This window comes from Dyella sp. SYSU CM1112, from assembly GCF_058216415.1.
The window spans coordinates 1-56,339 of record NZ_JBZEGI010000003.1; the positions used below are offsets into that span (position 1 = coordinate 1).

57 protein-coding genes, 1 tRNA gene and 1 pseudogene (1 of these 59 running past the window's edge) are annotated in these 56,339 nt (G+C 58.6%); 17 read left to right on the top strand and 42 right to left on the bottom strand.

All coding sequences use genetic code 11. The annotated features are described in order from the left end of the window. The 3 genes and pseudogenes from AC4HNJ_RS05690 to AC4HNJ_RS05700 form a co-directional block, all read right to left on the bottom strand. Positions 1–1,923: pseudogene (locus AC4HNJ_RS05690) on the bottom strand (hypothetical protein); the annotation flags it as partial. 515 nt (positions 1,924–2,438) lie between these two features. Then, positions 2,439–2,675: a hypothetical protein gene (locus tag AC4HNJ_RS05695; protein ID WP_490478579.1), complete on the bottom strand. Its 237-nt coding sequence runs from the start codon at positions 2,673–2,675 to the stop codon at positions 2,439–2,441. A 79-nt stretch (positions 2,676–2,754) separates the two neighbouring features. Continuing rightward, positions 2,755–3,036: a helix-turn-helix transcriptional regulator gene (locus AC4HNJ_RS05700; protein WP_490478580.1), complete on the bottom strand. Its 282-nt coding sequence runs from the start codon at positions 3,034–3,036 to the stop codon at positions 2,755–2,757. 148 nt (positions 3,037–3,184) lie between these two features. Here AC4HNJ_RS05700 and AC4HNJ_RS05705 point away from each other — a divergent pair, with 148 nt between their 5' ends. Both AC4HNJ_RS05705 and AC4HNJ_RS05710 read left to right on the top strand, forming a co-directional pair. Further along, entirely contained in the window at positions 3,185–3,781 is a 597-nt protein-coding gene (locus AC4HNJ_RS05705) for a recombinase family protein (RefSeq protein ID WP_490478581.1), read from the top strand. Positions 3,782–3,854: 73 nt separating this feature from the next. Further along, positions 3,855–4,850, top strand: a complete 996-nt coding sequence (locus tag AC4HNJ_RS05710) for an RHS repeat-associated core domain-containing protein (RefSeq protein WP_490478582.1) — start codon at positions 3,855–3,857, stop codon at positions 4,848–4,850. Between the two features lie 780 nt (positions 4,851–5,630). On the opposite strand, the gene AC4HNJ_RS05715 is transcribed toward AC4HNJ_RS05710, so the two are convergent. The 4 genes from AC4HNJ_RS05715 to AC4HNJ_RS05730 all read right to left on the bottom strand — a co-directional run bounded on the left by AC4HNJ_RS05715 (position 5,631) and on the right by AC4HNJ_RS05730 (position 8,084). Further along, the gene (locus tag AC4HNJ_RS05715) at positions 5,631–6,104 is read right to left on the bottom strand and encodes a hypothetical protein (RefSeq protein ID WP_490478583.1); all 474 of its coding nucleotides are present in this window, start codon (positions 6,102–6,104) and stop codon (positions 5,631–5,633) included. Between the two features lie 113 nt (positions 6,105–6,217). Then, positions 6,218–7,048, bottom strand: a complete 831-nt coding sequence (locus AC4HNJ_RS05720) for an energy transducer TonB (RefSeq protein WP_490478584.1) — start codon at positions 7,046–7,048, stop codon at positions 6,218–6,220. Between the two features lie 35 nt (positions 7,049–7,083). Beyond that, a complete protein-coding gene (locus tag AC4HNJ_RS05725) occupies positions 7,084–7,590 on the bottom strand; it encodes a hypothetical protein (RefSeq protein WP_490478585.1) in 507 nt (168 codons plus the stop codon). Positions 7,591–7,634: 44 nt separating this feature from the next. After that, the gene (locus AC4HNJ_RS05730; protein WP_490478586.1) at positions 7,635–8,084 is read right to left on the bottom strand and encodes a hypothetical protein; all 450 of its coding nucleotides are present in this window, start codon (positions 8,082–8,084) and stop codon (positions 7,635–7,637) included. A gap of 397 nt (positions 8,085–8,481) precedes the next feature. Between AC4HNJ_RS05730 and AC4HNJ_RS05735 the strand changes: the two genes are divergently transcribed. Beyond that, entirely contained in the window at positions 8,482–8,790 is a 309-nt protein-coding gene (locus AC4HNJ_RS05735) for a helix-turn-helix domain-containing protein (protein ID WP_490478587.1), read from the top strand. A 373-nt stretch (positions 8,791–9,163) separates the two neighbouring features. On the opposite strand, the gene AC4HNJ_RS05740 is transcribed toward AC4HNJ_RS05735, so the two are convergent. The 6 genes from AC4HNJ_RS05740 to rplM form a co-directional block, all read right to left on the bottom strand. Beyond that, the gene (locus tag AC4HNJ_RS05740) at positions 9,164–9,844 is read right to left on the bottom strand and encodes a hypothetical protein (RefSeq protein ID WP_490478588.1); all 681 of its coding nucleotides are present in this window, start codon (positions 9,842–9,844) and stop codon (positions 9,164–9,166) included. 315 nt (positions 9,845–10,159) lie between these two features. Continuing rightward, positions 10,160–10,471 carry a helix-turn-helix transcriptional regulator gene (locus AC4HNJ_RS05745; protein ID WP_490478589.1) on the bottom strand — a complete coding sequence of 104 codons (312 nt, stop codon included), beginning with the start codon at positions 10,469–10,471 and terminating at the stop codon, positions 10,160–10,162. 108 nt (positions 10,472–10,579) lie between these two features. Continuing rightward, positions 10,580–11,794 (bottom strand): tyrosine-type recombinase/integrase, encoded by a 1,215-nt coding sequence (locus tag AC4HNJ_RS05750; protein ID WP_490478590.1) that lies wholly within the window; start codon positions 11,792–11,794, stop codon positions 10,580–10,582. Positions 11,795–12,029: 235 nt separating this feature from the next. Continuing rightward, positions 12,030–12,103 (bottom strand) — tRNA-Gln (locus AC4HNJ_RS05755). Between the two features lie 67 nt (positions 12,104–12,170). After that, positions 12,171–12,563, bottom strand: a complete 393-nt coding sequence (gene rpsI / locus AC4HNJ_RS05760) for a 30S ribosomal protein S9 (protein ID WP_490478591.1) — start codon at positions 12,561–12,563, stop codon at positions 12,171–12,173. Between the two features lie 9 nt (positions 12,564–12,572). After that, on the bottom strand, positions 12,573–13,001 hold the full coding sequence (rplM, locus tag AC4HNJ_RS05765; RefSeq protein ID WP_490478592.1) for a 50S ribosomal protein L13: 429 nt from the start codon (positions 12,999–13,001) through the stop codon (positions 12,573–12,575). Positions 13,002–13,136: 135 nt separating this feature from the next. Between rplM and AC4HNJ_RS05770 the strand changes: the two genes are divergently transcribed. Together AC4HNJ_RS05770 and coq7 are read left to right on the top strand one after the other, a co-directional pair. Next, positions 13,137–14,330, top strand: coding sequence for a (Fe-S)-binding protein (locus AC4HNJ_RS05770; protein WP_490478593.1), 1,194 nt, complete (start codon positions 13,137–13,139; stop codon positions 14,328–14,330). After that, positions 14,315–14,968, top strand: coding sequence for a 2-polyprenyl-3-methyl-6-methoxy-1,4-benzoquinone monooxygenase (gene coq7, locus AC4HNJ_RS05775; protein ID WP_490478594.1), 654 nt, complete (start codon positions 14,315–14,317; stop codon positions 14,966–14,968). Before AC4HNJ_RS05770 ends, coq7 begins: the two co-directional genes overlap by 16 nt. A 245-nt stretch (positions 14,969–15,213) precedes the next feature. Here the strand turns inward: coq7 and speD are convergent, their stop codons facing one another. Further along, positions 15,214–15,999 carry an adenosylmethionine decarboxylase gene (speD, locus tag AC4HNJ_RS05780; RefSeq protein ID WP_490478595.1) on the bottom strand — a complete coding sequence of 262 codons (786 nt, stop codon included), beginning with the start codon at positions 15,997–15,999 and terminating at the stop codon, positions 15,214–15,216. 466 nt (positions 16,000–16,465) lie between these two features. Between speD and crp the strand changes: the two genes are divergently transcribed. Beyond that, entirely contained in the window at positions 16,466–17,161 is a 696-nt protein-coding gene (crp, locus tag AC4HNJ_RS05785) for a cAMP-activated global transcriptional regulator CRP (RefSeq protein ID WP_490478596.1), read from the top strand. Positions 17,162–17,378: 217 nt separating this feature from the next. Here the strand turns inward: crp and AC4HNJ_RS05790 are convergent, their stop codons facing one another. From AC4HNJ_RS05790 to AC4HNJ_RS05855, 14 genes are all read right to left on the bottom strand, one after another. Beyond that, on the bottom strand, positions 17,379–18,332 hold the full coding sequence (locus AC4HNJ_RS05790; RefSeq protein WP_490478597.1) for a bifunctional helix-turn-helix transcriptional regulator/GNAT family N-acetyltransferase: 954 nt from the start codon (positions 18,330–18,332) through the stop codon (positions 17,379–17,381). Between the two features lie 133 nt (positions 18,333–18,465). Then, positions 18,466–19,167 (bottom strand): haloacid dehalogenase-like hydrolase, encoded by a 702-nt coding sequence (locus AC4HNJ_RS05795; RefSeq protein WP_490478598.1) that lies wholly within the window; start codon positions 19,165–19,167, stop codon positions 18,466–18,468. Between the two features lie 2 nt (positions 19,168–19,169). Next, on the bottom strand, positions 19,170–19,964 hold the full coding sequence (gene trpC, locus AC4HNJ_RS05800) for an indole-3-glycerol phosphate synthase TrpC (RefSeq protein ID WP_490478599.1): 795 nt from the start codon (positions 19,962–19,964) through the stop codon (positions 19,170–19,172). Positions 19,965–20,010: 46 nt separating this feature from the next. Then, a complete protein-coding gene (gene trpD / locus AC4HNJ_RS05805) occupies positions 20,011–21,066 on the bottom strand; it encodes an anthranilate phosphoribosyltransferase (RefSeq protein ID WP_490478600.1) in 1,056 nt (351 codons plus the stop codon). Further along, positions 21,063–21,662, bottom strand: coding sequence for an anthranilate synthase component II (locus tag AC4HNJ_RS05810; RefSeq protein WP_490478601.1), 600 nt, complete (start codon positions 21,660–21,662; stop codon positions 21,063–21,065). The genes trpD and AC4HNJ_RS05810 overlap by 4 nt, the downstream gene beginning before the upstream one ends. Positions 21,663–21,914: 252 nt before the next feature. Beyond that, positions 21,915–22,586, bottom strand: a complete 672-nt coding sequence (locus AC4HNJ_RS05815) for a hypothetical protein (RefSeq protein WP_490478602.1) — start codon at positions 22,584–22,586, stop codon at positions 21,915–21,917. A 3-nt stretch (positions 22,587–22,589) separates the two neighbouring features. Next, positions 22,590–24,065: an anthranilate synthase component I gene (gene trpE, locus AC4HNJ_RS05820; protein WP_490478603.1), complete on the bottom strand. Its 1,476-nt coding sequence runs from the start codon at positions 24,063–24,065 to the stop codon at positions 22,590–22,592. Between the two features lie 118 nt (positions 24,066–24,183). Continuing rightward, positions 24,184–26,199 carry an ATP-binding protein gene (locus AC4HNJ_RS05825; protein ID WP_490478604.1) on the bottom strand — a complete coding sequence of 672 codons (2,016 nt, stop codon included), beginning with the start codon at positions 26,197–26,199 and terminating at the stop codon, positions 24,184–24,186. Positions 26,200–26,212: 13 nt separating this feature from the next. Continuing rightward, positions 26,213–27,508, bottom strand: a complete 1,296-nt coding sequence (locus AC4HNJ_RS05830) for an amidohydrolase family protein (RefSeq protein WP_490478605.1) — start codon at positions 27,506–27,508, stop codon at positions 26,213–26,215. A 93-nt stretch (positions 27,509–27,601) separates the two neighbouring features. After that, entirely contained in the window at positions 27,602–28,162 is a 561-nt protein-coding gene (locus AC4HNJ_RS05835) for a hypothetical protein (RefSeq protein ID WP_490478606.1), read from the bottom strand. Continuing rightward, positions 28,159–28,848, bottom strand: coding sequence for a proteobacterial dedicated sortase system response regulator (pdsR, locus tag AC4HNJ_RS05840; RefSeq protein WP_490478607.1), 690 nt, complete (start codon positions 28,846–28,848; stop codon positions 28,159–28,161). Before pdsR ends, AC4HNJ_RS05835 begins: the two co-directional genes overlap by 4 nt. A gap of 706 nt (positions 28,849–29,554) precedes the next feature. Continuing rightward, complete coding sequence (gene rpe, locus AC4HNJ_RS05845) at positions 29,555–30,223, bottom strand: ribulose-phosphate 3-epimerase (RefSeq protein ID WP_490478608.1); 669 nt, start codon at positions 30,221–30,223, stop codon at positions 29,555–29,557. 193 nt (positions 30,224–30,416) lie between these two features. Continuing rightward, the gene (gene djlA, locus AC4HNJ_RS05850; RefSeq protein WP_490478609.1) at positions 30,417–31,214 is read right to left on the bottom strand and encodes a co-chaperone DjlA; all 798 of its coding nucleotides are present in this window, start codon (positions 31,212–31,214) and stop codon (positions 30,417–30,419) included. Further along, positions 31,211–31,534 (bottom strand): c-type cytochrome, encoded by a 324-nt coding sequence (locus AC4HNJ_RS05855; RefSeq protein ID WP_490478610.1) that lies wholly within the window; start codon positions 31,532–31,534, stop codon positions 31,211–31,213. The genes djlA and AC4HNJ_RS05855 overlap by 4 nt, the downstream gene beginning before the upstream one ends. 94 nt (positions 31,535–31,628) lie before the next feature. Between AC4HNJ_RS05855 and AC4HNJ_RS05860 the strand changes: the two genes are divergently transcribed. Genes AC4HNJ_RS05860 through AC4HNJ_RS05875 form a run of 4 tightly spaced genes read left to right on the top strand, consistent with a single transcriptional unit; the run spans position 31,629 to position 33,760 of the window. Beyond that, positions 31,629–32,525, top strand: a complete 897-nt coding sequence (locus tag AC4HNJ_RS05860; protein ID WP_490478611.1) for a phosphoribosylaminoimidazolesuccinocarboxamide synthase — start codon at positions 31,629–31,631, stop codon at positions 32,523–32,525. A gap of 4 nt (positions 32,526–32,529) precedes the next feature. After that, positions 32,530–32,862, top strand: coding sequence for a DMT family transporter (locus AC4HNJ_RS05865; RefSeq protein ID WP_490478612.1), 333 nt, complete (start codon positions 32,530–32,532; stop codon positions 32,860–32,862). Between the two features lie 26 nt (positions 32,863–32,888). Beyond that, on the top strand, positions 32,889–33,350 hold the full coding sequence (locus AC4HNJ_RS05870) for an Mpo1 family 2-hydroxy fatty acid dioxygenase (protein WP_490478613.1): 462 nt from the start codon (positions 32,889–32,891) through the stop codon (positions 33,348–33,350). Then, positions 33,347–33,760 (top strand): hypothetical protein, encoded by a 414-nt coding sequence (locus AC4HNJ_RS05875; protein ID WP_490478614.1) that lies wholly within the window; start codon positions 33,347–33,349, stop codon positions 33,758–33,760. Before AC4HNJ_RS05870 ends, AC4HNJ_RS05875 begins: the two co-directional genes overlap by 4 nt. A gap of 79 nt (positions 33,761–33,839) precedes the next feature. Here AC4HNJ_RS05875 and tkt read toward each other — a convergent pair whose 3' ends face one another. After that, on the bottom strand, positions 33,840–35,834 hold the full coding sequence (gene tkt / locus AC4HNJ_RS05880; protein ID WP_490478615.1) for a transketolase: 1,995 nt from the start codon (positions 35,832–35,834) through the stop codon (positions 33,840–33,842). Between the two features lie 273 nt (positions 35,835–36,107). Here tkt and AC4HNJ_RS05885 point away from each other — a divergent pair, with 273 nt between their 5' ends. Then, positions 36,108–36,704 (top strand): outer membrane protein, encoded by a 597-nt coding sequence (locus AC4HNJ_RS05885; protein ID WP_490478616.1) that lies wholly within the window; start codon positions 36,108–36,110, stop codon positions 36,702–36,704. Positions 36,705–36,844: 140 nt separating this feature from the next. On the opposite strand, the gene AC4HNJ_RS05890 is transcribed toward AC4HNJ_RS05885, so the two are convergent. From AC4HNJ_RS05890 to AC4HNJ_RS05910, 5 genes are all read right to left on the bottom strand, one after another. Then, positions 36,845–37,849: a class I fructose-bisphosphate aldolase gene (locus AC4HNJ_RS05890; protein ID WP_490478617.1), complete on the bottom strand. Its 1,005-nt coding sequence runs from the start codon at positions 37,847–37,849 to the stop codon at positions 36,845–36,847. Between the two features lie 131 nt (positions 37,850–37,980). Further along, a complete protein-coding gene (locus AC4HNJ_RS05895; protein WP_490478618.1) occupies positions 37,981–38,424 on the bottom strand; it encodes an energy transducer TonB in 444 nt (147 codons plus the stop codon). 85 nt (positions 38,425–38,509) lie between these two features. Then, on the bottom strand, positions 38,510–39,982 hold the full coding sequence (gene pyk, locus AC4HNJ_RS05900; RefSeq protein ID WP_490478619.1) for a pyruvate kinase: 1,473 nt from the start codon (positions 39,980–39,982) through the stop codon (positions 38,510–38,512). A 384-nt stretch (positions 39,983–40,366) separates the two neighbouring features. Beyond that, positions 40,367–41,185: a S1/P1 nuclease gene (locus AC4HNJ_RS05905; protein WP_490478620.1), complete on the bottom strand. Its 819-nt coding sequence runs from the start codon at positions 41,183–41,185 to the stop codon at positions 40,367–40,369. 60 nt (positions 41,186–41,245) lie between these two features. Then, positions 41,246–41,710, bottom strand: coding sequence for an OsmC family protein (locus tag AC4HNJ_RS05910; protein WP_490478621.1), 465 nt, complete (start codon positions 41,708–41,710; stop codon positions 41,246–41,248). A 173-nt stretch (positions 41,711–41,883) separates the two neighbouring features. On the opposite strand from AC4HNJ_RS05910, the gene gap reads away from it, so the two are divergent. Continuing rightward, a complete protein-coding gene (gene gap, locus AC4HNJ_RS05915; RefSeq protein WP_490478622.1) occupies positions 41,884–42,897 on the top strand; it encodes a type I glyceraldehyde-3-phosphate dehydrogenase in 1,014 nt (337 codons plus the stop codon). Positions 42,898–42,971: 74 nt separating this feature from the next. Here the strand turns inward: gap and tpx are convergent, their stop codons facing one another. From tpx to hppD, 4 genes are all read right to left on the bottom strand, one after another. Further along, positions 42,972–43,472, bottom strand: coding sequence for a thiol peroxidase (tpx, locus tag AC4HNJ_RS05920; RefSeq protein WP_490478623.1), 501 nt, complete (start codon positions 43,470–43,472; stop codon positions 42,972–42,974). 113 nt (positions 43,473–43,585) lie between these two features. Continuing rightward, positions 43,586–44,569, bottom strand: a complete 984-nt coding sequence (locus tag AC4HNJ_RS05925; RefSeq protein WP_490478624.1) for a fumarylacetoacetate hydrolase family protein — start codon at positions 44,567–44,569, stop codon at positions 43,586–43,588. A 93-nt stretch (positions 44,570–44,662) separates the two neighbouring features. Then, complete coding sequence (gene hmgA, locus AC4HNJ_RS05930) at positions 44,663–45,961, bottom strand: homogentisate 1,2-dioxygenase (RefSeq protein ID WP_490478625.1); 1,299 nt, start codon at positions 45,959–45,961, stop codon at positions 44,663–44,665. 163 nt (positions 45,962–46,124) lie between these two features. Beyond that, positions 46,125–47,219: a 4-hydroxyphenylpyruvate dioxygenase gene (gene hppD, locus AC4HNJ_RS05935; RefSeq protein WP_490478626.1), complete on the bottom strand. Its 1,095-nt coding sequence runs from the start codon at positions 47,217–47,219 to the stop codon at positions 46,125–46,127. Between the two features lie 114 nt (positions 47,220–47,333). On the opposite strand from hppD, the gene AC4HNJ_RS05940 reads away from it, so the two are divergent. Then, positions 47,334–47,798, top strand: coding sequence for a MarR family winged helix-turn-helix transcriptional regulator (locus AC4HNJ_RS05940; RefSeq protein ID WP_490478627.1), 465 nt, complete (start codon positions 47,334–47,336; stop codon positions 47,796–47,798). A 79-nt stretch (positions 47,799–47,877) separates the two neighbouring features. Here AC4HNJ_RS05940 and AC4HNJ_RS05945 read toward each other — a convergent pair whose 3' ends face one another. Beyond that, complete coding sequence (locus tag AC4HNJ_RS05945) at positions 47,878–49,335, bottom strand: peptide MFS transporter (protein WP_490478914.1); 1,458 nt, start codon at positions 49,333–49,335, stop codon at positions 47,878–47,880. Between the two features lie 317 nt (positions 49,336–49,652). After that, positions 49,653–50,501 carry a tryptophan 2,3-dioxygenase gene (locus AC4HNJ_RS05950; protein ID WP_490478628.1) on the bottom strand — a complete coding sequence of 283 codons (849 nt, stop codon included), beginning with the start codon at positions 50,499–50,501 and terminating at the stop codon, positions 49,653–49,655. 268 nt (positions 50,502–50,769) lie between these two features. Between AC4HNJ_RS05950 and pdhA the strand changes: the two genes are divergently transcribed. The 4 genes from pdhA (at position 50,770) to AC4HNJ_RS05970 (ending at position 54,925) form a co-directional block, all read left to right on the top strand. After that, positions 50,770–51,855 (top strand): pyruvate dehydrogenase (acetyl-transferring) E1 component subunit alpha, encoded by a 1,086-nt coding sequence (gene pdhA / locus AC4HNJ_RS05955; protein WP_490478629.1) that lies wholly within the window; start codon positions 50,770–50,772, stop codon positions 51,853–51,855. A gap of 3 nt (positions 51,856–51,858) precedes the next feature. Continuing rightward, on the top strand, positions 51,859–52,839 hold the full coding sequence (locus AC4HNJ_RS05960) for an alpha-ketoacid dehydrogenase subunit beta (protein ID WP_490478630.1): 981 nt from the start codon (positions 51,859–51,861) through the stop codon (positions 52,837–52,839). Between the two features lie 165 nt (positions 52,840–53,004). Then, a complete protein-coding gene (locus AC4HNJ_RS05965) occupies positions 53,005–54,384 on the top strand; it encodes a dihydrolipoamide acetyltransferase family protein (RefSeq protein WP_490478631.1) in 1,380 nt (459 codons plus the stop codon). A 139-nt stretch (positions 54,385–54,523) separates the two neighbouring features. Next, positions 54,524–54,925, top strand: a complete 402-nt coding sequence (locus AC4HNJ_RS05970) for a VOC family protein (protein WP_490478632.1) — start codon at positions 54,524–54,526, stop codon at positions 54,923–54,925. Here the strand turns inward: AC4HNJ_RS05970 and AC4HNJ_RS05975 are convergent, their stop codons facing one another. Together AC4HNJ_RS05975 and AC4HNJ_RS05980 are read right to left on the bottom strand one after the other, a co-directional pair. Next, positions 54,926–56,308 carry a sensor histidine kinase gene (locus AC4HNJ_RS05975; RefSeq protein ID WP_490478633.1) on the bottom strand — a complete coding sequence of 461 codons (1,383 nt, stop codon included), beginning with the start codon at positions 56,306–56,308 and terminating at the stop codon, positions 54,926–54,928. Further along, positions 56,305–56,339 carry the 3' portion of a response regulator gene (locus tag AC4HNJ_RS05980; protein ID WP_490478634.1) on the bottom strand. The gene runs 661 nt beyond the window's last position, so 35 of the gene's 696 nt are visible here — the last part of the coding sequence; its start codon lies off the right edge, out of view; the stop codon is at positions 56,305–56,307. Before AC4HNJ_RS05980 ends, AC4HNJ_RS05975 begins: the two co-directional genes overlap by 4 nt.

Consider the following 56,339-nt stretch of genomic DNA (forward strand, 5'->3'; position numbering starts at 1 on the left):
GTAGGTGCTGGTTTCTTCGATTGGGGACTGCCCGGCGATGTCGTTGTAACGCTTCACATCTGTTGGGTTGGCGTAGCTGTCGTAGGCCAGCGCTTGCCACGTATAAGTGTCGCCTTCTTCCACTGTCTGGCGTACTTGAAGCGGCGACAATTGCTCGGTTTGATAGTAATTGTCGCGGTACGTCAGATCGATGCCATACACGCTTGGCCACGGTCCGCCCGAGGCATTGGCGTAGGTATTGACGACCGAACGCACTAGCGTGCCGCCATAAGCACCGCTGTACGTGTCCGCGCGAAGTAACTGTCCTTCGGTGGCATCGTAACGATTGCTATAGGTGTAACGCGTGTCGTTACCGTTGGGATCGGTGACATCCGTGTAGACAGTCGTGGCGCACGTGCCGCTGGTCGCGCACGCGTCGGAACTCCAACTCGGATTCGCGGGCGAGTAGCTATAAGTCCAGGTCTGTGTGGGCATGCCCGCGCCCGAAATCGCCTCGCTCGTAATGGCGTCCTGAACATACCATTCCGGAAATAGGGACATTGGAGATGTCCCACTGTCACTTCCATAACAGTATTTGGGTGTGTACGAGCGGCCGCTCAGCTTCAGCGCAACGCCGAATGTGCCCGTGAGTCCGGAGGGCGCTGTAATGGTGGCAAAAGTCGTCCCTGATAGGGTGCCTGGCGTCGTCGGTGTCGTGAAGTCACCAACCTGCGGCATCAGGTTGAGCGAACAGTTGCTGTTCCTAAAATATAAGTCTTCCTGCCCACTACCCAGTTGATAGGCCCAGGCACTGCCATCAGGTAACTGGACCCCAGTCAATTCGCCGTTCGTGTAGCTGTAAGTCCATGTACGTGAGGCGACATTCGTCGCTTTGGCTGTAATCGTTTGAATGAGATACGAGCCTGACACATAAGTGATATCCACCTCGCGCCCATCGCTTGCCGTGATGCTGGAGAGATAGCCCGTGGTGGGGTCGTAGTTGTAAGTGAGCGTATTGCCGAAGCGATCCTGAATTTGCGTGACATACATCAATGCATCTTGGCGAGCCAAGATGCCAACGCCCCCCGGGGCGCCGACCATGGGCGTAGCACTCTGTGCTGAGATGCTGCTCTGCGCCGAGGACGTGCTCGATGTCGCGATGTTCGTGCCATCAGGAGGGAGCGGACCACCCGCACCAGTCATTGGGAAATACGGACGATAGAGAAGGTGAGCGAAGGTATAGCGTGTCCCATCGGGTGCGATGGCAACGAACCCTTCACCGCCATCGCTCGCGGTCACGCCGCAACCGATCATCCAGTTGTTCTTCGTGACAATGTTAAAACTCATCCCGCTGATGGTCGGCGAAAGAGAATTCGCACTGTAGCGAGGCATCAGCTGCTGCTTACCATCACCGGGCACCATCAGGTTGTACCCGTACCACCATTCATCCGGCACCCAACCTCCCTCACTGAGCGTGGACGCAATGCCGGGTGGCTCCGTGAACGTGGTGCAGCGCTGCGTCGTGCCAGTTGTAGCTTCGCCCGGGACCCCTGTTTGCCAGATCGCGCTGCTCGCGATGCCCCCTCCTGATCCAACGAGCGTTTCGATACGAGGGATATCCAGCTCCCAGCTACCGAACGGGAGTTGCGGCCCCGCAGATTCCTGCGGAACCCACTCAAAGGTTTGAAAGGTTCGGCCTATGGTGATGGTCGGACCGTTACCACGCAAAGAGACATCCGTAACGTTGAACGAAAGGCTTCCGTCGTACGGATTGATGTTTTCGCCGAACGGATGCTCGCCCAAGGGGTCGATGTTTTGATCGACCTGGATCAGCTTTTGATATTCCTGATCCGGAGTCGCCGACGTCGATTGGGCGTGGCATGAGCCAGCCAACACAAACAACGCGGCCACCCACAGGCAGCTCCTTTGCCAACTTGCACGCATCGATTTGTCCCCTCAGTCCTGCGCGTTGCGCGCAAGTACGCTTAATCATTAACGTAAAGCCACACGCATCGTCAACAGGCAACTTCTTGCGACTCAAGGCCAACTGGTGCAAGTCCACAGCCGCCACACTGCTACTGTCCCCGGCAATGCTGCGGAATCATCAGCACGGTATTCGGGCACGGTCGTTATGTGGTTTCGTTAAACGACAAAACCATTTAACACCGTGCCGTCTATGTGTCCGCGTGTACTTACTAACTGCAGGCTAAGCGACGCCCGCTTCGGATCGGCGAGGCTCAGATCTAAGGGACCAGCACTGCGTGCTGTCCAAATTCGTTCCGGACGAATTTGTCGAACGAGGTCCGAGTCCGGAAAGTCTCCCAGCCATACGCAAAAAACCCGCCTTGCGGGCGGGCTTTTTGCGAGACTAGGATTCGGACTGGATGCTCAAGTTACTGATGCATATCCATTTCACTAATTCGCTTTTTGATTTACCCCGCTCTTTACCCCACAGTGACTTACTTCTTCCTCAAAACGGGACTCTTCGCGCGAATGAGAAAAGCGAGCACCTGTGCCGTCGCCCATACCGCCAATGCGAGCGAAAAGTTGTTGAGCGGCGTCTTTGCGTAAGGGCCAACGTACTGACCTGCCAAAATCACACCGCCTGCTGCATATCCGAGCTTGCCGATTGAGCCAGCAAGCTTCTCGCTTGCGGCGCCAAGGTTCGCCGCATCCTTCATCCACTCAAAGGCCATTTTCCGATCTCCGCATTGTCACTGGAAACGCCCCGTCTCAAAGTCTCTTCAACTGCGGGTTTAGACGGGGCGATCTTTCTTAATCCTGCATTCCACCCACAGGCTTAACAGGCCCCTTCACCGGGTGAAAAGGGGTACCAAGCCGCTTGAGAAATTTGTTACGCGACGCTTCTTCCTTTTGACGCTCGAGCCAACCGTTGATGCAGCCACTAGACCAACGAGGCGAATCGAAAACATAAGTCGTCGGCTCCGGGAACTTCCCTTCCTTCCGTTTCATTTCCAGCGTCCGCCTGCTCACACCGAGCTTCTCGACGAGCTGTTCGATCGAAAACAACTCCTCACTTCCAATATCAATGCCCATTTCGCACCTCAATACGCGTTTTGTACGAATATATACGAAATATTGCGCATGTCAATGCCTCAAAATGTATACCTTCCGGAATCTCGAAAAAGGTCTATCAAATCTCATACCACAATGTTATTATCAAATCATCTTAAGAGATTTGATAATGTCGGCCACAATAGTAGGGTACGCACGTGTCAGTTCCACCGGGCAAAGTCTCGATATTCAGCTCGACAAGCTGACGGCATATGGCTGCACCAAGGTCTTCGCCGAGAAACGGTCCGGTAGGCAGGCGGATAGCCGTCCAGAGCTTCAGGCAGCCCTTTCCTTCCTTCGGGAGGAGGATACGTTGGTCATCACAAAACTGGACCGCATGGCTCGCTCCGTACTCGATCTAGCCAAGATTGCTGACCAGCTTCGAAAGAAGGGCGTGATCCTTAAGGTTTTGGATCAGGCCATTGATACAAGCACGTCCGAAGGGAAGCTGATGTTTAGCCTGTTGGCCAGCTTTGCGGAATTCGAGAACGATATTCGTGCCGAGCGTCAAATGGATGGCATTGCGAAAGCCCGGGACAAAGGCGTCGCATTTGGCCGCAAGCGGGCTCTGACGCCTGAGGACTGTAAAAAGATCAAGCTCCTTCGCGAAGAGGACAAATACTCCATTCCTCAGCTGGCCGATCGATTCAATGTTGGCGTCGCTACGATATACAGGGCGCTACAGGCAACTTCTGGGGCAAGCAGCCTTCGTGGCGTCCAGCGTTGACATTTTCTTCATGCAACGTCTACTTAAAGTACACAGCGGCCACGCAAGGTGGAACGGACAGGGGGCAACGGGAATGCAAACGCATGGGGACATTAGCGGTAAAGCTTCAGCCAGCGGCAAAATGCAACAACAAAAGAGGAGTTTGAAAACATTCCTCAATCTGGTTGGTTTGCTCTTGTTACTTATTGGCGTTCATGCGAAGGCACAAACCACCGGCACAGTTACATATGTCTATACCGACCCGCAGGGCACGCCTTTGGCGGAGGCCGATGCGAACGGCAACATTACAGCGACATACGACTATACGCCGTACGGCACTACAGCGTTGGGTACACCGCCAAGCGGCCCCGGATATACGGGACATGTCAACGATCCCGAGACGAATCTCGTCTACATGCAGGCTCGTTATTACGACCATGCAACGGGGCGTTTTTTGAGTGTAGACCCGCAGGGCCTGACCCCGGGAGACGTACTCAAATGGAATCGATACGGTTATGCGAACGCTAATCCCATTAGAAACATCGATCCCAATGGCAAGCAGGCGCTTGACCAGTCGGCAAAGTACCTTGCCGCATATAGTGACTGCGCCCAGACGCAAGGTTGTAGTCCGGCAAATGTTCCCGGGGCTATTGCCGCGCGTGAAGCGCCTTACGCGGATGTTGTTGGTGGGCTTTTGCCACTGGACGATGTACTTGCACCAATTGCATCCGTCGCAGCACGGCCGATTAAGATTGCCATAGCTCGCGTACAGGCTACGCGAGAGATATCCGCGTTTATAAAGGCGGCAGGGGCCGAATTTAAAGATACAGGACTATCAGTTGCCGCACGAAAAATTGAATCGCACGCTCAAAGAGCTGGTGGAACATTTGCAAAACTTACAGGTACGACCGCCGAAAAAAATGCGCAGGCGGAGAAAGTGGTAAGCAGTATATTAAAGAGTCCAGACGCAGTTAGAACAGAGCTTTCAGGGGGTGGCGTTGAATATCGAGTTGGCCAAGATGGTCAAGGTGTAAGGTTTAATCAGGATGGCTCCTTCAATACAGTGTTAGATCCAAGGAAAACTCAGTGAGCGGCTTCAGTGTCGACTTTGTTAGCCCTGTTGAGTACGAGTGGCTTGCAGCAGAAATATCTTATGATGGGCAACTCATATGCCGAGTCAGCGATGAGCGAGCTGATCGTCAGCTGGAGGTTCAGTTTGCGTTTGACGCGCGAGTCGGAAAAGTCATGTCACCAATAGTTCCATTGCGTGAGTTCATAACGCTATTAGAAGGCGTCGCAAAAGAAGTACAGACGTTTCGCGATAAGTAGCCTGAGATTCGGACGCGAATGGACACGGAATGAGCGCACACTACGCCATCCGCAATAAGAAATCCAATGTGTATTACGCACTCATGCTCAGTCAGGGTCTGGTTCGTCTGACAGACCCTTTAAAATAAAGTGGTCCGAAAAAAGTCAAAGTTGCCCTACCAGTAACATACGTGGATCTCGAAAGTTACTTACCGACTGAAGTCATCGCTTGCTGCGACTGTGCCATTCACCGTAGCCGTCCAATGATATTTTCCGGATGGAAGCGGTGGAAACACACCAAAGTCCTTAGGGAAGGTGGCTGAAGCCACACCACCATCTCCTGAATGCACTGTTCGGGTAATGCTCTTTCCGTTGGGTTCGACCACCATGAACGTGGCTTGGAAGGGTGAACCCTGATTCTTGTCTCGAATCCATAGTCGAGCCTGCGTCTCCGTTGATTATTGCCAGTTTCGCCCCTGTGCCAGCGCATAGCCGGAAGAGATAGCCATACAGGCTACAGTCGCCAGACCAAGACAGCATGCGATACGTTTCATCATGCACCTCATAGTCCCGTGTAATAAACCGTGCAGCCGTTATCGTAATGTGTTGGGTAATAGGTGAGAACCGTGTTGTGTACGACCATCTTTGTCTGATGATCTAACACCGAGCTGGCCATAGCCATCGCATCAGCACTTGAAATATTGCGATTCGCAGACTGCACCATCCAAGCACAAACCTGTTTGATTACATCCTTCGAGACGTAGCGCGGGTCATAGTTGAAGGCATTCGAACCGGCGTTAGTCGAAATGGAATCGGCAGCCTTGTCGGCCAGCTTGAGTTCAGTCCAATCCTCCGCCCCTACACCCCCGATATCGTCTACTTCAACCACCTGAAGGTTGTTACTCGCCAACTTGTTGTAGCGATGTGCGAATTCTTTCGGAGAAGGAAACGTACCTGCATTTCCATCGGAGTAGCCGCAACTCGTCAATATGGTACTACTTGCCAACACCGCCGCGATCGCTAATATTTTTAGCATATGATCCCTAGACAAAATTCAGATACTAATGGTTAAAACAAGATGGCTTTTCCAAGCGCCTGCGATCAGTTTCACGACTTGTAACTAACGCAAGCTACAAACTCCTCATGCCTTCATTGCAGCGGAGCTACCTGTGGAACTTTGTTGTGAAGCCCAAACGTTATTGGCACACGAATCGCTGCCACGGCTGGCTCGTTGGTTCCAGCGCATACAACAGGGGAATACTGCCAACGCGAAGCCGATTCGATTGCAGCCCTATCAAGCTCTCGAAAACCGCTACTTTCGTAAACTCTGGTGTCCCGTATAGTGCCATCAGAGTTCAGAAGAATCTGAAGCACAGTTGTACCCGCATGACGCTGCCTGACCGATTGAGGTGGCATCGTCGGAGTTGGTGTCGAACGGCTGACAACGACAGGTCTGCAGTTTTTCGGATTTGCAGCTTCTACTGCATCCGACAGGTGTGGGTTATCAACCGACAATTCGTCAATCGTCTGCTCCTGCTGTTGCTCAATCTTCTGATTCAAGCTTTCATTGCCACTGATATTTAAAGTGGCGGATGATTGACTCTGCGCAACTGTGACATCCACATAGATGGTGTGATGTATACCCGGCTGGCAATCCACTCCCGCGAACGTGCAACGATTGTGACTAGCATAGATTTGCGCCACCTCGTCCGGATTTCTTGGCTGCAGCCAACCCAGTGTAAATTGCCCAACCACATGATAGGCAGTCCCACCGTTGTTTTGCCGCATAGGAGTGACCGTGAGCTGTTCTCCCTGAAGATCCTTGGCGTCCATACCGAACTTGGTCGAGGCCTGCGCGATCACTTGGGTCTTTATGGACTGAATGTCTGAGGCCTTTGCCGAGCAGACGAACAGGAGCGTTCCACTCACAACGATAAAATGACGGGCAAGATTCTTAGCCCTAATCTGTTGAGATTTCATCTGAATTCCCCCGTGAGATTTTCTTCGACACAAAACTAAATGTCGACCTTGGAAACAAGGTTGCTCTTTTGAAGATCGCTCATCATTCCCGACAGCTGCCTTGGTGAACCGATATCTCCGTTTTCGGAGCAAACCAACGTGGTAGAGGATTCCGGCGCATAAACCCTCACTACTCGTTCTTCATTGGGCTGCATCTCTGCGCCATTGAGATCCAACACCTGATCTACTGAATGAATGAGTCGATCACTACTATCGAAACCCGCGCAGCTTGTCCGGCCGACATCGCGAGGTTCATCAGATGAGAAATTCTTGATCGTGCAATCGAAGCCGGCACCACCTACAAAGTCGCCCTGATACTTGCATGCATCGAACCGTGCTACACCGATGGAAATCAGGCGAGATGGGCCTTCATGGCTGAAGATTGCGTTACAAACATAGGCCAACGCTTCATAGCCGTAGTACATCACAGCAACTGTGGTCATACTTCCCATGAGCCACAATTGCCAATTCTTTGAAGTCGATTTCTTAGTCGTGCTGCTCATCTTTCCCTTTCCAAATGATAGGTATGTATCAAAGGGGCTCCGGACTATTCAGGCGTAACTGTTCCGCCATCGACCACATACTTTCCTTTATCGGAAACAAGGTCGGCATCAACAGAAAAGTGAAGTTGGTTGCCCTGCTTCAAACTAAAACCAAGGCCTCTGACGAACTGCTGTAGCTGAAGGACTGAGCCGAGATCATTGCCTTGTATGTTCCGTCCAATCTCACCGAGGATGTCATTACCGTTCTTGATCAAGGTAACGGTTGCATTGGCCGTCACATGAAAATGCTCGGTATCCGCCACCTGCGATTTATCGACGGAAAGCACATTAATACTTTCAAGCTTGAACGTATCCGGTGGCAGGTTCATGCCATTGACGCTGACATGGTCAATGACCGGCTGCATCAAAGCTTGTTGAATATCGCCAGTGGATGGCGTTTGAGCGCAAGCCGATAACGTTACAATGGCCAAAGCGAGGCCGATCTTTCGAAACATATGTCCCCCTGTTGGACATTGCTTATTGGCTGAAGGCTACGGGTGACGCCGTAGGTCAGTGGACTCACCCGTAGATACAAACTTCCGACTGTTGCCGGCACTTCGGGCAATGGAAATTGCCCGCCGTTAGCGTCAAATGCGGGCTTGGCTTGGCCGAGATGTGCGTCCCGGGTTCGACGTGGCCGCATCCCTCACATTTCTTACGCCAATGGACGGTCTGACCGTCTTCCCTGACGATGATTGCCCCTGATGCTCCGGCCATAAGAATTCCCTGTGATTAGTGGGTGTACGTCTGCCTCGGAGGCCGCATTCAGCCTGCCTCGCACATGACCGTGTAATTCCGCCAGAGGATATGCCGCCAGAGGTAGTAAAAGCAACCAATCCTTAGTGTTGCCTCATGGCAACGAAACGACCGACAAGCGCTTCCAAGAAGGCTCCCAGTAAGAGGAGAGCTAGCCCACCGTCAGAGCTTCTTTTAGCGGTAGGTAAGCGGATAAGGGGCGTCCGGCAGGCCAAAGGGATCAGTCAAGACAAATTGGCCTATAGCATCCCGCTTGATCGCGCGCACATCGGAATGATCGAAAACGGCAGGCGAGCGGCGACAATACCGACCCTCACTAAGCTTGCTGTAGCGCTTCATTGTGAGGTGGGTGACTTCTTTCCATCGGTCAGCGAACTTGCAAAGTTAGTAAAGCTAGATGAATAACAGAGATGAGTTCGTTGGCTAGATCTTAGACGATGCCATACAGTTATCTTTGACATTGTGCATGATCAACTTTGCACATAGCCTCAAATGATGTGTCACCCTGTAGATTGCTTCTGTTGATCTATAAATTATTGTTCTTACGTAAGATACATGTGGATCAAATGTACGTAGGTGTTGTGTATTTACTGCTTATATACCTTCTAACGAAACCTCATCTTCTAATGAAACATGTCTGATAGAGAGCTATTTCCATTAGAACATGTCTATCTACATTGACACCTTCTTTTAGATATAAATAATCAAGGGAGAGCGTCCCCTCCCTATCGTTGATTTTTTTTTGCATACCACGAGTGAAGTAGATCTAGTCCTTAAATCATCGGCCGAACGACACAAATTTCCAAAGTACCGCTTGGGTATCTGTAGCGCAGGTCTTCAGCACATAGTTGATCACTCTATGCGCATCGTCCTCCGCTTCCAGCACCTCGAACCAACCGTCACCTTTCGGACAGTAAACGTTGGGATCGCCGCAGCACCAGTCGGATTGCACCCAAAGTTTGCGAATGACTTCCATGTGATTCGCGGGGCAGTCCGGTAACTGCATTAAGCAGTGGATATGGATGCCTTCTGCAGGCTTCATGAGGGCCCCGTACGATGAACCCTCATGATATTTTTCTACAATCGGCACCATGGAAAGGCGCTTTTTCGACTTCCTTCCGAAGAGCGCACTTTTCAAACCATAGGCAAACGCACCAAAGGCCTTTTCGGCACGCTTGTAACCCGCCGGCTCGCGGAAACTTAAAGTGATGAACACATTTGGGTTGCCATGGCTTAGCCAATCGCTTGCTTCGCGTTGCAATGCGGTTTGTGTTCTTTCATCCGTATTTCTTTCCATAACCATATCCCCGGGCAGCAGTAGCGGTTTTTGCTGCCACGAAGTATTTTTAAAGTCATGGGACATTTGGCTAATTCGATGAAAAAAAAGCGTGGCAATCCTCGACTGGATGACGTTCGAAACACGGATCTCTCGGCTGCGAATGAGGAGCGTCAGCGGCAAGCGGATGAACTAGCAGAGCAAATTGCGAACCTACTAAGGGATGCCATGGATGAATACGGCGGAGGCAGGTCGATGCAGTTCTATGCAGATTGTCTCAACGAGCAAGGCCACAGAACTGCCTGGGGAAAACTTTGGACGAGAAAGCAAGTTAGGCGAGTGCTAGCACGCTTGAGCGAAAAAAAACGCACCCTAAAGCGGCAACCGATGCCGGATTAAATATTACCGGAGAGCTCTCCTTCTCGTGTAGGCACTACAGATGGCGCGACCCCATCAATTGATCGACTTACTGCAGTTAGATTGCGTTATAGCAACAGGCTACGCCGCGTGCCTAACCCTTGGCTTCCGCCTTTCCATTGCGGAACGGCGTGTTCGTTTCCGAGGAATCTCAGTTTTTTCTTCAATTGCAGCTTGATGAACTGGCTGTTGCTCACGCTCAGCAGCCCATTTCATTATGAGGTCACAAATTTCATGGTGAAGCCAGCGCGTTGTTCCTTCGCTTGGACGAAGCGGCGCTGGGATAGCTCCCTTATCCCTCAAACGATTAAAAGTGCTTCTTGAAATGCCGAGCATGGTTGGCACTTGTTGCTCGCGAAGTAGTCTTGGTTCTTTTTTCTCTTGATTCATCATGTTCCTATCAGGTTAGGAACATGATGTTACGCGCAGCAGTATTTTATATCAAGCTATTGATTTCATTATATTTTATAACGAAATAAACCTCGATTATTCGCTCTCAAATTACGCAGTGACGGCGCGATGCTGCTCCAACTGATCCAATGTATTTGCCCAGTTCTGTAGCATTTCCCGGCGCTGCTCCAAATACGGATTTTTATTGTACGTACCACGTATCTTGTCCGGGTCGCCATGTGCAAGTTGTCGCTCAATCCAGTCTGATGGATACCCCATTCCGTTCAAAGCAGAGCTAACGACGTGCCTAAATCCATGCATCGTTTGCCGACCGCCGTATCCCAGTCTCTTCAAGAGCCCATTCACGGCTCCATCGCTGATGGACTTACCCGGATCATTTCTACCAATGAAGACGTGCTCAAATTCGCCACTCAAGGGTTTCAGTTCTCTAAGAAGAGCGACCGCCTGCTTCGGCAACGGCGTTAGGTGCCGATAGCCACGCTTCATGCCATCGCGCCCTTTTTCAATCGTCCATAGCTCATTGTCGAAATCTATTTCATCCCATCGCAACGTATTCGTTACTCCGGGACGATTTCCGGTCCACATCGCCATGTAGACAGCGCTTTTGACAAATATGTCGGCTTCCGCACTTCTCAAATTTGAGAGGAATTCCGGCAACTCTTCATATTTTATATGTGGATAATTTTCCGACTCGGCCGTAATGTCTGTGATCGCATGGAGGTCACGAACGGGATCGGCATTCGTCCATCCATTTCCACGTGCGTATGCATAGATTTGGCGAAGCCACTGCCTTGTTTTCTTCGCCACATCCGGCGCACCGCGACCATCGATCTTATGTACCAGCCCTGCAAGCATTTGGGCGCTGATCATATCGAGCGGATATTGACCCAACGCTGGCAATAGATCCTTGTCCAAATAGGATCGAACCTGCGAGGCGGTACGTGGTCTCCATCGCTTCAGGCGGAAGCTGTACCACGCATCAGCAGCCTCCTTAAAGGTATTCGCGCTGCGATGCTTTGCATTCGCCTTTTGTTGCCGAACGTTCTCAGCTGGATCAATCCCGGAATCGAGGAGCGCCTTCAACACTTGCGCCTTTTTCGACGCCTCCTCGATCTTCATCTTTGGAAAGGGCTTGCCAACTGTCACTTCTTTATTTTTGTCGAGGAACCGATAGCGGAACTTCCAATATTTCGCACCATCGGGCATGACGAGCACATACAAATTGTGCTGACCAGTGGCCAGCCAATACTTTTTCTCTTTCGACTTTGCGTCTCTAATAGTGTCGTTATTTAACTCATCAGTCATGGGGTAATTTACTTTATAAAGTCTAATTAAAGCAACTAGATACCTAAAAAATGATTCTTCGAAGTCACTTCCGTGGGGTAATCTATGACTCTCAAAATGAACACACCACAACTTTCCCCCAAAACTTGCTGAAACAGCATGGTACGCGCTGGAACCATAAGACATAAAAAAACCCGCCATTTAGGCGGGTTTTTTATCTTTCTGAAATGTTCCGGTACAACATGGAACATCGGTTTGGCTGGGAGACTAGGATTCGAACCTAGATAAACGGAGTCAGAGTCCGTTGTCCTACCGTTAGACGATCTCCCAATGTCTTGCCGGGCGATGCGCTCTGACTTGATGCATCGCTCGGTCGAAACGCGACCTCGGGTGAGGATTAGCGCTTCGAGAACTGGGTGGCGCGACGTGCCTTGTGCAGACCGACCTTCTTACGCTCGACCTCACGGGCGTCGCGGGTGACGAAGCCGGCTTTGCGCAGCGACGACTTGAGGCTTTCGTCGTATTCGATCAGGGCGCGGGCGATGCCGAGGCGGATGGCGCCGGCCTGGCCGGTGATGCCGCCACCGCTGACGGTGACCTTGATGTCGAACTTGTCGGTGTTCTGGGTGAGTTCGAGCGGCTGGCGCACGATCATGCGCGAGGTTTCGCGGCCGAAGAAATCGTCGAGGCTCTTGCCGTTGACTTCGATCGCGCCGCTGCCCTTGCGCAGGAACACGCGAGCTGCGGAGGTCTTGCGGCGGCCGGTGCCGTAGTTCTGCTGAATCGCCATGATGTTTCCTTAGATTTCCAGCGCCTTCGGCTGCTGGGCGGTATGCGGATGTTCGGCGCCGCCGTACACCTTGAGCTTGCGGTACATGGCGCGGCCCAGCGGATTCTTCGGCAGCATGCCCTTGACGGCGATTTCGATGACGCGCTCAGGATACGTGGCCAGCAGGTCTTTCAGGCTGGTGGTCTTGAGGTTGCCGACGTAGCCGGTGAAGCGGTGGTACATCTTGTCGTCCAGCTTGGCGCCGGTGACAGCCACCTTCTGCGCGTTGATCACGACGATGTAGTCGCCGGTGTCGACGTGGGGGGTGAACTCGGGCTTGTGCTTGCCGCGCAAGCGACTCGCGATTTCGGTCGAGAGACGACCGAGCGTCTTGTCCGTGGCGTCGACCACGTACCAGTCGCGCTTGACGCTTTCCGGCTTGGCGCTGAACGTTTTCATTTCGGAATACCTGTCTGCCGCCGCGAGAGGCGGTAAGCGGAATCGATGGAATAAAGGCGCGAGATGATAACGAAGCTTTCATCCATCGCGCAAGTCCACGGTGGACTGCGAGCCGTGAATGATAGCATGACCGGCATGTCCCTTGAGAAGCCCCGCCGCCGCATTGCCGAGCTGGCCGACCAGTGTGTGCAGTGCGGTCTTTGCCTGCCCGTTTGCCCTACCTATGCCCTGGATGCCAATGAGGCGGAATCGCCCCGCGGGCGCATTGCCATTGCCGCCGCGCTGGCAAAGGGCCAGGTTTTGCCGAGCGCGGAGGTTCGTGAGCCGCTGGACCATTGCCTGAGCTGCCTGGGGTGCCAGCGGGTGTGCCCGGCCGGGGTGCAGTATGAAGAACTGCTGGTGGAAACCCGGGCGCTGCTGGGTCCGGCGCCGCAACGCCCACGACGCTTACTTAATGTGGTGAAGCATCCGGGCATCAGCCGCTGGCTGCAAGGCGTGGCCCGCTGGACGGGGGCGGCGCACTGGTTGCCGGGCCTGCTTCGGACCCCAGCCGCCCGTCCTTGGCGCGTGGCCCTCTCGCTGTTGTCGGTGCCGAATCGGCAGCTGCCGGTCTGCCCGCCTGGTGAGATAAAGGTGCCTGCCGCTGGCGTGGTGGCCCTGTTCCCCGGCTGCGCCGCCAGCGTGCAGGATGCGGATGCGGAACGTGCCGCGGAGGCGCTGTTGATGGGCGCCGGCTATCGGGTGGTGCGCCTGCCGGCGTTTTGTTGCGGGGCGCTGGATCTGCATGACGGGGTTGCCGGGGGCGCGCAGGCGGCGGCTGAACAGGTTCGCCAAGCGTGGGAGAAAGCAGGTGCAGATGCGCTGGTGAGCGTGACGCCGGGATGCTTGAGCGCCTTGCGACGCGCCTTGCCGGGTGTGCGCGTGGATGATCCCTATCCTCTGTTGCTTGAGCGCGTGGATCAGCTGCGTTTTCGTGCGCTGCCCGCACGGGTTGCGCTGCACGTGCCATGCACGCAAGCGAATGTGGCGCGCAGCGATGTGGCACTGGCGGATTTGCTGAAACGTGTTCCGCAGCTTGAGATCAAACGCCTGCCGGCGCCGCCGTATTGTTGTGGTGCGGCGGGAAGCCATGTATTGCAGTTTTCGGAACGTGCGGACGCCTTGCGTGAAGACGTCTTGTCGCATGTAAATACACTGGATGTGCAATGGCTTCTGTCGTCCAATATCGGTTGCCGACTGCATCTGGCTGTCGGACTGGCCGAGCAACGATCCGTTGTCCCGACCATGCATCCGCTGACTCTGCTCGCGCAGCAATGGATATCCTCATGAACGCACGTACGCTCTCCCCTCTTGATCGATTGCTTTCCGGTTTCGAACGCGCCTTGGAAACCGTGGCCGGCTCACCGGAAGCGCATCGCAAATCCCCTGCGCTCGGCATCGCCGATGCGGAAATGAGCGAGAAGGAACGTCGCCATGCCGCCGGATTGATGCGCGTGAATCACACCGGCGAGGTTTGCGCGCAAGCGCTGTATGACGGACAAGCCGCGCTGGCGCGTAAAGATGATCTCCGCGAGCATCTGCAGCAGGCGGCGTCTGAAGAAACCGATCACCTGGCTTGGTGCACGGAGCGTTTGCACGAATTGGAGAGCCGCCCCAGCCTGTTGAATCCGCTTTGGTATGCAGGCAGCTATGCGATAGGTGCGCTGGCGGCGTTGGCGGGCGACCCCGTCAGCCTGGGCTTTGTGGTGGAAACCGAGAAGCAGGTGGAAGCGCATTTGGCGGATCACATGGATAAATTGCCTGCGCAGGATGAGCGCTCGCGCGTGGTGCTGAAGCAGATGCAGATCGATGAGATACGCCACGCGCAGAATGCGCAGGAACGCGGCGGCATTCGCCTGCCGTTTCCAGTGCCGCAGCTGATGCATACGACATCGCTGGTGATGAAGACGGTGGCATACCGGATTTGAGTGATGTGGCGCCCCTGTTTGGCAAGGGGCAGCGTTGCCTGCACTCGCGGCATCGCTTCGGTTCAAGGCGAGACTTGCTTCACCCCTCCCCAACTCTCGCCTACTGTACGGAGGGGAGGGAGCTGCTCACGGCGAGCGATGTGCAGGAGAACAGGCCGTACTGCACATAGGTGGAGAACCGGTTTTGGCGAGACTTTTGAAAATCGCCCTGCCCATGAAAAAGCCCGCCTTTCGGCGGGCTTTCTTCACATCAGGTTGCGTCCGTGGAAGAGCTCTTCGATCTCGCGGCGCAGTAGCTGCTCGATCTTCTGACGCTCCTTGAAGGACAGGTCGTCGGCGTGTGCTTCGAACAGGTAGGTATCGAGGTCGAAGTCCTTGATGTGCATCTTGGTGTGGAAGATGTTTTCCTGATACACGTTGACGTCGAACATTTCGTACTTCTGGCGGATGTGGCGAGCCAGGTAGTCCTGCACGGAGTTGATCTTGTGATCGATGAAGTGCTTTTTGCCTTTCACGTCGCGGGTGAAGCCGCGCACGCGGTAGTCGCACACCACGATGTCGGACTCGAAGCTGTCGATCAGGTAGTTCAACGCCTTCAACGGAGAGATGACGCCGCAGGTGGCTACGTCGATATCCGCGCGGAAGGTGGCGATACCGTTGTGCGGATGCGTTTCCGGATAGGTGTGGACGGTGATGTGGCTTTTATCCATGTGCGCGACCACGGCATCCGAAATGGTGTCGCGGCTGAGCTTCTCGATGACCGGCTCCTCGGAAATGAGGATGGTGACGGAGGCACCCTGGGGGTCGTAGTCCTGGCGGGCCACGTTGAGGATGTTCGCACCGATGATTTCGGCCACGTCCGTGAGGATCTGCGTGAGACGATCGGCGTCGTATTGCTCGTCGATGTACTCGATGTAGCGCTGACGCTGGTCTTCCGACACTGCATAGCAGATGTCGTAGATGTTGAAGCTCAGGGCCTTGGTCAAATTGTTGAAGCCCTGCAGGCGCAGGCGCGGGAGAGGTTTCACCACGGCGACACTCCATGGCCGGGTCACGGCCGACAGGTGAGGCGGGTTAGCTACAAGGGTCCCCGCTGATTGGAAAAGCGTGCTGGACCCTTATCCTGCACGCTCCTTGTGTACGAACGATGGCAGCGGGCCGTCGTTCGGAACACTGCGAAGTATGAGGCAAATCAGATAAAAACTGAACTGAGCGACCGCGGTGGGTTGATCGCCGGTCAGTTACCGGATGTATGGGCTGCCTGCCCGGACAACAACCTCATCCATGAAGGCCTCACGCCCATCCCACCTGCGGAAGTCGATGTTGGCGCCCTTGGAGAGCATGTTGCGGGCTCTGCCTGGAAGCGGGATACGCGAGAGAAGTGACCTGTGCACCCCACGGGCTCGCATCCTCTTTGCCATAATGCGAAAGTTACGGGGACACGCTCGCTTGGCCGGTGAATGGCCCTTGGGACCAACTTACGCTTGGGGAAAATCTGTGGTGCAGCTGAAATATCAACTTCAACAAGCCTTCGAACGCTCTCAGGCTCCGCTAGGCTTCGCACCGGACCCCGCAAGCATGGAACGCTTCCTGGGGCTTTGCCACCGCCGCCGTTACCCCGGCAAGACCGCCATCATCCGCCCTGGCGACCCGGCTAATACGCTTTATTACGTGATCGAAGGCTCACTGGCCGTTTGCACGGAAGACGAACAAGGCCGCGAACTCATTCTTGCGTACATCAGCCGCGGCCAGTTCATCGGTGAAATGGGCTTGTTCGTAGAGCAGGCACAGCGCGAATCCATGGTGCGTACGCGCACGCCCTGCGAGATGGCCGAAATCAGCTATGAGCGCCTGTTTCAGCTGATGGAAGGACCACTTCGCGATGAGTGCCCGAAGATCCTGTTTGCGATCGGCGCCCAGCTCACGCAACGTCTCCTGCGTACGTCGCGCCAGGTAAGCCGGATGGCTTTCATGGACGTGACCAATCGCATTTCGCGCACGCTGCTGGACTTGTGCCAGGAGCCGGATGCCATGAGCCATCCCGAAGGCACCCAGATCCGCATTTCCCGCCAGGAAGTCAGCCGCATCGTGGGTTGCTCGCGCGAAATGGTCGGCCGCGTGCTGAAGCAGTTGGAAGAGCAAGGGATGATCGAGGTCTCGGGCAAGACCATTGTGGTGCGCGGCACACGCTAAGGCTTTTGCTTCGCCTCCCGCGCACGAGCGGGAGGTGTTTCGCACGCGGATGCAGTTCGCTGTCATGACATGCAAGCGAGCATGCGATGCGCGAGCGACTTGGCGCTGTTTTTTCCTCTCCCCTCAGGGGAGAGGATTGAGGTGAGGGGCTACGCGTACCTCACACGGCATCGAATCACCAACAGTCGCCGCCCCTCTTCCAAAGCGCACGCGACGCTCAGCCGCGAGATGAATAAATCATATAGACGTCCGCACGCTCGTAATGCGAGCCGGGACGTATGGCAGCTTGCATGACAAAGCCTGCCTTTTCATACATGCGCAGCGCAGGCTTCAGACGGCTATTCGACTCCAGGAACAGCGTTTTACCTTGGCGCCGATGGAACTCGGCGATCGCCGCATCAAGCAAGCGCCGCCCCGCACCCAATCCGCGAAAGGTTTCATCCACGCCCATCTTGGTCAGTTCGAACACGCCGGGCGATTCTTGCAGGAGTGCGCAGGTGCCGATGACATCCTCACCCAGGCGCGCGAAGAAGATCGCGCCACCGGGCTGCAAGATATAGCGCTCGGGATCGCTCAATACCGTGCGATCGATGGCTTCGATACGGAAGTAACGTTCCAGCCATTGCGCGTTGAGGCGGTAAAAATGCTCGCGCAGCTCTGGTGCATAAGGCACGATCTCCACCGGTGTGGCCATGATCGCGGAGTGCTCCGCGAGGATGGCTTCCGCGACGGGGCGCTCGCGTAATGCTTGTTCGCATGCCTCCAGCGCGTCGAGCAACGCCGCCGCATGCGTGCCCAGTGCGGCGGTCACACCGCGGCGAACGGCACACCAGATCGGGCCAAGTTCAGACAGTGCGCTGTGGGCTTTGTCGGTAAGTACGAGAACGGTGCGGCGTCCGTCTGCGGGATCGCGACGGCGGCGAACCATGCCTGCGCGTACCAGTTTGTCGGTGAGCTGGCTGACGGCTGAGTGGGTTTGTCCAATGGCCTCCGCCACCTCCGTGACCGAGGTCGGGCCAACATCCCAGAGATAACGCAGCACCGGCAGCCAGCGGGATTCGATCCGTGCACCGCGCGCCTGGTACACCTCGTCCGCTGCACCGTAAAAGTGATCGCTTAGCGCCTTGAGCCGGCTACCCAGCGCAAGCCTGCCTAATGAAGCCAGATACATGCCTTTCCACCCCTGGCAGAAAATACGTAAGCTCTAACGTATCTTCGTCGGATGCCGTGCGCAAGCCATGGGCAAGCCCTTTTTGCGAGCCCTCCCCTGCATGGGAGTGGCTAGGGTGCGAAGGCCACGGTTGTCAGTACCAGGCCACTCGCGTCACGGAGCGTCCCAGCGCTTTTTCCACCCGTTTGCACAGCTTGGGGGTGCCATTGACCAGCACGGCCTCGCCGGCCTGCTTCAACATGGGCAGATCCTGGAAGGAATCGCTATAAGCCAGGCGCCACTCGCGCACCCCCTGGGCAGCCAGGCTTTGCAGCTTGCGCCGGCCGACGTTGTGGCATTCCATGCGCATGCCGGACCAACCGGGCCTGAGCCGCGATGCCACGATGGTGATGCCCGACAGGCCGAGTTGATCGATCAAGCGGCTGACCAGGGTGTGTTCGCAACCGGTGACTACGATGATTTCGTCACCGGCTTGCTGATGACGCCGCAATGCATTGAGCCCATCGCGGCAAAACTGGCGTGGACGTTGTACGAGTTGATCTGCGAATGCTTCCACGATGGCTTGATAGCGTGGCTGGCTCACACCGAACAATCCAACGTGCACCAGGGTGCGCGTTGCCCATCGGCGAGAAAACAGCAGGCAGAGCAGCCACCACGGCATGGTGATCAATGCGAGCAGCTTGCAATGCAGCGAGCGCGCGTAACGCTGCCGCATGAACAAATAGAACGCATCACCGTGATGAAGCACGCCATCAAAATCGAACAATACCGTGCGCGAAACGCCGGCATCGCTACCGGCTTGCGCCGGCGCCTGGATTACTTCCCCTGTCGCCATGATCAATGCGTGTTGAACAACCGCCTCAACTCCTCGCCTGGATCGGCAGCGCGCATGAAGGCTTCGCCGACCAAAAAGGCGTTGATGCCTGCTTCGCGCAGACGTGCCACGTCATCCGGGGTATGAATGCCCGATTCGGCCACCAGGATGCGGTCGTACTCCATCAATTGCTGGAGTTCGAGTGCATTATCGAGTGATGTTTCGAAGGTGCGCAGGTTGCGGTTGTTGACGCCGATCAAGGGCACCGGCACGGCCTGTGCACGCTCCAGTTCTTCGGCATCGTGCACTTCGCACAGTACGTCGAGATCCAGTTCGGCGGCCAGCAGCGAGAGCTCCAGCAGATCGGCATCGCCCAGCGCTGCCACAATCAGCAGGATGCAGTCGGCGCCAATCGCACGCGCTTCGTACACCTGATAGGGGTCGATCACGAAGTCCTTGCGCAATACCGGCAACGAACAGGCTGCACGCGCCTGCTTGAGAAAGTCCTCGCTGCCTTGAAAGAAATCCTTATCGGTAAGCACCGAGAGACACGCTGCACCACCCGCTTCATAGCTGCGCGCGATGGCGACCGGGTCGAACTCCGCGCGGATTACGCCCTTGCTGGGGCTGGCGCGCTTTACTTCGGCGATCACTGCCGGGTCTCCCCCGGCGATCTTTGCCTCGATCGCTGCGGAGAAGCCGCGTGTATCCGGCATGTCAGCCACGCGCGCGGAAAGCTCTTTCAGCGGCAACTTGGCGCTGCGCTCAGCGAGCTCCTCCGCTTTACGGGCAAGGATGCGTTGAAGGATGTCGGTCATGGAGGGGGATCGGCACGTGGGTAGGTACTAAACGGCAAGCAACAGCTTAGCGCCCAGTATCGGCGAGTCGCTGCGTGGTTGCCACGAACGCGTCCATTTTGGCACGGGCAGCGCCGCTCGCGAGGGTCGCTCGCGCTCGCTCGATACCGTTGGCGATGCTGCCGGCCAGGCCGGAGGTATAAAGCGCAGCGCCTGCGTTCAGGCACACGATGTCGCGTGGCACTCCGGGGCGATTGTCCAGCACCTCCAACAGCATGGCTTTCGATTCCTGCGCGCTCTCCACGCGCAGGTTGCGGCTGGAGGCCATGGGAAGGCCAAAATCCTCCGGTTCCACCTCGTATTCGCGCACTTCGCCATCGCGCAGCTCACCGATCAGGGTCGAGGCGCCGAGTGAGATCTCGTCCATGCCGTCGCGCCCCCACACCACCAAGGCGCGCTGTGCGCCCAGCGCCTGCAGCGCGCGAATCTGAATGCCGACGAGGTCCGGATGGAATACACCCATCAGGATATTCGGCGCGCCAGCCGGATTGGTGAGCGGGCCGAGAATATTGAACAAGGTACGCACGCCCATTTCCTTGCGTACCGGTGCCACGACCTTCATCGCGGGATGGTGATTGGGGGCGTACATGAAACCGATGTCGGTTTCGGCCATGCATTGCGCGACCTGGGCGGATGCGAGATCGATGCGGACACCAAGCGCCTCCAGCACATCCGCGCTACCCGACTTGGACGACACACTCCGGCCGCCATGCTTGGCCACGCGCGCACCCGCCGCCGCCGCCACGAACATGGATGCCGTGGAAATGTTGAAGGTGGAGGCACCATCGCCGCCGGTACCTACGATGTCGATAAAATGGGGATGAGGCGGCGCATCCACCTTGGCGGAAAGCTCGCGCATCACGCGCGCCGCGCCGGTGATCTCGCCGACCGTTTCTTTCTTGACGCGCAGGCCGGTGATGATGGCCGCCGTCATCAGCGGACTCACTTCGCCGTTCATGATCTGGCGCATCAGCGCGATCATCTCGTCGTGAAAGATTTCGCGATGTTCGATGGTGCGCTGTAAGGCTTCCTGCGGCGTGATGGTGAGAGTGCGCGCAGTCATGCAGCGAGCTTTTTCAGCGGTAACCCGAGGAAGTTGCGCAGCAGATCGTGGCCGTACTGCGTGAGGATCGACTCCGGATGGAACTGCACGCCTTCCACGGCCAGCGACTTGTGGCGCAAACCCATGATTTCGTCGATGGAGCCGTCAGGATGCTCCGTCCACGCCGTCACTTCCAGGCAATCGGGCAGCGAGGACTGCTCCACCACCAGCGAGTGATAGCGCGTGGCTTCAAACGGATCAGGCAAGCCGGCGAACACGCCCTTGCCCAGATGGCGCACCGGCGAGGTCTTGCCGTGCATGATCTGCTTGGCGCGAACCACCTTGCCGCCGAAAACCTGGCCGATGGCCTGATGCCCGAGACACACGCCGAACACCGGAATCTCACCCGCCAGCTCGCGCAACACATCCAGGGTGATGCCGGTGTCGTCAGGCGTGCCCGGTCCCGGCGAAATCATGATGTGGCTGGGCTTCAGCGCCCGGATGCCGGCCACATCCAGCGCATCGTTGCGCACGACTCTCACTTCCTGCCCCAGCTCGCCAAGGTACTGGACGAGGTTGAAGGTGAAGCTGTCGTAGTTGTCGATCATGAGCAGCATAGGCGACCTAATCTCTTGATTTAGCTGGTGCGTCTCTGTCGCGATGCGCTTGGGAATACCCCAGGCGTCACAGCGCTGATCGCGTCCAACACCGGGAGATTGTAGCGGTCCCTATCGTGGCGGCGCAGCAAGCGCGCAGGATTCCTTTGCAGGCGCCATGACGATGCATGCTAGCGAAACCAGTGAGTGCCACGTCTGCCTGCGTGGGTTGCCGTGCCGTTCAACGCTACGCAGCCCTGCTCAGTCTCTACTTCAGGGCCGAACCAACACGTACTTGGTGTAGCTCTCGACCACCAGGCTGAAAGGCTGGTTTCCGGCGGTATAGAGCACAGCGCGATGCTGAAGCACGTGATCGGGAATCGCCAGCGGCTTGTTGCCGGCCGGCGGCACGGGCGTGCCGCTGTCCCAACCTTCCGGCAGGGGCGACCACAACAGATCCGCAGAAAGTGTTTGCCGATGGAAGTGCAGCGACTGGACGACTTTGCCGAACGGTACGTCGGACGTGTCCAGTTCGTGATTCATATCGGCGGTAAGGCGTGCGGGCACGTACCAGTTATCAGCATCTGAAAGCACCACGTCGCCGCAGCTCAACGCCACACGGCGGTAACGCACCGGCTCGTTCGGGCCGATGCCGAGCAGTGCCCGCGCACCCTCGGGCAATGGCTTGTCTGCGCCATGTACACGATGGGCGACGATCTTTGCTTCCGGCGCCAAATGGTGCGCGGCGCACCAGTGTTCCAGCGTCAATGTGGCGCTTGGATGGCTGAGCAGTTGCGCGTTCAAGGTTTGCAGCTCGGCCAGTGCCTGGGTGCGGGCGAGCGGCGTGTCGGGCCAGTTCTGTGTTTCACGCGCTGCCAGTGGCGAGGCGCAGGTAAGCGTCAACAGCATGGCGAGATAGCTATAGCCACGGCGAATCCTTTGCATGTTTCACAACCCTTTTGCTGCTTGAGCGACGGCGCGGAAGAGCGCCCGGCCTTTGCTCATGGTCTCTTCCCACTCGGACGCGGGATCGGAGTCGTAGACGATGCCTGCGCCGGCCTGCACGTAGAGCCGGCCGTTCTGGATCACCGCGGTGCGAATCGCGATGGCGGTATCCGCATCGCCCCACCAGCCGATCCAGCCGATCGCGCCCGCGTAGATATTGCGCTTGTAGGGTTCCAGCTGCTGGATGATTTCGATGGCGCGGATCTTTGGTGCACCACTGACGGTGCCGGCCGGAAACGTTGCCTTGAGCACATCCATATAGCTCAGCTGAGCCGACGCGTTGCCCTGCACCTGCGACACGATGTGCATGACATGGGAGTACCGTTCGACCACGAACGACTCGCTGACTTCAACACTGCCGGTTTCGCAGATACGGCCGATGTCATTGCGCCCAAGATCGATCAGCATGACGTGCTCGGCACGTTCCTTGGGATCGGCCAGCAGTTCCGCCTCGAGTGCCTGATCCTCTTCATCGCTGGCGCCGCGACGGCGGGTACCGGCAATCGGTCGCACGACGACTTTGCCGTCCTTGAGGCGCGCAAGAATCTCGGGCGACGAACCGACGATCTGCGTATCGCCGAGATCGACGAAATACATGTACGGCGAAGGATTCATCGCGCGCAAGGCGCGATAGACGTCTACCGGCCGGGCGTTGAATTTCACGCTCAGGCGCTGGGACGGCACTACCTGGAAGATATCGCCGGCGCGGATGTATTCCTTCGCCTGCTCGACCATTGCCTCAAAAGCTTCGCGGGTAAACGAGGACTTGAAGTCGCTTTCGTCGAGCGCCGTCGATTGCGTGAGTTGCGGATACGCTGCGCCGCCCTGGCGCAGCCGGTGCGTCAGTGCATCAAGCCGCCGCTGCGCATGCGCATACGCCTGTGCTTGCGAGGGATCGGCGTGCACGATCAGATACAAGCGCCCTTTGAGGTTGTCAAAGACGGCGACTTCTTCGGCCAGCATCAACAGCACATCGGGTGTACCGAGCTCATCGGTGCGGTCCCACTGCGCGAGACGCGGTTCGATATAACCCATGGTTTCGAAGCCGAAGTAACCGACGAGACCACCGCTGAAGGCAGGAAGTTGCGGCAGTCGCGGCACGTCATACTGCCGGCGCAGGTTTTCGATTTCCGCCAGCGGATCGTCCACATGTCGGCACTCGACGATTTCGCCGGCATCTTCCACTTCCAGCTCGTGACCGCGCAGACGATAAACACGCTTTGCCGGAAGACCGATGATCGAATAGCGCCCCCACGTTGCCCCACCCTCCACGGATTCGAACAGGAAGGTGTAAGGACCATCCGCCAGCTTGAGATAGACCGACAGGGGCGTATCCAGATCGGAGAACACCTCGCGCACTAGCGGAATGCGGGTGTGCCCTTGCGCTGCGAGCGCATCGAATTCGTCGCGGGAAATCACGTGGAGGGGGTATCCAGGTGGGTGAGCCCTGAATTGTAGAGTTGCGCAATGGCGACGGATAGTGGGACATCGCCCCAAGACGTTCGTGTATGGCGATCAACGGATGCGTCGCTGTGCATCAGCTGTTTCCGCCGGCCAGCCTTTGGCGTGGCATGCCGCGCAACAACAAGCTGAAAGCCACGCCGCTGCCATCTTCCAGATTACGTGCTGATGCCACGCCACCGTGCCGTTCGGCAACCAGACGCACCACATACAGGCCAAGGCCAAGATGCGGCGCATCGCCAGGGGTGGCTTTGTCGCGCAAGCTGACGAGGGAGTCGAACAATCGGCCCTGCATGGCAGCGGGCAGCGGCGGTCCTTGATTGGCGAGTTCGATTTCAGCACCACTGTTGTGCGGACGCAGGCTCAGGCGCAGCCATCCATCGGATGGCGTAAAGGACAGTGCATTGTCGAATAATTTGTCCAGCGCCTGTGCAATCAATTCCGGCGCACCATGCAGATGCACCGGTCGATCCGGCAGGAAACATTCCAAGCGGCGAGTCCCCGCCAGCGGCCGATATGCATCGGCGCAACCACGCACCACGTCGACGAGATCGACGTCCTCGGGTTCGGCGGCAACGATGGCCCGCTCCATCCGGCTGGCTTCGCTCATCGCACGAACCAGTGTGCCGAGGCGTGCCACGCCATCGCGCGCCCGCGCCAGATAAGGTTTGGCTTCATCTGTCAGTTGTGCGTGCTCGAGGTTGTCAAGCGAGGATTTCACGATCGCCAGCGGCGTGTTGAGCTCATGCGAAAGCTTGGATGCGAGCGTACGCAAATAGTCGGTATAGCCACCGACCGCTTCGAACAGCTTCTGGAAGCTGCGCGCCAGATCACCGATTTCATCTTCTGCTTCGGCCATCGGAAAACGACTTTGAATCAAAGAGCCGTCCAGACGTCCATCGTTGAGCTGGGCGCGCTCCACGGCATCACGCAAGCGACTGAGACGCAGGCTGAGGCGGGTGGCGAACAGCAGCAAAATCGCGCCCGCCACTAGCATCACCCCGAAGCTGGTGAGAAGCAGGCTCAGCAGCGCGCGATTGGCCAATAACGGCACGGCGCGACTGGCCTGCTCCAATAGCAAGATGCCTACGACTACGTGGGCGCGTTCCACCGGCACGGCCGCCGCAAGCACGACGCTGTCGCGCTCTTCGCCCCGTCGCCACACCGTCGTGGGGGTGCCGGCGCGAGCGCTTTGCACCTCCGGCAAATCCAGGCGCGGCACATCGGCGGTCCACCCTTCGGCATCTTCCAGCGAATTGGCGAGGAGGGAGCGATAGATCACTGACGATAGCCAGCTTGGTTGCGGGCCTGAGGTGGCCAGGCGTCCGCTTTGCGCCAGCAACCAGCCGGAAGGTGCGAGCAGGCGTGCGCGCGTGTCATCGGGTGCAAGCCGCCCCAGTTCCTGCGATAGATCGGGAGAGTAGCGCCAGAGCGGGCGTACGTCTGCGGCAAGCGGATCGCCGCCGTCCACGGCGGTGTAGACACCGACACCCAGCGCGCTCAGTCCCAGGTCGGGCGCAAGGCGCAACTCGGCGCGGTAGCCACTGCCATCCTCCTGCCATTGCCCTATCACTCTGTCGGGCAGATCGCCTGCTGCCGGATCGAGTGGAAGCGCCGTGAACGCGCCGGGCGCCGCGCTTGCGATCAAGTAACGGCGATGCTGCGATCCTTCCACCAGGTCAAGTATCAGATGATCTGCGGAAAGCGCATTCGCGTCGCCCGCATCCGCACGCGTACGACGACTGATGCGCACATCTATGTAGAGATAGAAGCCGTTATTGTCTTCCGCCAGCAGCAACTTGCCATGCGGACCTAGCGGTTGGCTCCATGGCGTCATCGGAGCCCAGTCATCGCCGTAGCCATCTACCACGATCGGATTCACGGCTTGTTGTACGTACCAGCCCTTGCCCGGCATCGGCAATGGTTCATCGGTAATGGCGAGGCTGCGTGCGACGGCCGTCGCAGTGGCAATCAGCGCCTGTTCCTGGCCTTGCCGCAGCAGGGTTTCCATTTGACGCACGTACAACCACCCCGCAACCGGCAGTGCGAGGGTGCATAAGGCAACGAGCAGGAGTTTTTGTCGCAGGCTCATGCAGTGAGGTTATCTAAGGGGCCGGCCGGTGCAGCTTGAAATCAACCTCGGCCGGACGTCCTTCGACTGACAGGTTGGCGCATGCTGGTGGGGAGCGCGCGATGATTTTGCCACGCCGCACCACGGCAAGCCTCGCGGCGCGCAGACGGATCGCTTCGACAGGATCGCGTGCATCCAGAAGTACGAAATCGGCATGACAGCCAACCGCCAGACCGTAGCCTTCCAGTCCCAGGATTTTAGCTGGATGCAGGGTTACCGCATCAAAGGCAGCATGGATGCCGTCGATGCTTGTCATCTGCGCGACGTGTAAGCCCATATGCGCGACTTCCAGCATGTCGCCCGATCCCAGGCTGTACCACGGGTCCATGACGCAGTCGTGGCCAAACGCTACCGTGACGCCAGCGGCAAGCAGTTCCGGCACGCGGGTCATGCCACGCCGTTTGGGATAGGTATCCGCACGCCCTTGCAAGGTAATGTTGATCAGTGGATTGGCGATGGCCGCCACATCGGCCTCGCGCATTAATGGCAATAATTTGCTGACGTAGTAGTTGTCCATGGAGTGCATGGACGTGAGATGTGATCCGGCGACACGTCCCTGCAATCCAAGCCGTTGCGTTTGCGCCACCAGGGTTTCAATGTGTCGAGACAGCGGGTCGTCGGATTCATCGCAATGCATGTCCACGCGCAAACCCTTGTCCGCTGCGAACTCGCACAATAGACGCACCGATTCCGCGCCTTCGGCCATGGTGCGCTCGAAGTGAGGGATGCCACCCACCACCTCGACCCCCATGGCTATGGCGCGTTTCAAATTGTCGAAAGCACCTGGACTGCGCAAAAGACCGTCCTGGGGGAAGGCGACCAGTTGCAAATCCAGATAGGGCGATACGCGGCGCTTGACCTCCAGCAGGGCTTGCACGGCCAGTAGGCGCTCGTCGCACACATCAACATGCGAACGGATGGCCAGCAGGCCACGCGCGACGGCCCAATCGCAATAGTGCAACGCCCGTTCGACCAGCGCTTCGTAGCTCAGCTGTGGCTTCAACTCACCCCACAAGGCGATCCCTTCCAATAAGGTGCCGGAGGCGTTGACCCTTGGCAGGCCGTGGGAAAGGGTTGCATCCATATGGAAATGCGCGTCCACGAAAGGGGGTGCAACCAGCCTCCCCTGGGCCTCAAGTTCATTGCGACCGGTCGCTGCCAACTGAGGCGCAATCGCTACGATCCGCCCATCTTCGATACCCAGATCGACAATAGGATGAGGACATTCGGCTGATGGCGGCAAGGAGGCACGACGGACAATCAGGTCCATGGAATGAATTTCCTGTCAGGTCCAACGGAACCTAACACGCTGTTACCGCCATGTGCGGCGAGAATCATCGCCTTCACGTCATAGCGTCTGCCTTCAATGCCCAGGGCCAACCTGATAGCGGGATTGCTCAACCACTTGCCGGAACGCATCCAGCATGGCCTTGCGCTGAGGATCAGAAGCAGCGAGCGTCATCGACCAGCTGTAGCGGATGCCGGAAGCTTTGCCGGGGTCGCAGAACACGACGACGTCATCGATATGGTCGGTGCCGGCGTAGGACACTCCTTTGCAGGCGACATGCGGGTCGTTCACCACAAAGGCATCCGCTTTGCCGCCAGGATCTAGCTGCAAATAGTGCTTACGGTCCTCCTGCAGTTCAGCGTCCAGCGAGGGCAACTTGGACGGCCATACGTTGAGCACCATCACGCGCTCGGGCTTGCCGGTCCATACGCCCTGGTAAAGCACGTAATTGACACCGATGGCTTTGGCATAGGTGCAGCAATCCGGCGTCCAGCCAGCTGGCCCATGGGAGGTAATGGTCCAGGCAGCTACGCGTCCATCGGCGACACCATGTGCTTCGACCAGCGCGCCGGTGGACGATGCCATGGCCGCACCCGCCACCAGCAGGCCGATCCAAAGACAGCAGGCCCGTATCATGGACGCCACCGGTAACCCACGCCGTGTACGGTCTCGATCGCATCGAAATCCGGCGCCACGGCAATGAACTTCTTGCGGATGCGCTTGATGTGCGAAGTGATGGTGGCGTCATCGACCACCAACTCCGCCTCGCGCATCAGTTGATCACGATTTTTCACGTGGCCCGGAAAACGCACCAGCGTGTGGACCATCCAGAATTCGGTCACCGTAAGCGGTACTTCGATATCGTTCCAGCTGATGCGCATGCGCTCGGATTCCAGCTTGAGCGGGCCATGTCCGATCACGGTTTCACTCGACGCCGGCGCCTTGAGCGATTCGATGCGCCGGAACAACGCCGCAATCCGCGCCGCCAGTTGATGCAAGCTGGTGTCCTTGCTGAGATAGTCGTCGGCGCCTAGCCGCAGGCCCGAGATGACGTCGAAATCCGAGTCACGGGCCGTGAGGAAGATGATCGGCAAGGTGGCGGACTTGGCGCGCAGCTCGCGGCACAGGTCGAAACCGCCCTCCGGCTCATCGCCCAGGCCGATATCGATGATGACCAACTCCGGCAGACGGGCGGCGAACGCATTGGAGGCGTCCTGGCGGGAGCCATAGCCGCGGGTGTCATAGCCGAAGCGATTCAGTGCCTCGACATAGTTGGCGCGAATCAGGGGTTCGTCTTCGACGATCGCGATGCTGCGTCCCATGTGGATTCCTCGTGATGATGGCGCGCAGGTTGCTATGTGGGTGGCCCATGCGCAAGCCAGGAGGTGCCATTGCCCGCGTTCTGCCAGATTCCATCGCCCGATCGCCCTGTAGGGGCCGGCTGAGAGCCCCGGCCCGGGTGTGTGATGGATCCAAGCCAGTCACAGAGACGCCAACGATGCGCGCCGATCCTTCCGTCGACCCCAATGCCGAACTGCGTAGCTTCGAACCTTTGCGGGTAGCGCTGGCGATCGGCTCCCTGCTGCTGGCCGTGCTCATGAGTCTGCACTGAAATTTTCGTAAAGCTGCCGTGGAAGGCATGGGCGCTGCCGGTGCGCAAGGATTCCGCCGGCAGCGCCAGGCAAGCCCCACCTCTTCGCAGCCTCCCTTCTAAGCGGCCTCAAGTTTTTTTCCCTGTTTAACCCGGTCCAGACGTTCCTTCCCCCTCCTGACGTGGAGGGGATTTTTTTGCTCAAGTTTTTTTGCCTGGGACGGGAACCAATGCGAGCGAGGCCGGTCCGATTACTTGACAGGCGCATAGTCCAGTTGCCGTGGAACTCGCCAAGGCTAAAACGACGGACGAGCCTCCCGTCCTTTAGCCCCATGCAGGCTGCTCCTGTCGATGGTGTCTCCTCTAGCGTCTTTTCGACGCCCTCCAGCCCGGCACAGATTCCCCCTGTGCCGGGTTTTTCTTTGCGAGAGGCTCGATCAGGCGATGCTGGCGCGCATCGTATCGATCACCGCCCGGTAATCAGCTGCGCCAAAAATGGCCGAGCCTGCAACGAAGGTGTCGGCCCCGGCTGCGGCAATCTCGCCGATGTTTGCCGCCGTGACACCGCCGTCCACCTCCAGCCGGATATCGCAGCCGCTGTCGTCGATCAAACGACGCACGCGACGCAATTTCTCCAGCGCCTGGGGGATGAACTTCTGGCCGCCGAAGCCTGGATTCACCGACATGATCAGCACCAGATCGAGCTTATCCAGTACATGGTCAAGCCAGTTCAGCGGCGTGGCCGGATTAAATACCAGGCCGGCCTTGCAGCCGGAATCCTTGATCAGCCCGATCGTGCGATCCACGTGCTCAGTGGCTTCCGGATGGAAGCTGATCCGGTCCGCACCCGCCTTGGCGAAATCCGGCACGATCCGATCGACTGGTTTCACCATCAAATGCACATCGATCGGCGCAGTGATGTCGTAATCGCGCAGCGCCTTGAGCACCATCGGACCCATGGTGAGATTGGGTACGTAATGATTGTCCATGACATCGAAATGGACCCAATCGCCACCTGCCGCCAATACCTTGGCGGTGTCTTCGCCCAGTCGCGCGAAATCAGCGGAAAGAATGGATGGGGCGATGATCGGAGATTGTTTGCTCATGGGCGGCACGGATTCGAGAGAGGGGAAAAATAAATCGCGTGCTTCATCGGCACGCCAGGCCGCCATTCTACCGGCACGCGCGCATCGTCGATTTGTCGCGCCAGCGCGTATCCAGCGCCGCTTGCCGCTCTACGCGGCGCCCAGCCCCGGCTTCACCGGAACGGCGAATTTCCGGCCCGCGCAGCGGAGCGACTTATTTGAACCCGCGCTCCGCCTTGATGCGCTCGTACGCCGCGTTGATCTCGCTGGCCCGTGTCTCGGCGCGCTTGCGCATCGCTTCCGGCAGGTCGCCCAGGCGGTCCGGGTGATGTTCCGAAATCAGCTTGCGATAGGCGCGCTTGATGGCGCGCTCATCGGTATCCCGGGTAATACCCAGCACCGCGTAAGGGTCGGGCCCCTGCGTATTGCGCTGGGGCGGAACGTAACCATTGCCACGTCCATAGTGGCGCGCACTCGCACCTTGCCAGGCGTACCCTTTCATCGCCATCAGGGCCATCAGCTCCATGTCGCTGATACGCAGGGCAAAGGCCAGCTGGCGCAGGATGGCCATTTTTTCCGGCGATGGGCTGCCTTCGGCGAGCACGGTTTCGATCACCACGTCGAGCAATGGAAAAGCGTGATCGCGACGCAAGCCCGCCCATTGGCGTAACGCATTGATCGGGCCGGCCACGTCGAACTCGGGCTGCTTACCGCGATTGAAGGCCTGGATGGCCTGCTGGCGCGCGTCTGCGCCCAAGCCCATGCGCGCCATGATGCGCTCGATGATGGCGATTTCCGCCTCGGATACACGGCCATCGGATTTCGCAATCGCACCCAACAGTGCAAACAACGGCGATACATAGCCACCCACTTCGGGAATGGCACTGCGACGCTGGCTGTAACGCAGGTTGTCGAATACAAATCCGATGATCGCGCCCACGCCCATGCCAACAAAACCGTGGCCGAGCAGCAAACCTCCCATCGCGAACCAGAACGTATAGGTGTAACTCATGGTGACGAGCCGGCCCCTGGCTGAGGTGTCTGAGCGCTATACCAGCGTGCAAGCTGATCCAGTTCCGCATCGGTGAGCGGACCAATGGCCGTACGCATTAGTGGCACGTTACGTGTGCCGTCGCGATACTCCCTCAGCGCCTTGCGCAGGTAGTCGAGCCGTTGGCCGGCAAGGTTGGGAGCACCGGGTATCTGCGCCATGCCGGTTTCGCCATGGCAGGCCGCACACAATCCGAGCCGCACCGGCTTGGGCGGCATATCGGCGGCGAGCGCTGGGAAGGCACAGATCAGACCGAGTGCCGCGATCAGTACGGTTCGCATCGGCAATACACAGGCATGAAAGCCTCCGATTCTAGCAGCGTCACATGGCTTGCCCGGTACAATAGCGAGCTTGTCTGACCCTCCGGAGCGCCTTGTGCCTACCACCCTGCTGCAATCGAACCTGCCCGGCCTTGAACTGATCCATCGCGGCAAGGTGCGTGACGTCTATGCGCTCTCGGACCATCGCCTGCTGATCGTAGCGACCGATCGTCTTTCCGCTTTTGACGTGGTGCTGCCCGATCCGATTCCCGGCAAGGGCGAAATGCTCACGCAGATTTCGAACTTCTGGTTCGGCAAGACCGCGCACATCGTGCCGAATCATCTGCTGCACACGCCGCTCGAAGAGGTACTTGCCCCAGGCACGGACCTGGCGCTGTATCGCAAGCGCGCCGTCGTCACACGACGGCTCAAGCCCGTGCCGGTGGAGGCGATCGCACGCGGTTATCTGATCGGTTCCGGCTGGAAGGACTACCAGGCCACCGGTTCGTTGTGCGGCATCAAGCTGCCCGCAGGCTTGCGCCAGGCCGAGCGGCTGCCGGAACCCATCTTTACGCCATCCACCAAGGCCGCCGTAGGCGATCACGACGAAAATGTAAGCTTCGATGCCGTGGTGGCCGCCGTCGGCAAGGATCTGGCCGAACAAGTTCGCGACGCCACGCTGGCTATCTATCAATGGGCGGCTGCTTATGCGGCCGAACGCGGCATCATCATCGCCGATACCAAGTTCGAATTCGGTACCGACGAACACGGCAAGCTATATGTGATGGATGAAATGCTGACGCCGGATTCCTCGCGTTTCTGGCCCGCCGATCAGTATCGCGTCGGCATCAGCCCGCCAAGTTATGACAAGCAATTCGTGCGCGATTACCTTGAAACACTGGATTGGAACAAGAAAGCGCCCGGTCCGCATATTCCGACCGAGGTGATTGCAGGCACTTCCGCCAAATACGCCGAGGCATTGCAGCGCCTGGCCGGCATCACACTGGAGTAAGTCAGTGAGTGCCTGGCTTTGCCTTAGCCTTGCGATCGTTGCCGAAGTCATCGCTACCAGCGCGTTGAAAGCCTCGAACGGCTTCAGCCAACTCGTGCCAAGTGTCGTGGTAGTGATCGGCTACGGCATCGCCTTTTATTGCCTGAGCCTTGCGCTGCGAAGTGTTCCGCTCGGCATCGCCTACGCGATCTGGTCGGGCGCTGGCACGGCGCTGATCGCCTTGATCGGCGTCGTCATCTATCAGCAAAAATTGGATCCTGCCGCGATGCTCGGTATCGGATTGATCGTGGCCGGGGTACTGGTGCTCAACTTCTTCTCCAAGAACATCGCGCATTGATGGTCGCGCCGTCGTCTCAACGCAGCATGCGGGAATGGCTGGATAGCTACAGCCACGATCACCAACATCCCATCAACCGCTTGCTGCACTGGCTTTGCGTGCCATGCATCGTGTGGAGCGTATTGGCCTTGTTGTGGACGGTGCCGGTACCGGAGTCGCTGTTGCGCCCCGGCGCCTGGGCGGTATTCGCGATCGTGCTGGCATTCACCTGGTATTGGAAGCATTCGCGTCGCCTGGGTGCAGCGTTGCTCATGGCATGGGTGATCATGGCGCTGATTTGCGCACGACTTTTCGATCAATATGGCCCCACAACCATGCGTTGGCTGGGAGCAAGCGTGTTCGTCCTGGCGTGGATCGGCCAATTCATCGGCCATCTGTTCGAAGGAAGGCGGCCGAGCTTTTTTACCGATCTCGCCTACCTGCTCATCGGTCCTGCGTGGCTGATGGACAAACTGCTCAATCGGATGGGCTTCAAGGAAAAACCATGACGGGTTTGCTCACGCTGGTCAGCAGTCTTATCTGGTGGGTGCTTTACGGCAGCATCGGCGCCATCGTACCAAGCGTGATCGCATGGATCGTACTGCGCTGGAGCGAAGGCGCGCCGGTGGTTTTCAACCGCACCTATCTCGCCTGCCTGGTATGGAGCCTGCTCGCGATTCTGATCAGCACGATCACCGCTGCGCATGTCGGCGTGATGCGCCCGCCTTTTGCACCTTTGCTTGCCAGTGATGCATTTCGCGCATCGCTCGTGCTATCGATGCTGATCGGTGTGATTGCTATGTGGCGGTTGATTCCACGGATCGACGCGCGCCGTATCCGGATCGGCAGTGCATGTGTAGCAGTGGCCGTGATCATGGCGATCACTTTTGGTATTGCGACCACGTTAGCGAGCCCATGATGGGCCTCATCACTTCGCCTCGGAAGCACCTGCTCTGACTTCGCTGCCCCTCTCCTGCCGGGAGAGGGGCAGCAGACGATCATCCGATCACACGCTTCACCGCATCGACCACGTGCGCGACGGTAATGCCGAAGTGCTCGAACAATTGCGGACCCGGCGCGGATGCGCCGAATGTGGTCATGCCGACCACTTCGCCATCGAGACCGACATACTTGCGCCAGTAGTCCGCAATGGCCGCTTCGATTGCCACGCGCGCACGGCACCAGCTTGGCAATACACCTTCGCGGTATTCCAGCGGCTGAGCATCGAACACATCCGTGGAAGGCATGGAGACCACGCGCACGGGCACGTTCTGCTGGGCCAGCGTACGTGCCGCCTCCATCGCGATTTCAACTTCTGAACCGGTCGCAATCAGGATGGCTTTGAACTGGGTATCGGCGGGATCGAGCAGCGCATAAGCACCCCGCCTGATATCCGCTACCTGCTGGGACGTGCGTTGCTGATGCTTGAGCGTTTGACGCGAAAAGATCAGGCAGGATGGGCCACGCTTATGGCCAATGGCCTCTTTCCATGCCACCGCCGACTCCACGGCATCACAGGGACGCCACACACTGTTGTTCGGAATCAACCGCAGCGAGGCGATATGTTCAACCGGCTGGTGCGTAGGACCGTCTTCGCCCAAGCCAATCGAGTCATGGGTGTACACATGGATCACATGCGCAGGAATCAACGCGCTCATGCGCACCGCATTGCGCGCGTAATCGGAGAACACCAGGAAGGTGCCGTCATAAGGCAGGAAACCGCCATGCAATGACAAACCGTTCGCAATCGCGCTCATGCCGAACTCACGCACACCGTAGTGCACATAGTTGCCATCCGGCCCCGTCACGCTCTTGCTGCCCTTCCACATGGTGAGGTTAGAACCCGCCAGATCAGCCGAGCCACCGATCATTTCCGGCAACAGCGGACCAAACGCGTCCAAGGCCATCTGCGAGGCTTTGCGCGAGGCGACATCCGGACCGTCTGCATGGACTTTCTCGATGTAGGCCTGTGCCTTCGCGGACCAATCGGCCGGCAATTCGCCAGCAGTGCGACGAAGGAATTCCGCGGCAAGCTCGGGATACTCCGCCTTATATTTGGCGAATGCGTCGTTCCACTGTTGCTCGCGTTGCCTACCGACCGCTTTTTTATCCCAGCCGTCGTAGATTTCCTGTGGGATCTCGAAAGGCGGATAGCGCCAATCCAGCTCGTCGCGCGCTGCGGCAACTTCATCCTTGCCCAGCGGGGAGCCATGGGCCTCTTCCTTGCCTTGCTTGTGCGGTGCGCCGAAACCAATGATGGTTTTGCAGCAAATCAGCGTGGGCTTGTCGCTTTGCGATGTGGCCGCTGCAATGGCCTTCTTGATCGCTTCTGCGTCGTGGCCGTCCACATGAGGGATCACGTTCCAACCGTAAGCCTCAAAACGCTTGGGCGTGTCGTCGGTAAACCAGCCTTGCACTTCGCCATCAATGGAGATGCTGTTGTCGTCGTAAATCGCGATCAGCTTGCCCAGCTTCCATGTGCCTGCCAGCGAAGCCGCTTCATGCGATATGCCTTCCATCATGCAGCCATCGCCCATGAAGACATAGGTGTGATGGTCAACAATGGTATGACCGGGCCGATTGAAGTGTTCGGCCAGCAGCTTTTCCGCCAACGCGAAGCCGACAGAATTGGCGAAGCCCTGCCCGAGAGGGCCCGTGGTGGTCTCGACACCTGGGGTTTCGTTTGCTTCCGGATGGCCGGGCGTCTTGGAATGAAGCTGGCGGAAACGCTTCAGCTCCGCCATCGGCAGATCGAAACCGGTCAGATGCAGCAGCGCGTACTGGAGCATCGAGCCGTGTCCGTTGGACAACACGAAGCGGTCGCGATCCGGCCATTTCGGATTGCCCGGATTGAACTTAAGGAAGTCGTTCCACAGCACCTCGGCGATGTCGGCCATGCCCATGGGCATGCCAGGATGGCCAATTTTGGCTGCCTCCACGGCATCCATGGCTAAGGCGCGGATGGCGTTGGCAAGTACGCGACGGGACGTCATCAGATCTTTCTCCGGAAGAGGCAGCAAAAGTCGCTATTGTCGCCGATCCCTTGATATCTGTCGTCCGGCTTCCTGTTTCCCCCACCTGTCGATACGGCAGCCTCAGGCCGGCATTTCCGACGCCTTAATCGACTCTTAATACTGAACTCATCGGTATTGAATTGAACAGACACGGCCTTATGTCTGCGCTGCGCATGGTTACGCATGTGTACGGGGCTACTCGGCTTCCCCCTCGTGCCGACCGCCTCGATCAATACAAATAAGGAGTACTCCATGAAAAAGACGCTGTTTGCTGTAGCCCTGGCTGCTGCCGGGCTGGTCGCCATCCCCGCCGCCTTTGCGCAGAGCTCCCCCTCCCAAACGGCTCAGCAAGGTTGGTATGTCGGTGCGGAAGCGGGCTATGGCCAGATCAACAAGGGTCCCTACGATTCCAACGGTGACGCCATCGGCGGCATCAAGGGTGGTTATCGCTTTGCCATCAACCCGAATATGTCCGTTGGCGTGGAAGCTGGCTATCAGTACCTTGGCCAGATAGATGCCCGCGGCGCCTCGGGTGTTTCATCGCTACGTTCCCGCCTGCACGGCCCGACACTTGGCGTGAACCTGCGCTACAACATTACCCCGAACTGGTACGGTGAAGTCCGCACGGGTGCTTTCTATGCTCAAGGCCAAGGTCTGACTGACAGCGTCAGTCCGGTGTATCAGCGCTTCGACCGCACGCGTTACTACGCTGGCGTGGGCGTGGGCTACAACATCTCGCAACACTGGAGTGTTGGCGTCAATTACAACTACTACGACGGCTCCAACCGCGATCATGGCGTGCAGTTGCAGACCAATGCTTACACGGTGTCTGCAGAATATCGCTTCTAAGCAAGCACCAAGATCACGAAGGTATCGAGTGGTTTTTACGGGCGCCCTGGTGGCGCCCGTTTTCTTTGCCTGCACAGAAAAAGAAAGGGCGCCAGCTTGGGGCGCCCTTTCCCTACTGCTTCGAGGTGGACAACGGAGGCTTAGCCCTTCCACTGTCCCAGCGCAGCGAGACCGTTGTCCTTGGCCCGTGCGTGCACGACTTTCTGTGCCTCGCCATAGTTGGCCTTCATGTCTTTTGCCCACAGCTTCAGTGCCGCCTGCTGCATGGCGCGACCATACGAGAACGACAGCGGCCAAGGATGCGGGCCCATGCGGTTCATGGCATTGAGATGAGCCGTGGATTGTTCGTCCGTCTGGCCACCCGACAGGAACACGATACCGGGGAGTGTTGCTGGCACGGTGGTCTTGAGCACGCGCACGGTCGCTTCAGCCACCTCTTCGACACTGGCCTGTTCTTCCGCATCCTTGCCCGGGATGACCATGCTTACTTTCAGAATGGTGCCTTCCAGCAGCACGTTCTGCTCGTACAGCGCGTTGAACAAGCTGCGCAGCACGGCCTCGTGCACTTCGTAGCTGATCTCGATGCTGTGATCGCCGTCCATGATCACTTCCGGCTCAACCATCGGTACAAGGCCCGCTTCCTGGCACAGCGCGGCATAGCGGGCGAGCGCATGGCAATTGGCTTCGATCGCGGTGGAGCTCGGATTGTCCTCGCTGATGTTGATCACCGCACGCCACTTGGCGAATTGCGCGCCAAGCTTCACGTATTCGGCCAGGCGCTCGCGCAGTCCATCCAAGCCTTCTGTCACGACGTCGCCCGGAAATCCAGCCAACGGCACCGGTCCTTTGTCGACCTTGATGCCGGGGATGATGCCGTTCTTCTTCATGAGCTGAGTGAAAGGCACGCCGTCCTTGGTGGACTGGCGGATGGTTTCGTCGTACAGGATGGCGCCGGAAATATGCTCCGAGAGATTGGGCGTCGTGAGCAGCAATTCGCGGTAGGCGCGACGGTTCTCTTCCGTGTTTTCGATGCCGACCGCCTCGAAGCGCTTCTTGATGGTGCTGGTCGACTCATCGATCGCGATGATGCCCTTGCCGGGTGCGACCATCGCCAGGGCGATGCTCTCGAGATCTTCAATGCTCATTGGACGACTCCGTGAAACTTTGGCGGCATGCGGCCGCAAGGCAGGAACGCCACCCATGCGGGCGGACTATTGGAAGCGCGCGATTATATCCCCATCCGGAGAAGGGGGACGCCAAGCGAGGGTTGTGCCAATCAGCCCTGCCCGTAGCCAGGCAGTTTGCAAGGAGCCATCAGCTTGTTGCGCTGCGCGGGGTCGTCAGGCGAATTGAACGGCACGATGTAATAGGTCGACACCGGCGTTTCGTGGTTATTGGTCAACGTAGGCCCGTAACGGAAATTAGATACCGCGCTCACCGCCGCTTTGCCGAGATCGCTCGCCGGCATCACCTTGGCGACCTTGACATCCATCGGCACCCCATCGCTCCCGATGGTGTAGGTCACCGCCACGCAACCGGGCTTATAAATGTTGACGCCGCTATTGGGTACGTCTACCGAAACATCACGATTGAGCAAAATCCAGTCATGAGGAAGCTGATCAGGCGCCACCCTGCGCGTTTCCTGAGCCATGGCTGGCAGGCAAGCGGCCACTATCGCGGCCACCAACAGTGTTTGGCCGATACGGGTGATCGTGCGCATGGCATACCTCCGATGTAGAGCAGTGGGGACAAGCCTAAGTCTATGCCAACCCTGAACGCTTCAGCGTCAGGGGCGGCCCCAACCATCACAGGTCGCGCAGGCTTTCCACCATGCCTTCGGATCCCACTGACAACAGCTTGAGCGTGTTGGTACCGCCGCCACGGCCAATGTGATCGCCATGCGTCAGCACCACCCGGTCGCCCTCGGAGAGCTTGCCTGCCGCAAACAGCTGGCGCACCGCTTCGCGTGCGGATACCGCGGGATTCAGCGTATCGTGCGTGAACTTCACCGGATGCACGTCACGCAATACCAGCATGCGGCGGCGCGCGTCATCAAACGGCGAAAGGGCATAAATCGGCACGGCACTGCGATAGCGCGACAGCCACTGCGCGGTAGCGCCCGACTCCGTCAAGGCAACGATCGCCCGCACGCCAATCTCACTGGCCAGCAGCATGGCGGCCAAGGCAATCGCCTGATCGGTGCGGTCAAGATGATGCGCATTGGTGGTGAGATCTTCCTTCGGCTCGAACTGACGTTCCGCGCCAAGGCAGATACGACGCAGCGCCGCGACAGCCTTGTCCGGATGCGCACCCGCGGCCGATTCCTCGGACAACATCACCGCATCCGTTCCGTCGATCACCGCGTTGGCCACGTCGAGCACTTCGGCACGCGTCGGGATCGGCGAGCGCACCATCGATTGCAACATCTGTGTCGCTGTGATGACAGCACGGTTGCGCTGCACCGATTCGCGGATGATCTTTTTCTGCAAGCCCGGCAGTTCGGCGTCGCCGATCTCTACGCCCAGGTCACCGCGCGCCACCATGACGACATCGGAAGCGTCGATGATTTCGCCAAGTACGGGAATCGCATCGGCGCGTTCGATTTTCGCCACCAGCGACGCGTTGCCGCCGGCCTCCTTCAACAAGCGCCGTGCCAGCTCCATATCAGCGGCAGACCGCACGAATGAGACCGCAAGAAAATCCGCGCCGATTTCGGCAGCGAGCTTGATGTCGGCTTTGTCCTTGTCGGATAGCGCATCGACGGTAAGGCCACCTCCCTGTCGATTCAAACCTTTACGGTCGGACAGGCGCCCGCCGATCAGCACCTGGCAGCGCACTTCGCTGCCAACGACTTCGCGCACCGTGAGTGCCACCAGGCCGTCATCCAGCAAGAGAATGTCCCCGGTCTTTACATCGTGTGGCAATCCCAGATAACTCACGCCGACACGTGTGGCGTCGCCTGGCGGTGCATCAACGCGACACTCAAGCACGAACGGCGCGCCTTCGCGCAATTCGACCGGGCCATTGGCGAACCGCTCGACGCGGATCTTGGGACCCTGCAGATCGGCCAGGATGCCGACCTCGCGCCCCACTGCTTCAGCAGCCTTGCGCACCGCTGCAGCCCTGACGCGATGATCGTCGGACTGTCCATGCGAAAGATTGAGGCGTACGACGTCAACGCCTTCGGCAATGATTTTTTCGAGCATGCCCGGCGCGTCAGTGGCGGGGCCTAGGGTGGCGACAATCTTGGTGCGGCGGGAATGAGTATCGGTAGTCATTGGTTGAGTTTTCACAGTCGTCCGTGGAGCCTAGCAGAACTGTACGCAAACACGACACATCATCGCGTTGCAATCGATTGCATTCGCAGATTCCGTCGCATTGCAGTGCCGCAAACCCACGTTGGGATTTGGATGGATAGACGTAAATGGGGCTTTATTTCCAGCGCTTGCGCCTGGGTTTTGCATCCAGGCAAGCCAACGGATCGGCAGTGACGTCCAATACCGCCGCGCATGGTCCGTCCATCGCAGACACTCAGATGTTCCATCCAATTGCCGATTGCGGGCCAAACGAAAATGCCCTCGCATGGGGATGGGCTATTTCCTATAACCCAACGCACAATTTCAGACGACACTCGTCCAGCAGGCGGAATGTGCAATTTTCCCTTAGCCGTTCTGCAGGGTAAGGTTCAAGATCTCGGCCAGCCGCCTGCCCGCTTCGCGCAAGCGCTTGTCCGCTACCGGCAGCTCAGCATCGACATATGCCTGGTCGATCTTGTGATTGGACGGATAGATGTCATGCGTGATTTGGCAGGATTCTTCCGCCCATTGGGCATAGGCATTGTTTAGCGGTGCACGCGGTGGCGGCAACGCAACCGGGCCTTCGGCATCGAGCCGCTGCGCATAGGTCCTCCAATCAAGGCCGCGAGTGCTGAGCAGGCCCGAATCCCATACTCGATGCAGATTGGTGCCCTTTCCCTCAAACTGCACTTGGTACGCGTTGCCCCCGGCATCGTCGCGATAGCCGCCATGCAAGGGCTGATGGATATCGCCAATGAAATGCACCACGAACTTGAGCGCCTGCAGCCTCACCGCATCCGGCTGGCTGCGATCACCGAGGATGCTGATGTAATGCGGAATCGCCTCGACCACGCATTTCCCATCCTTGCAGTCGCGCGGCGGTACATAGAGGCAGGAAGGATCGCGAAAATCGATGTAGTGCAGCGGGCGCGTCTCTTTCCATAGCGTCTGCTGCGATGGGTCGTTGCGAATCTCGTCCGGCCAGCTGGCGATATCCGCCAGGGATCGGGTGTGATCCAGCGCAAGCAGCCGCTCCACCTCTGCTTCCGCTGCCGGACTCAAATGGCGTTGTGCCAATTCGGCGACAACGCTATGCCCCAGCGGCCCCCACGCCTGTGCAGCCGGGGCGAGGGCAAAGACGGAAAACAGGGCAGCAGCAAGACGGCGCAGATGTACCGGGCGCATGGTGAAAACTCTGGATCGAAGTCGTGAAAGCATGGCATCTTGCCACAGGCTTTGTGACATTCAGACGTTGCTGGTGTGCACGACGGCTCCACTTGCGTCCCGTACGTTGACATCAACCTTGATGCCCTGTCGAACGCTCTCCGTCACGACGCAGAAATCTTCGAATTGCGCCAACGCACGATCGATGTGCTCAAGCGCAGAAGCCGCATCCGCCAGGTGCAGATCCACCTTGATACGCGCTATGCGCCAGCGCCCATGCTCATTACGTGCAAGCACTCCCTGCGCCTTGGTCACCAGCCTGTCCGGCGTGTTTTTAAACTTGCGCAAGGCAAACAGCAGGCTGGCAGACAGACAGTTGGCCACGGCAACCGTGAGCATGCGCGAAGGATTGGGACCCGCATCAGCCCCAAGAGGCGCGGCCTCGTCGGTCACCAGATCCGGCATCCCCGTCCCATCGAAGCGCACACGAAACTCGTATTCGCCGGTCTGCTCCAGGCTCACTTCGATCAACTGTTCGTCGCTCATGACATGCCTTCATATAAATGGGGAAAGAATCGGTAGCGCATGATCCAGCACCATCGGGCCATCGGCCAGCCCCAGAGTGAGGGACAACCTGGGTTCGGGCTAGAATGTCAATTTCGGCGGCCGCTCAAGACCGCCGCTTTGCTGTCCCATCACTCTTTGGAGGACGCTGTCCCATGGCCATCAAGGTCGCCATCAACGGTTACGGTCGCATCGGCCGCAATACTCTGCGTGCACTCTATGAAGCCGGTCGCACGAACGACATCCAGATCGTCGCGGTCAACGATCTCGGTAACGCCGAGACCAACGCGCACCTGACCCAGTACGACACCGCCCACGGCAAATTTCCGGGCGAGGTTTCGGTGGATGGTGGTGATCTGATCGTCAACGGCGACCGCATCAAGGTATGCGCCGAACGCGATCCCTCCAAGCTGCCGTGGGCCGATCTGGGTATCGACGTCGTGCTGGAATGCACGGGCCTGTTTACCTCCAAGGCGAAGGCCAGCGCGCATATCAACGCCGGCGCCAAGAAAGTGATCATCTCCGCGCCCGGCGACAAGGACGTGGACGGCACCTTTGTCTACGGCGTCAACCACGACAAGATCACCCCTGCGCACCAGGTGATCTCCAACGCCTCCTGCACCACCAACTGCCTGGCACCCCTGGCCAAAGTGCTGCACGAAAAGATCGGCATCGTGCACGGCCTGATGACCACCATCCATGCTTATACCAATGATCAGGTGCTGACGGACGTCTACCATTCCGACCTCCGCCGCGCCCGCTCGGCCACGCATTCGCAGATTCCGACCAAGACCGGCGCCGCCGCCGCAGTGGGCCTGGTCCTGCCGGAACTCAACGGCAAGCTCGATGGTTTTGCCATGCGCGTGCCGGTGATCAACGTATCGGTGGTGGATCTCTCCTTCGTAGCCGCACGCAACACCACCAAGGAAGAAATCGACGCTGCCATCCACGACGCCGCCAATGGCGCACTGAAGGGCATCCTGGCGGTGAACACCAAGCCACTGGTCTCCATCGACTTCAACCATAACCCAGCCTCCTCCATCTATGACGCAAGCCAGACGCGCGTCATGGGCGGTACGCTGGTGAAGGTGCTCAGCTGGTATGACAACGAGTGGGGTTTCTCCAACCGCATGTTGGACATGACCCATGCGTTGATGGCAGCAAAGTAAGCGCTGCCGCAGCACTCAAAAAGCCGGGCAATGCCCGGCTTTTCATCAAGGGCCCGCGTTTTGGAAACCCAGCCTTACTTCAAGGCAGCAAGCGCTGCGTCGTAGTCCGGCTCGTTCGCAATCTCGCCCACCAGTTCTGTGTGCAGCACTTTGCCGTGCTCGTCCAATACGACCACTGCGCGCGCAGCGAGGCCAGCCAAGGGACCGGAGGCGATCGCCACGCCATAGTGTTTGAGGAAATCATGCCCGCGCATGGTCGACAGCGTCACGACGTTATCGAGTCCCTCGGCACCGCAAAAGCGGGCCTGTGCAAAAGGTAGATCCGCTGAGATGCACAGCACCACGGTGTTCGTCAGCTGGCTGGCCTTCTCATTGAACCGGCGTACCGAGGTGGCGCACGTTGGCGTATCGATGCTGGGAAAGATATTCAGCACTTTGCGCTTGCCGCTGAAACCGGTCAGCGGCACATCGGAAAGATCTTTGCCAACCAGGCTGAAGGCAGGGGCGTCACTACCGACGGCAGGCAGTTGCCCTTCAAGTTTGACCGGATTGCCCTTGAGCGTGACCTGGGACATATGCAACTCCTGGCATGTGTGGGGAGGCTACGAAGATAGCGCCGATATGGCGATGCGTCACGGCTTTCACCCGTGCATCAAGCAACGGCTTGAACAGACACCGGCAAGTGGTACTAACTCAGCCGCGCGATGACCTGTTCGATGGAACCGAATATCGACGCACCATCTTTGTCCCTGACCTCGATACGCAGCGTATCGCCGAATGTCAGAAACGGTGTGCTCGGCTTGCCGTCACGCAGTGTTTCAACCGTACGCTGCTCGGCCAGGCACGATGCGCCCTTGCTGGTGTCCTCGTTGGCAATCGTGCCGGAACCGACGAGGGTGCCCGCCGTAAGCGGTCGTGTCTTGGCTGCATGCGCCACGAGCTGGGCGAAATTGAACTGCATGTCGACGCCGCATTCGGCTTCACCAAACCACTGACCATTGAGCCATGTGCGCATGGGCAAATGCAGCGTTTCGCTTTGCCACGCATCCCCAAGCTCATCCGGTGTCACGAACACCGGCGACAACGCTGACCGCGGTTTTGATTGAAGAAAGCCGAATCCCTTCGCCAGTTCGGCGGGAATCAGATTGCGCAAACTGACGTCGTTGACCAATCCAATCAGCTGTATATGACTGGCGGCCTGATCCGGCGTTACCGCCATGGGCACGTCATCGGTGATGACAACCACTTCCGCTTCCAGGTCGATACCGTAATCCTCGCTAGGCACCACCACTGGATCGCGCGGACCAAGGAAGCCTGCGCTGGTGGCCTGGTACATCAACGGATCGACATAAAACGATTCCGGCACTTCCGCACCACGCGCACGGCGCACGCGCGCGACGTGCGGCAGATAGGCGCTGCCATCCACAAATTCGTATGCGCGCGGCAGTGGCGCCGCCAGTGCATTCATCTCAAGCGGAAACGCGCCCGGCGCGTTGCCTTGATTGAGCTCGTCCGACAACGCGTTCAATCGTGGCGCCGTATTCGACCAGTCGTCCAGCGCCGCCTGCAGCGTGGCAGCAATGCCAGGGGCTTTGACGGCTCGCGTCAGATCACGACTGACAACGATCAGCGTGCCATCACGACCACCTTCTTTCAGACTGCCCAGCTTCATGCACTCACTCCATCGCCGCGATCACTGCGGCTTTTCACATCGTTCATGGCGGGGCTCGTCCCCGGACCTTGGCTTATTGTGCCAGCGCGCAGCTTACGCGCGCTCGGCCTTGAAATGCTTGGCGATGCCTTGCCAGCACTGGTAGTAGTCGCGTTGCCGTTGCGGCGCATCCAGAGCCTGCTTGGTCGGATGGATGACTTTGCGGGTTTCGAACATGAAAGCCATCGTGCCCGTCAGATGATCCGGCTTGCTCGTATCTGCCACACTCGCCTTCTCGAAGCTCGTCGCATCGGGTCCGTGACCGCTCATGCAGTTGTGCAAGCTCGCACCGCCTGGCGCGAAACCGCCGGCCTTGGCGTCGTACACACCTTCAATCAGGCCCATGAACTCGCTGGCCACGTTGCGATGGAAATATGGCGGACGAAACGTATGTTCGGCCACCAGCCAGCGCGGCGGGAAGATCACAAAGTCCACGTTCGCCGTGCCGGGCGTATCGCTGGGCGATGTCAGCACAGTGAAGATCGACGGATCAGGATGATCCACGCTGATCGAACCGACGGTATTGAAATGCCGGAGGTCGTACTTGTAGGGCGCATAGTTGCCGTGCCACGCCACCACGTCCAACGGTGAATGGTCGATACGCGCCGTCCACAGGGCGCCCTGGAATTTGGCGATCAGCTCGAAATCGCCGTCGACATCTTCATAGGCCGCGTGCGGCGTGAGGAAGTCGCGTGGCAATGCCATCGAATTGGCGCCAATGGGTCCCAGGTCCGGCAAGCGGAGCAAGGCGCCGAAATTCTCAGCGATGTATCCGCGCGCTTCGTTGTGCATCAGCTCGACGCGAAAACGTACGCCCCGCGGAATCACGGCAACCTCCAATGGCTGCACGTCAAGCAGTCCCAGTTCGGTCGCGATACGCAGGCTTCCCTGTTGCGGGACGATCAATAGTTCGCCATCCGCATTGTAGAAAAAACGCCCGTGCATCGAACGGTTGGCCGCATAGATGTGGATGCCGCAACCCGCCTGCTCGCCAGGACCGCCATTGCCGGCCAGGGTCACGATGCCGTCGAGAAAATCCGTAGGCGCCGAAGGCATCGGCCACGGATCCCAACGCAGTTGATTCGGTGTCGCGGGCACTTCATCGAAGCGATTATGGAACGTTGCATGGGAACGCGCCTCGAACGGCTGATGCATGGCTGCCGGCCGGATGCGGTACAGCCAGCTGCGTTTGTTGCTGTGCCGTGGTGCCGTGAAGGCTGATCCGGAAAGCTGCTCGGCATATAAGCCATGCGCCACCCGCTGCGGCGAGTTCTGCCCCTGTGGCAACACGCCGGGTATCGCCTCGCTGGCGAATTCGTTGCCGAAGCCGGATTGGTAGCCGTTCGATTCCATCGCCCATTCACTCTTGCGTGGCTTTTACTTCCTCCCCCTACGAAGCTATGGGCGAGGCGTCGATTTTGCGGGGAGAAAGTACGTCAGCGCGAGGTTTATTGCTATCCAGCGCCAACGTATCCCTCACCCAGCCCTCTCCGTCACGAAGAAGGCAACTGAAAAATCACAGCACGCCGCGCCGCATCTGGTCACGTTCGATCGATTCGAACAGCGCCTGGAAATTGCCTTCACCGAAACCTTCATTGCCCTTGCGCTGGATGATCTCGAAGAAGATCGGTCCGATGTTGTTTTGCGTGAAGATCTGTAGCAATTTACGCTGCTTGGTTTCCGGATCGGCGTCGATCAGGATCTTGTTCTTCCGCAGACGCGGCACGTCTTCGCCGTGATGGGGAATGCGCTGCTCCACCACTTCGTAATAGGTATCCGGCGTATCGAGGAATGCCACGCCCTTCGCGCGCATCGCTTCGATCGTGTCGTAGATATTGTCGGTAAAACAGGCGATGTGCTGGATACCTTCGCCGTGATAAGCATCGAGGTATTCGTTGATCTGGCTCTTCGGGTCGCTCGATTCATTGAGCGGAATGCGCACGATGCCGTCCGGCGCCGTCATCGCCTTGGACACCAGGCCGGTTTTTGCGCCCTTGATGTCGAAGTAGCGAATCTCGCGGAAGTTGAACAGGCGCTCGTAGTACTCCGACCATTTCTGCATGTTGCCGAAATACAGGTTATGCGTGAGGTGGTCGATGAAGGTCAGGCCGAAACCGACCGGATGCTGATCGACTCCCGGCACCGGTTCAAAGTCGCCGTCATAGACGCTTTCCTTGTCACCGTAACGATCAACCAGGTACAGCATGCAATCGCCAATGCCCTTGACCACGGGTGCGTTGACGACTTTGCTATCCGCCTTATGCGTAATGGCTTCGCCACCGTTGGCAAGCACGGTGGTCAACACGTCGCTGGCCGGCTTCTTGAAGCGGATCGCGAAACCACTCGCGCAGGGACCATGCTTGGCCGCGAAATCCGCCGCGAAGGAGTCTGGATCCTCATTGACAATGAAGTTCACGTCGCCCTGTCGATACACCGTGATCGGACGACGCTTGTGCTTGAGCACCGCCGTGAAACCCATGTTCCGGAACAACGCATACAATTCACTCCCCCGGCCAGCCGGTGCGGCAAACTCAACGAATTCGAAACCGTTGATGCCCATGGGGTTCTCGAAGGTGGTGACTTGCATGCCGAGATTGGGCTGGGCGTTCATGGCGCTCTCCTGCAGTGGATCGATGCGCGACGGCAGCCACGGGAGCGTGCCACCATCGGAAGAAGATCATCGTTATAGTTACATGTGAAACTAATTGCAAGGAACACTGCCGCAATGTCCCATCCGCGCAAGCCTGCCCCTGCTGGTGCCGAACACGCTCCCCTGGAACTGGAGCATTTCCTGCCGTATCGACTGTCCATTCTTTCGAATACCGTCAGCCAGGGGATCGCCGACGATTATCAGCGCCGCTATGACCTCAGCATGACGGAATGGCGCGTAATGGCCGTATTGGCTCGCTTTCACGGCCTTTCGGCACGGGAAGTCGCCGAACGCACCGCGATGGACAAAGTGGCTGTCAGCCGCGCACTCGCCCGCCTGACGGCTGCAGGAAGGGTCAATCGCGAAACGCACGGCGGCGACAAGCGCCGTTCGGTGCTGAGCCTGACCGAGGCCGGCTGGCTCATCCACGACGATGTCGCGCCGATGGCGCGGGCACGGGAACGCGAAGTGCTGGCAAAGCTGGACGAAGAAGAATGCCGCTGGCTGAATCGCATCCTCGACAAACTGCTGGCGACATAAACGAAAAAAGCGAAGCGGCGTACCGCTTCGCTTTCATCTTCCTAGGCTGTGTTCCATAGCAAGCGCGTAGTGAACGCGCTCACTTCACCCCGTGCATCAATCGATTGATCAGGGGCGATATCAGCAGCAGCACGACGCCCGCGCCCGCCAGCAGCCAGAAACTAAAGGTGAACCCGCTCAAGGCCGAAGCCGCCGTCATACCGTTTTCGCCACTGATGCGCCCGGCCAGCAAGCCCGACAAGTTGCCACCCACCGCCAGCGATAGAAACCACCCCCCCATCGCCAATCCCACCAAGCGCGGTGGCGCAAGCTTGGTCACCATCGACAGGCCGATCGGCGACAGGCACAGCTCGCCTACCGTCTGCAGTACATAGCAAGCCGTCAGCGGCCAGAACGGAATCAATCCGTGCGTATCGATCAAGCGCGACAAGGCGTACATCAGCACCAGGAAACCGAGCCCATTGAAGATCAAGCCGAGGCCGAACTTGCGTGGAATCGAGGGCTCTTTGTGCCGGCGCGCGAGAAATCCCCATACCTGTGTGACAACCGGCGCCAGCACGATGATGGCCAGCGGACTGACCGACTGAAACCAGCCGACGGGGAACACCCAGCCGCCAAACATCGTGCGATCGACCATGTTTTCCGCAAGAAAATTGAACGACGTACCAAGCTGGAAATAGAACATCCAAAACAACAGGTTGAAGGCAAAGATGATCAACATGGCGATGACACGATGCACTTGCACCCTGTCATGGCGCACCGCCTCCACGATCAACATCGCCGCGACGACGACGAATAGCACCGCGAGCAACCACTGCAGGCCGATCGCACCGATTTTCGACAGCAGGAAGTAAACCACCGGCACGGCGATGATGACCCCCGCGACAACCCAGAGCACCCGCAGCCGGCTGGAAGCATTCGGAGCCGGCCGTCCGACACCACGCAAACCACGCCGCCCAAACCAGAACCAGAGCAAGCTGAGCACCATGCCCACACCGGCCGCAGCAAATACCAGCCGATAGTTCTGCTGCATGGGGGTATGCGTGAAGTAACTGGCAAGCCATCCGGTGAGCAGCGGCGCCACGAATGCGCCGCCATTGATGCCCATGTAAAACAACGTAAAGCCGCGATCCCGCCGTTCGTCGTAAGGTCCGTACAGCTGTCCGACCATGGAGGAGATATTCGGCTTGAACAGGCCGTCTCCCACGACCACCATGGCAAGGCCATAAAGCATGGCCTGCTGATGCGGCAGCATGATGGTGAACAAGCCCGCGGCCATGACCAATGCGCCAAGCAGGATGGAGCGCTGGTAGCCAATCAGCTTGTCGGCGATATAGCCGCCGAAGATACCGGTGGCATAGATCAGTGCGGTGTACGCACCGTAGATCTTGCTGGCCCATGCCTGCCCGGAGGGATCGCCGTGATAGAACTGCGCCACGATATACAGGGCGAGCGCCCAGCTGACGCTGTAAAACGCGAAACGCTCCCAAAACTCGGTCATGAACAGCATCCATAGCGGACGCGGATGACCAAACATCTGCGGAAAATCGGGCGCGGTGTCGACGCCGGCTTCAAAACTCTGACTCACGGATTTCCCCTTGGGCGGTAGAGGCACAGATGTAACGAGCCGGACGGGGTTCAGTCAAATGCCATGCCGGACAGGCAGCTCATTCAGGCGGGGAACTTCTCCATCACACGCATCTGCGCCAGAGAAACCGTCGCTTCCGCGAAAGCGGGAATCCCTGTTGCTCTCGAATAAAAAGGTCGCCACAGATTGACCGGTTTCGTCGTGGGACCGCGCCCGTCTTCGCGGGAGTCACGCCAATGAACCTCTGCACCGATGCACCATCTGCGTTAACTGCCCAGCACCGTTCGCACATCCAGCAGCTCGGGGAAAAATTCCAGTTCCAGCGCTTTCTTCAGAAACGCCACCCCTGAGGAACCTCCCGTCCCGCGCCGATGTCCGATGATGCGCTCCACGGTTTTCATATGGCGGAAACGCCAGAGTTGGAAACTCTCTTCCACGTCCACCAGTTGTTCGCACATGTGGTACTCCGGCCAGAATGCCGTCCGCTCTTCGTAAATGCGCTTGAATACCGGAAGCAATCCTTCGTGACGCCGATACGGCTCATTCCAATCGCGCTCCACTCTCGCCGCCGGCACCGCATGGCCGTGGCGCGCGAGGTAACGCAAAAATTCGTCGTACAACCCCGGCGCCTGCAAGACCTCGCGCAGCTGCGCTTGCGCTGCCGGGTCGTAGTCGAACACTTGAAGCATCTGCACGTTCTTGTTGCCCAGCATGAATTCGATCATGCGGTACTGCAGCGACTGAAACCCGGACGACGAACCCAGCACGCCGCGAAATTCCAGGTATTCCGACGGCGTCAGGGTTTCCATCACCGCCCACTGCTCGAACAGCTGGCGCTGCACGTGTTTCACGCGCGCGAGGATTTTCAGGCATCCGTCCACGTCGTCGGTACGCAGGTGCGCGATAGCCGCTTTCAACTCATGGATGAGCAGCTTCATCCACAGCTCGGCCACGTGATGCATCACGATGAAAAGCATTTCGTCGTGATGCGGCGGCTGGCTGACAGGCTGTTGGGCGGTAAGCAACTGGTCCAACCGCAAGTAGCCGCCGTAGGTCATCCGGCCGCTCAGATCGAGCTCGATGCCTGCCTCGAGGTCACGCTGGTTGTCCGTCATAGTGCCCGCAGACCCACAAAAAGAAGGATGTTAACCGCTATCGCGAACCCCAGACTCGCGGGCTCGCATGCTGCAGTGTACCTTGCGACGCAACATGGCGGCCTGCTATCAATTAGCGTTTTTCTGGGTTGAACGGATGCTCCGACTACACACACAGCGTGGTGATGCCCGCGTAAAATAGGTCGAAGTATTCCCAGCGCGTCCGGCCCCACTGGATGGGCCGCGCCTCCCCCGCAGCGTTTCCCCCTACCCCATCCGGGAGCGAGTCGTGTCCATCGCCGCCAAGTTCGAAATTGAATATCTGCAATACCTCGATGCCGAAGGCAAACAGGTTCGTGATGACCTGCCTGAATTCGCCAAAGACCTCGATCACATGGTCGAGCTGTACAAACTGATGATGTCCACCCGCGTGTTCGACACCAAGTCGGTGGCCTTGCAACGCACCGGCAAACTCGGCACCTATGCAAGCTGCCTCGGTCACGAAGCCGCGCACGTAGGCATCGGCAGCGCCATGAAGCCGGAAGACGTGCTGGCACCCAGCTATCGCGAATACGGTGCACAACTCTATCGCGGCGTGCAGCCGCGCGAGGTGTACATGTACTGGGGTGGCGACGAACGCGGCAACGATTACCAGAACGAACCCGCACGCCACGACTTCGCGTGGTCGGTGCCGATCGCCACGCAATGCCTGCATGCTGCAGGTTCTGCGCTGGCCTTCAAGATTCGCAACGAGAAGCGCGTTGCGGTGTGCACGATCGGTGACGGCGGTTCGTCGAAGGGTGATTTCTACGGTGCCATCAACATCGCTGGCGCGCAAAACCTGCCGATGGTCGCGGCGATCGTGAACAATCAGTGGGCGATCTCGGTTCCGCGCAAGATCCAGTCCGGTGCGCCGACGCTGGCACAGAAAGGCATCGCTGCCGGTCTCTACTGCATCCAGGTTGATGGCAACGACATCATCGCCGTGCGCAAGGCCATGGAAGACGCGCTTGAACGCGCGCGTTCCGGCCAGGGCGGCAGCGTGCTGGAACTGGTCACCTATCGCCTGAGCGATCACACCACTGCCGATGATGCACGCCGCTACCGCGGTGAGCAGGAAGTGAAAGATGCCTGGGCGAAAGAGCCCATGAAGCGCCTGCGCAACTGGCTGGTTGCCAAGAAAGTGTGGGACGACAAGAAAGAAGAAGCCTGGAAAGCCGAGTGCGACGATTGGATGGATAACGAGGTAAATGCCTACCTCGAAACCAAAACCCAGCCGGTCACGGCGATGTTCGACTACACCTTCGCCGACGTTCCGGCCGATCTCGCCAAGCAACGCGATCTCGCAATCTCGCTCGACAAGAAGGCGCACTAAGTCATGGCACAAATCACTCTTATCGAAGCCGTTACCCAGGCGCTGGCTTATGAGATGGCACATGACGACAGCGTCGTCGTGCTGGGTGAAGACGTTGGCGTGAACGGCGGCGTGTTCCGCGCCACCCAAGGTCTGCAGGAAAAATTCGGCGAATTGCGCGTGCTCGACACGCCGCTGGACGAAACCACCATCGCCGGCGTCACCGTCGGTCTCGCCGCACAAGGCATGAAGCCGGTAGCCGAAGCGCAGTTCGAAGGCTTCATCTACCCGATGATGGAACAGATCGCCTGCCACGCCGCGCGTCTGCGCAACCGCACGCGCGGTCGCATCACCGTGCCGGCCGTGTGGCGTGCACCGTGGGGCGGCGGTATTCGCGCGCCGGAACATCATTCCGAAGCCAACGAACACCTGTTCACCAACATCCCAGGCCTGCGTGTGGTGATGCCGTCATCGCCTGCACGCGCTTACGGCTTGCTGCTGGCAGCGATTCGCGATCCCGATCCGGTGATGTTCTTCGAACCCAAGCGCATCTATCGCCAATACAAGGAAGAAGTGCCGGACGACGGCGAAGCGTTGCCGCTCGACGTGTGCTTTGTACTTCGCGACGGCACCGACGTCACCATCGTGACCTGGGGTGCGCAGGTAAAAGAAGCGCTGGAAGCCGCCGACGCACTGGCCGAAGAGGGCATCAGCGCCGAAGTGATCGACGTCGCCACGCTTACGCCATTGGATTTCGACACCATCGCCGAATCGGTGCAGAAAACCGGTCGCTGCGTGATCGTGCACGAAGCACCCAAGACCGCCGGCTTCGGCGCGGAAATCGCCGCACGCATCGCCGAGGAATGCTTGTACGACCTGCTTGCACCGGTTGAGCGCGTGACCGGCTGGGATACGCACATTCCGCTGTTCCGTCTGGAGATGAAATATCTGCCGAGTACGGAACGCGTGGTGGAAGCTGCCAAGCGTACGCTGGCGGCAAGCTGATGCTCTTAGCACCTCCTCCTGCTCGGCAGGGGGAGGTGGGGAAGGGCTAGCTCCCCACGAAACGCAGGATTCCGTTTTGTGACGGCTACGCCCACCCCAACCCTCCCCTGTTGCATGCAAGGGAGGGAGCCCATAACGAATCATCTACTTTTCGGAACTCCGAACATGGCCGACATCAAGACGTTCTACCTGCCGGACCTCGGCGAGGGCCTGCCCGACGCCACCATCGTCGAGTGGCATGTGAAGGAAGGCGACACCATCAAGCTCGACGCTCCACTGGTATCGATGGAAACCGCGAAGGCCGTCGTCGACGTACCATCCCCCTACACCGGCAAAGTCACCACGCTGCACGGCGCCGCCGGCGACGTAATCGAAACCGGCGCGGCATTGGCGGAATTCGAGCCGGATCCGAACGCCAAGCAGCGTGCGGAAGCCGAGGCTACCGGCCACCATCACGGCCCCAAGAAAGCAGCCGCTGCCGAGCCCAAGAAAGTCGTCGCCTCCGACGAGGGTGGCGAGATCGAGGCCGGCAACGGTAAGGCCGAACGCGAAGATGAAGGCACCGTGGTCGGTGCCATGATCAGCGGCAGCCACGTGCACGTCGAACAGGCCTCCAGCGTGGGCGGCGTCAAGGCCGTTCCGGCGGTGCGCGCGCTTGCGAAGAAATTGAAAGTCGACATCACCCGCGTGCGCGGTACCGGTGCCGATGGTGTCGTCACTATGCAAGACGTCAAGAACGCCGCAGCAAACGGCACCGCCGCGCTTGGCGCAGCGCCTGCCCGCGCTGCTGTGCCCTCGTCCGCTGGCCGTCACCTTGCACCTGAACTGCCGCAGCCGGAACCGGCAAGAACGCCCGTATCGCTCGCCGGCAAGCCGGTGCGCACCGCGCCACCCAGCGTGCAGGCCAGCGGTCAACCGGATCAGCTCAAGGGCGTCCGCCGCAACATGGCCCGCGTGATGGCCGATGCCCACGCCAACGTGGTGCCCACCACGCTGGTGGACGACGCCGATCTGCACGCATGGATCGGCAAGCAAGACATCACCGCACGCCTGATCCGCGCCATCGTCGCCGCCTGCAAGACCGTGCCTGCACTCAACGCATGGTTCGATGGCAAGAACCTCACCCGCACATTGCATCCGCATGTGGATATCGGCATTGCCGTGGATACCGATGACGGCCTGTTCGTCCCGGCGCTACGCAACGCTGACGTGCTCGACGGGGCGGGCATTCGTGCCGGTATCCAACGTCTGCGTGCGCAGGTGGAGGACCGCACGATTCCTTCGTCGGAACTCAGCGGCTACACCATCAGCCTGTCCAACTTCGGCATGTTTGCAGGCCGCTATGCCACCCCTGTGGTGGTGCCACCCTGTGTGGCGATCATTGGCGCCGGCAAGCTCAGCCACGACGTGGTGGCAGTAATGGGCGGCATCGAAGTGCATCGCCGCATGCCGATCAGCCTCACCTTCGATCACCGGGCCGCGACCGGCGGCGAGGCGGCGCGCTTCCTCAAAGCCTTGCTGGACGATCTCTCGCTACCGAACTGATGCTTGGGAACCTCGAAAAAGCGCTCCTCGGAGCGCTTTTTCCTTTGCCTAGGGAATCACCTCATGTAGCGACGCACTTTCTACACCGTTACCGCCACACTATTGCAAGCACACTGCTGCACTATCTGAGGAGCACGCCATGCACCACAGCCGGCTCAGTACGCTTGTCCTCGATTGTCAGTCCGACCTGCGCGAAGCCGCTGCATTCTGGAGCGCGGCGCTGGGCAAATCCATCGCTAACATGGATGTCGACGGTGACGGCAATTACGCCGAACTGCAGACCGCCGACGATGAGCCCATCGTGCTGCTGCAAAAGGTTGATCACCCCAGTCGTGTCCATCTGGATATCGAAACGGACGACCTGGAAGCCGAGGCCTTGCGCCTTGAAAACCTCGGTGCAAAACGCATCGCTTTCGTGCACGAACGATGGTGGGTGATGCAGGCACCCAGCGGCCACCGCTTCTGCATCGTGCGCAGGCAGCGCGCAGAGTTCGGCCCGCACTTGAATCGCTGGGATGGACGTCCTTCCGATGCGCAATGATCAGGCGAGTGCAGACGGCTCGCTGGCCGGCCAACGCATCGTCACTTCCAAGCCTCCACCTTCCGCATTTTTCGCGTTCACCTCGCCGCCATGCACTTGCACGATGCGCTGCACGATGGCCAGGCCAAGCCCATGGCCTTTGGCATGGATCGCATTGGTGCCTCGAAAAAACGGGCGAAACAACAGCTCAATTTCCTGTTCAGGCACACCGGGGCCGTGGTCACGAACACGTAACTCCGCATACCGTTGCAGGTGATCAACACTCAGCTGAACTCGCCCATCTGCCGGGCTGAATTTGATGGCGTTGGCGATCACGTTGTCGAGTGCGCGCTCCAGGAGAATGCGGCTGCCTTGCACCTTTACCGGCTCGCTCCCCGACAACTGCAACTGTACGCCGCGTGCCTCCGCTTCGATGCGTGCCGCATCCAACCGGTCTTCCGCCAGCTCTCTCAGATCGACCGACTCACGCACCATGCCAGGCAAGCCGGCTTCCAGACGCGATAGCGCCAGCATCTCTGTCGTCATGTGATCCATGCGCACAATCTCCTGCTCAGCCTGCCGAAAATGTCGTGCGGCAGCATCGGCGTCAGGCGCGTGTTGGGCAAGATCGAGGATCAGATGCAGACGTGCCAGCGGCGAGCGCAGTTCATGGGAAAGATCCTGCAGAACGCCGCGATCATGCGTTACCAGGATCTCGATCCGCTCAGCCATGGCATTGAAATCCCGCGCCAACTGGCCGAGTTCATCATGCTTGCTGCTCCAGCGCCCGTCCACTCGCGTAGCAAAAGCCCCAGAGGCCATTTTGCGCGTGGCATCCCGCATCGCTTCGACCGGTCGCGACACGCTACGCGCGACCCACCAGCCAATGATGCCGATCGCCAACAACGACAGCGCCAACTGGATGCCAAACAAAATCTTTTCCCGCGTGCGCGGAGGTATACGTGTTCGCGAACTGCTTACGGCCACCAGCTGGCGCAGATGCCCGTCATCCCCTGTCACCGGTTGCACGGCGACGTAGAAGCCCGGCCATGGATTGAGGGTGATGTCGCGCCCCGATGCCAACCAGTCGGGAAGCGAATGGCGGATCGGCGAAGGCAGGCGTATCTCGCGCAAGGGCTCGCCATTTTCGTACAACGTAGCCTCCACGCCCTGCTCGCGCTGCTGCCTGACCCAGGCATCCAGACCGTCCATACCACCGTCTTCATAAGCCGCATCGGCCGCCTGCGCCATGGCTGGCCAATCAAAACCTTGATGCATCGAGTACGCGATAAAGCTACGCGTCAACAAACTTCCCAGCACTAGCACCAGCAGGTTGGCGATGCAGAAAAAAAACAGCAGCCGCCAAAAAAGAGGACTGCGAAAGGGGCTTTTGAAGGTGGTCATGGCGAACTACCGCCGTGCGGTAGCAGCACGT

Coding starts and splice junctions, on each gene's coding strand:
- AC4HNJ_RS05695 (WP_490478579.1), bottom strand. CDS start 2,675: ATGGCCTTTGAGTGGATGAAGGATGCGGCGAACCTTGGCGCCGCAAGC.
- AC4HNJ_RS05700 (WP_490478580.1), bottom strand. CDS start 3,036: ATGGGCATTGATATTGGAAGTGAGGAGTTGTTTTCGATCGAACAGCTC.
- AC4HNJ_RS05705 (WP_490478581.1), top strand. CDS start 3,185: ATGTCGGCCACAATAGTAGGGTACGCACGTGTCAGTTCCACCGGGCAA.
- AC4HNJ_RS05710 (WP_490478582.1), top strand. CDS start 3,855: ATGCAAACGCATGGGGACATTAGCGGTAAAGCTTCAGCCAGCGGCAAA.
- AC4HNJ_RS05715 (WP_490478583.1), bottom strand. CDS start 6,104: ATGCTAAAAATATTAGCGATCGCGGCGGTGTTGGCAAGTAGTACCATA.
- AC4HNJ_RS05720 (WP_490478584.1), bottom strand. CDS start 7,048: ATGAAATCTCAACAGATTAGGGCTAAGAATCTTGCCCGTCATTTTATC.
- AC4HNJ_RS05725 (WP_490478585.1), bottom strand. CDS start 7,590: ATGAGCAGCACGACTAAGAAATCGACTTCAAAGAATTGGCAATTGTGG.
- AC4HNJ_RS05730 (WP_490478586.1), bottom strand. CDS start 8,084: ATGTTTCGAAAGATCGGCCTCGCTTTGGCCATTGTAACGTTATCGGCT.
- AC4HNJ_RS05735 (WP_490478587.1), top strand. CDS start 8,482: ATGGCAACGAAACGACCGACAAGCGCTTCCAAGAAGGCTCCCAGTAAG.
- AC4HNJ_RS05745 (WP_490478589.1), bottom strand. CDS start 10,471: ATGATGAATCAAGAGAAAAAAGAACCAAGACTACTTCGCGAGCAACAA.
- AC4HNJ_RS05750 (WP_490478590.1), bottom strand. CDS start 11,794: ATGACTGATGAGTTAAATAACGACACTATTAGAGACGCAAAGTCGAAA.
- rpsI (WP_490478591.1), bottom strand. CDS start 12,563: ATGGCGATTCAGCAGAACTACGGCACCGGCCGCCGCAAGACCTCCGCA.
- rplM (WP_490478592.1), bottom strand. CDS start 13,001: ATGAAAACGTTCAGCGCCAAGCCGGAAAGCGTCAAGCGCGACTGGTAC.
- AC4HNJ_RS05770 (WP_490478593.1), top strand. CDS start 13,137: ATGTCCCTTGAGAAGCCCCGCCGCCGCATTGCCGAGCTGGCCGACCAG.
- coq7 (WP_490478594.1), top strand. CDS start 14,315: ATGGATATCCTCATGAACGCACGTACGCTCTCCCCTCTTGATCGATTG.
- AC4HNJ_RS05790 (WP_490478597.1), bottom strand. CDS start 18,332: ATGTATCTGGCTTCATTAGGCAGGCTTGCGCTGGGTAGCCGGCTCAAG.
- AC4HNJ_RS05795 (WP_490478598.1), bottom strand. CDS start 19,167: ATGGCGACAGGGGAAGTAATCCAGGCGCCGGCGCAAGCCGGTAGCGAT.
- trpC (WP_490478599.1), bottom strand. CDS start 19,964: ATGACCGACATCCTTCAACGCATCCTTGCCCGTAAAGCGGAGGAGCTC.
- trpD (WP_490478600.1), bottom strand. CDS start 21,066: ATGACTGCGCGCACTCTCACCATCACGCCGCAGGAAGCCTTACAGCGC.
- AC4HNJ_RS05810 (WP_490478601.1), bottom strand. CDS start 21,662: ATGCTGCTCATGATCGACAACTACGACAGCTTCACCTTCAACCTCGTC.
- AC4HNJ_RS05815 (WP_490478602.1), bottom strand. CDS start 22,586: ATGCAAAGGATTCGCCGTGGCTATAGCTATCTCGCCATGCTGTTGACG.
- AC4HNJ_RS05825 (WP_490478604.1), bottom strand. CDS start 26,199: ATGAGCCTGCGACAAAAACTCCTGCTCGTTGCCTTATGCACCCTCGCA.
- AC4HNJ_RS05830 (WP_490478605.1), bottom strand. CDS start 27,508: ATGGACCTGATTGTCCGTCGTGCCTCCTTGCCGCCATCAGCCGAATGT.
- AC4HNJ_RS05835 (WP_490478606.1), bottom strand. CDS start 28,162: ATGATACGGGCCTGCTGTCTTTGGATCGGCCTGCTGGTGGCGGGTGCG.
- pdsR (WP_490478607.1), bottom strand. CDS start 28,848: ATGGGACGCAGCATCGCGATCGTCGAAGACGAACCCCTGATTCGCGCC.
- rpe (WP_490478608.1), bottom strand. CDS start 30,223: ATGAGCAAACAATCTCCGATCATCGCCCCATCCATTCTTTCCGCTGAT.
- djlA (WP_490478609.1), bottom strand. CDS start 31,214: ATGAGTTACACCTATACGTTCTGGTTCGCGATGGGAGGTTTGCTGCTC.
- AC4HNJ_RS05855 (WP_490478610.1), bottom strand. CDS start 31,534: ATGCGAACCGTACTGATCGCGGCACTCGGTCTGATCTGTGCCTTCCCA.
- AC4HNJ_RS05870 (WP_490478613.1), top strand. CDS start 32,889: ATGCGGGAATGGCTGGATAGCTACAGCCACGATCACCAACATCCCATC.
- AC4HNJ_RS05875 (WP_490478614.1), top strand. CDS start 33,347: ATGACGGGTTTGCTCACGCTGGTCAGCAGTCTTATCTGGTGGGTGCTT.
- tkt (WP_490478615.1), bottom strand. CDS start 35,834: ATGACGTCCCGTCGCGTACTTGCCAACGCCATCCGCGCCTTAGCCATG.
- AC4HNJ_RS05885 (WP_490478616.1), top strand. CDS start 36,108: ATGAAAAAGACGCTGTTTGCTGTAGCCCTGGCTGCTGCCGGGCTGGTC.
- AC4HNJ_RS05890 (WP_490478617.1), bottom strand. CDS start 37,849: ATGAGCATTGAAGATCTCGAGAGCATCGCCCTGGCGATGGTCGCACCC.
- AC4HNJ_RS05895 (WP_490478618.1), bottom strand. CDS start 38,424: ATGCGCACGATCACCCGTATCGGCCAAACACTGTTGGTGGCCGCGATA.
- pyk (WP_490478619.1), bottom strand. CDS start 39,982: ATGACTACCGATACTCATTCCCGCCGCACCAAGATTGTCGCCACCCTA.
- AC4HNJ_RS05905 (WP_490478620.1), bottom strand. CDS start 41,185: ATGCGCCCGGTACATCTGCGCCGTCTTGCTGCTGCCCTGTTTTCCGTC.
- AC4HNJ_RS05910 (WP_490478621.1), bottom strand. CDS start 41,710: ATGAGCGACGAACAGTTGATCGAAGTGAGCCTGGAGCAGACCGGCGAA.
- gap (WP_490478622.1), top strand. CDS start 41,884: ATGGCCATCAAGGTCGCCATCAACGGTTACGGTCGCATCGGCCGCAAT.
- tpx (WP_490478623.1), bottom strand. CDS start 43,472: ATGTCCCAGGTCACGCTCAAGGGCAATCCGGTCAAACTTGAAGGGCAA.
- AC4HNJ_RS05925 (WP_490478624.1), bottom strand. CDS start 44,569: ATGAAGCTGGGCAGTCTGAAAGAAGGTGGTCGTGATGGCACGCTGATC.
- hmgA (WP_490478625.1), bottom strand. CDS start 45,961: ATGGAATCGAACGGCTACCAATCCGGCTTCGGCAACGAATTCGCCAGC.
- hppD (WP_490478626.1), bottom strand. CDS start 47,219: ATGAACGCCCAGCCCAATCTCGGCATGCAAGTCACCACCTTCGAGAAC.
- AC4HNJ_RS05940 (WP_490478627.1), top strand. CDS start 47,334: ATGTCCCATCCGCGCAAGCCTGCCCCTGCTGGTGCCGAACACGCTCCC.
- AC4HNJ_RS05945 (WP_490478914.1), bottom strand. CDS start 49,335: ATGTTTGGTCATCCGCGTCCGCTATGGATGCTGTTCATGACCGAGTTT.
- AC4HNJ_RS05950 (WP_490478628.1), bottom strand. CDS start 50,501: ATGACGGACAACCAGCGTGACCTCGAGGCAGGCATCGAGCTCGATCTG.
- AC4HNJ_RS05960 (WP_490478630.1), top strand. CDS start 51,859: ATGGCACAAATCACTCTTATCGAAGCCGTTACCCAGGCGCTGGCTTAT.
- AC4HNJ_RS05965 (WP_490478631.1), top strand. CDS start 53,005: ATGGCCGACATCAAGACGTTCTACCTGCCGGACCTCGGCGAGGGCCTG.
- AC4HNJ_RS05970 (WP_490478632.1), top strand. CDS start 54,524: ATGCACCACAGCCGGCTCAGTACGCTTGTCCTCGATTGTCAGTCCGAC.
- AC4HNJ_RS05975 (WP_490478633.1), bottom strand. CDS start 56,308: ATGACCACCTTCAAAAGCCCCTTTCGCAGTCCTCTTTTTTGGCGGCTG.